55 protein-coding genes and 1 pseudogene (1 of these 56 running past the window's edge) are annotated in these 56,424 nt (G+C 60.8%); 38 read left to right on the top strand and 18 right to left on the bottom strand.

Going from position 1 to position 56,424, the window contains the following annotated elements; genetic code table 11:
- Positions 1-110 precede the first annotated feature (110 nt).
- Together NCR98_RS26860 and NCR98_RS26855 are read right to left on the bottom strand one after the other, a co-directional pair.
- Entirely contained in the window at positions 111-560 is a 450-nt protein-coding gene (locus NCR98_RS26860) for a tautomerase family protein (RefSeq protein WP_250527856.1), read from the bottom strand.
- Between the two features lie 29 nt (positions 561-589).
- Positions 590-1,072 carry a MarR family winged helix-turn-helix transcriptional regulator gene (locus tag NCR98_RS26855; protein WP_250527855.1) on the bottom strand — a complete coding sequence of 161 codons (483 nt, stop codon included), beginning with the start codon at positions 1,070-1,072 and terminating at the stop codon, positions 590-592.
- Positions 1,073-1,198: 126 nt separating this feature from the next.
- On the opposite strand from NCR98_RS26855, the gene NCR98_RS26850 reads away from it, so the two are divergent.
- Positions 1,199-1,579 (top strand): tautomerase family protein, encoded by a 381-nt coding sequence (locus NCR98_RS26850; RefSeq protein ID WP_250527854.1) that lies wholly within the window; start codon positions 1,199-1,201, stop codon positions 1,577-1,579.
- Positions 1,580-1,591: 12 nt separating this feature from the next.
- Complete coding sequence (locus NCR98_RS26845; protein ID WP_250527853.1) at positions 1,592-3,136, top strand: MFS transporter; 1,545 nt, start codon at positions 1,592-1,594, stop codon at positions 3,134-3,136.
- A gap of 1 nt (position 3,137) precedes the next feature.
- Here the strand turns inward: NCR98_RS26845 and NCR98_RS26840 are convergent, their stop codons facing one another.
- Positions 3,138-3,569 carry an NUDIX hydrolase gene (locus tag NCR98_RS26840; protein ID WP_250527852.1) on the bottom strand — a complete coding sequence of 144 codons (432 nt, stop codon included), beginning with the start codon at positions 3,567-3,569 and terminating at the stop codon, positions 3,138-3,140.
- Positions 3,570-4,775: 1,206 nt separating this feature from the next.
- Between NCR98_RS26840 and NCR98_RS26835 the strand changes: the two genes are divergently transcribed.
- The gene (locus NCR98_RS26835; RefSeq protein ID WP_244832454.1) at positions 4,776-5,867 is read left to right on the top strand and encodes a lipopolysaccharide biosynthesis protein; all 1,092 of its coding nucleotides are present in this window, start codon (positions 4,776-4,778) and stop codon (positions 5,865-5,867) included.
- 100 nt (positions 5,868-5,967) lie between these two features.
- Here NCR98_RS26835 and NCR98_RS26830 read toward each other — a convergent pair whose 3' ends face one another.
- Entirely contained in the window at positions 5,968-6,636 is a 669-nt protein-coding gene (locus NCR98_RS26830) for a helix-turn-helix transcriptional regulator (protein WP_250527851.1), read from the bottom strand.
- Between the two features lie 512 nt (positions 6,637-7,148).
- Between NCR98_RS26830 and NCR98_RS26825 the strand changes: the two genes are divergently transcribed.
- The 6 genes from NCR98_RS26825 to csgH all read left to right on the top strand — a co-directional run bounded on the left by NCR98_RS26825 (position 7,149) and on the right by csgH (position 11,900).
- Complete coding sequence (locus NCR98_RS26825; RefSeq protein ID WP_250527850.1) at positions 7,149-7,790, top strand: CsgE family curli-type amyloid fiber assembly protein; 642 nt, start codon at positions 7,149-7,151, stop codon at positions 7,788-7,790.
- A gap of 70 nt (positions 7,791-7,860) precedes the next feature.
- Positions 7,861-8,301, top strand: a complete 441-nt coding sequence (locus NCR98_RS26820; RefSeq protein WP_244832457.1) for a curli assembly protein CsgF — start codon at positions 7,861-7,863, stop codon at positions 8,299-8,301.
- A 90-nt stretch (positions 8,302-8,391) separates the two neighbouring features.
- On the top strand, positions 8,392-9,312 hold the full coding sequence (locus tag NCR98_RS26815) for a CsgG/HfaB family protein (protein WP_244832458.1): 921 nt from the start codon (positions 8,392-8,394) through the stop codon (positions 9,310-9,312).
- A 95-nt stretch (positions 9,313-9,407) separates the two neighbouring features.
- Entirely contained in the window at positions 9,408-9,881 is a 474-nt protein-coding gene (locus NCR98_RS26810; RefSeq protein ID WP_250527849.1) for a hypothetical protein, read from the top strand.
- A gap of 190 nt (positions 9,882-10,071) precedes the next feature.
- Entirely contained in the window at positions 10,072-11,406 is a 1,335-nt protein-coding gene (locus tag NCR98_RS26805; protein ID WP_250527848.1) for a hypothetical protein, read from the top strand.
- 161 nt (positions 11,407-11,567) lie between these two features.
- On the top strand, positions 11,568-11,900 hold the full coding sequence (gene csgH / locus NCR98_RS26800) for a curli-like amyloid fiber formation chaperone CsgH (RefSeq protein ID WP_250527847.1): 333 nt from the start codon (positions 11,568-11,570) through the stop codon (positions 11,898-11,900).
- A gap of 24 nt (positions 11,901-11,924) precedes the next feature.
- Here csgH and NCR98_RS26795 read toward each other — a convergent pair whose 3' ends face one another.
- The gene (locus NCR98_RS26795; RefSeq protein WP_244832466.1) at positions 11,925-12,824 is read right to left on the bottom strand and encodes a LysR family transcriptional regulator; all 900 of its coding nucleotides are present in this window, start codon (positions 12,822-12,824) and stop codon (positions 11,925-11,927) included.
- Between the two features lie 125 nt (positions 12,825-12,949).
- Between NCR98_RS26795 and NCR98_RS26790 the strand changes: the two genes are divergently transcribed.
- Positions 12,950-13,552 (top strand): NADPH-dependent F420 reductase, encoded by a 603-nt coding sequence (locus NCR98_RS26790; RefSeq protein ID WP_250527846.1) that lies wholly within the window; start codon positions 12,950-12,952, stop codon positions 13,550-13,552.
- Positions 13,553-13,701: 149 nt separating this feature from the next.
- Here the strand turns inward: NCR98_RS26790 and NCR98_RS26785 are convergent, their stop codons facing one another.
- Positions 13,702-14,415, bottom strand: a complete 714-nt coding sequence (locus NCR98_RS26785; protein ID WP_250527845.1) for a TetR/AcrR family transcriptional regulator — start codon at positions 14,413-14,415, stop codon at positions 13,702-13,704.
- Positions 14,416-14,533: 118 nt separating this feature from the next.
- On the opposite strand from NCR98_RS26785, the gene NCR98_RS26780 reads away from it, so the two are divergent.
- The 14 genes from NCR98_RS26780 to NCR98_RS26715 all read left to right on the top strand — a co-directional run bounded on the left by NCR98_RS26780 (position 14,534) and on the right by NCR98_RS26715 (position 27,254).
- On the top strand, positions 14,534-15,658 hold the full coding sequence (locus NCR98_RS26780) for an HlyD family secretion protein (protein ID WP_244832463.1): 1,125 nt from the start codon (positions 14,534-14,536) through the stop codon (positions 15,656-15,658).
- Position 15,659: 1 nt separating this feature from the next.
- Positions 15,660-16,235 carry an MFS transporter gene (locus NCR98_RS26775; RefSeq protein WP_250527844.1) on the top strand — a complete coding sequence of 192 codons (576 nt, stop codon included), beginning with the start codon at positions 15,660-15,662 and terminating at the stop codon, positions 16,233-16,235.
- Positions 16,236-17,189, top strand: a complete 954-nt coding sequence (locus tag NCR98_RS26770; protein WP_250527843.1) for an MFS transporter — start codon at positions 16,236-16,238, stop codon at positions 17,187-17,189.
- Positions 17,179-18,717 carry an efflux transporter outer membrane subunit gene (locus NCR98_RS26765; RefSeq protein ID WP_250527842.1) on the top strand — a complete coding sequence of 513 codons (1,539 nt, stop codon included), beginning with the start codon at positions 17,179-17,181 and terminating at the stop codon, positions 18,715-18,717. The genes NCR98_RS26770 and NCR98_RS26765 overlap by 11 nt, the downstream gene beginning before the upstream one ends.
- Positions 18,718-18,804: 87 nt before the next feature.
- Positions 18,805-19,818, top strand: a complete 1,014-nt coding sequence (locus NCR98_RS26760) for a LacI family DNA-binding transcriptional regulator (RefSeq protein WP_250527841.1) — start codon at positions 18,805-18,807, stop codon at positions 19,816-19,818.
- A 188-nt stretch (positions 19,819-20,006) separates the two neighbouring features.
- Positions 20,007-20,960, top strand: coding sequence for a substrate-binding domain-containing protein (locus NCR98_RS26755; RefSeq protein WP_250527840.1), 954 nt, complete (start codon positions 20,007-20,009; stop codon positions 20,958-20,960).
- 25 nt (positions 20,961-20,985) lie between these two features.
- The gene (locus NCR98_RS26750; protein ID WP_250527839.1) at positions 20,986-21,780 is read left to right on the top strand and encodes an ATP-binding cassette domain-containing protein; all 795 of its coding nucleotides are present in this window, start codon (positions 20,986-20,988) and stop codon (positions 21,778-21,780) included.
- 2 nt (positions 21,781-21,782) lie between these two features.
- A complete protein-coding gene (locus NCR98_RS26745) occupies positions 21,783-22,787 on the top strand; it encodes an ABC transporter permease (protein WP_244832415.1) in 1,005 nt (334 codons plus the stop codon).
- Positions 22,788-22,789: 2 nt separating this feature from the next.
- Positions 22,790-23,914 (top strand): phosphotriesterase family protein, encoded by a 1,125-nt coding sequence (locus NCR98_RS26740; RefSeq protein ID WP_250511664.1) that lies wholly within the window; start codon positions 22,790-22,792, stop codon positions 23,912-23,914.
- Positions 23,915-23,916: 2 nt separating this feature from the next.
- Positions 23,917-24,681 carry a glutamine amidotransferase gene (locus tag NCR98_RS26735; RefSeq protein ID WP_250511665.1) on the top strand — a complete coding sequence of 255 codons (765 nt, stop codon included), beginning with the start codon at positions 23,917-23,919 and terminating at the stop codon, positions 24,679-24,681.
- Entirely contained in the window at positions 24,678-24,818 is a 141-nt protein-coding gene (locus tag NCR98_RS26730) for a hypothetical protein (protein ID WP_250468318.1), read from the top strand. Before NCR98_RS26735 ends, NCR98_RS26730 begins: the two co-directional genes overlap by 4 nt.
- Complete coding sequence (locus tag NCR98_RS26725; RefSeq protein ID WP_250527838.1) at positions 24,815-25,720, top strand: ribokinase; 906 nt, start codon at positions 24,815-24,817, stop codon at positions 25,718-25,720. Before NCR98_RS26730 ends, NCR98_RS26725 begins: the two co-directional genes overlap by 4 nt.
- A gap of 22 nt (positions 25,721-25,742) precedes the next feature.
- Positions 25,743-26,588: a BtpA/SgcQ family protein gene (locus NCR98_RS26720; RefSeq protein WP_250468316.1), complete on the top strand. Its 846-nt coding sequence runs from the start codon at positions 25,743-25,745 to the stop codon at positions 26,586-26,588.
- A gap of 51 nt (positions 26,589-26,639) precedes the next feature.
- Positions 26,640-27,254 (top strand): HD domain-containing protein, encoded by a 615-nt coding sequence (locus tag NCR98_RS26715; protein ID WP_284503960.1) that lies wholly within the window; start codon positions 26,640-26,642, stop codon positions 27,252-27,254.
- A gap of 225 nt (positions 27,255-27,479) precedes the next feature.
- On the opposite strand, the gene NCR98_RS26710 is transcribed toward NCR98_RS26715, so the two are convergent.
- From NCR98_RS26710 to NCR98_RS26700, 3 genes are all read right to left on the bottom strand, one after another.
- Positions 27,480-28,826: an MFS transporter gene (locus NCR98_RS26710; protein ID WP_250527837.1), complete on the bottom strand. Its 1,347-nt coding sequence runs from the start codon at positions 28,824-28,826 to the stop codon at positions 27,480-27,482.
- Between the two features lie 166 nt (positions 28,827-28,992).
- Positions 28,993-29,925: a 3,5-dioxohexanoate:acetyl-CoA acetone transferase gene (kce, locus tag NCR98_RS26705; protein WP_244832421.1), complete on the bottom strand. Its 933-nt coding sequence runs from the start codon at positions 29,923-29,925 to the stop codon at positions 28,993-28,995.
- A gap of 38 nt (positions 29,926-29,963) precedes the next feature.
- The gene (locus tag NCR98_RS26700) at positions 29,964-30,764 is read right to left on the bottom strand and encodes an SDR family oxidoreductase (RefSeq protein ID WP_250468314.1); all 801 of its coding nucleotides are present in this window, start codon (positions 30,762-30,764) and stop codon (positions 29,964-29,966) included.
- A 425-nt stretch (positions 30,765-31,189) separates the two neighbouring features.
- On the opposite strand from NCR98_RS26700, the gene NCR98_RS26695 reads away from it, so the two are divergent.
- Positions 31,190-32,761, top strand: coding sequence for a DHA2 family efflux MFS transporter permease subunit (locus NCR98_RS26695; protein ID WP_250468313.1), 1,572 nt, complete (start codon positions 31,190-31,192; stop codon positions 32,759-32,761).
- Between the two features lie 40 nt (positions 32,762-32,801).
- Here the strand turns inward: NCR98_RS26695 and NCR98_RS26690 are convergent, their stop codons facing one another.
- The 3 genes from NCR98_RS26690 to NCR98_RS26680 are packed head-to-tail and all read right to left on the bottom strand — an operon-like array spanning position 32,802 to position 36,221.
- Positions 32,802-33,791 carry an asparaginase gene (locus tag NCR98_RS26690; RefSeq protein ID WP_244832424.1) on the bottom strand — a complete coding sequence of 330 codons (990 nt, stop codon included), beginning with the start codon at positions 33,789-33,791 and terminating at the stop codon, positions 32,802-32,804.
- Positions 33,788-35,044: a D-amino acid dehydrogenase gene (locus NCR98_RS26685; RefSeq protein ID WP_250527836.1), complete on the bottom strand. Its 1,257-nt coding sequence runs from the start codon at positions 35,042-35,044 to the stop codon at positions 33,788-33,790. Before NCR98_RS26685 ends, NCR98_RS26690 begins: the two co-directional genes overlap by 4 nt.
- A 31-nt stretch (positions 35,045-35,075) precedes the next feature.
- Positions 35,076-36,221 carry a branched-chain amino acid ABC transporter substrate-binding protein gene (locus NCR98_RS26680; protein WP_244832426.1) on the bottom strand — a complete coding sequence of 382 codons (1,146 nt, stop codon included), beginning with the start codon at positions 36,219-36,221 and terminating at the stop codon, positions 35,076-35,078.
- A gap of 194 nt (positions 36,222-36,415) precedes the next feature.
- Between NCR98_RS26680 and NCR98_RS26675 the strand changes: the two genes are divergently transcribed.
- Complete coding sequence (locus tag NCR98_RS26675; RefSeq protein WP_250527835.1) at positions 36,416-37,495, top strand: GlxA family transcriptional regulator; 1,080 nt, start codon at positions 36,416-36,418, stop codon at positions 37,493-37,495.
- Between the two features lie 340 nt (positions 37,496-37,835).
- Here the strand turns inward: NCR98_RS26675 and NCR98_RS26670 are convergent, their stop codons facing one another.
- On the bottom strand, positions 37,836-38,633 hold the full coding sequence (locus NCR98_RS26670; protein ID WP_250527834.1) for a PhzF family phenazine biosynthesis protein: 798 nt from the start codon (positions 38,631-38,633) through the stop codon (positions 37,836-37,838).
- 132 nt (positions 38,634-38,765) lie between these two features.
- Between NCR98_RS26670 and NCR98_RS26665 the strand changes: the two genes are divergently transcribed.
- A complete protein-coding gene (locus tag NCR98_RS26665; RefSeq protein WP_250527833.1) occupies positions 38,766-39,191 on the top strand; it encodes a hypothetical protein in 426 nt (141 codons plus the stop codon).
- On the opposite strand, the gene NCR98_RS26660 is transcribed toward NCR98_RS26665, so the two are convergent.
- Positions 39,123-40,031 carry a LysR family transcriptional regulator gene (locus tag NCR98_RS26660; RefSeq protein ID WP_250527832.1) on the bottom strand — a complete coding sequence of 303 codons (909 nt, stop codon included), beginning with the start codon at positions 40,029-40,031 and terminating at the stop codon, positions 39,123-39,125. The genes NCR98_RS26665 and NCR98_RS26660 overlap by 69 nt on opposite strands.
- A 104-nt stretch (positions 40,032-40,135) precedes the next feature.
- Between NCR98_RS26660 and NCR98_RS26655 the strand changes: the two genes are divergently transcribed.
- On the top strand, positions 40,136-40,942 hold the full coding sequence (locus NCR98_RS26655; RefSeq protein WP_250527831.1) for a phytanoyl-CoA dioxygenase family protein: 807 nt from the start codon (positions 40,136-40,138) through the stop codon (positions 40,940-40,942).
- Positions 40,943-41,662: 720 nt separating this feature from the next.
- Positions 41,663-42,457, top strand: a pseudogene (locus tag NCR98_RS26640) (ISNCY family transposase); the annotation flags it as partial.
- A gap of 163 nt (positions 42,458-42,620) precedes the next feature.
- Here NCR98_RS26640 and NCR98_RS26635 read toward each other — a convergent pair.
- The gene (locus NCR98_RS26635; RefSeq protein ID WP_250527830.1) at positions 42,621-43,391 is read right to left on the bottom strand and encodes a pyrroline-5-carboxylate reductase; all 771 of its coding nucleotides are present in this window, start codon (positions 43,389-43,391) and stop codon (positions 42,621-42,623) included.
- Between the two features lie 508 nt (positions 43,392-43,899).
- Between NCR98_RS26635 and NCR98_RS26630 the strand changes: the two genes are divergently transcribed.
- On the top strand, positions 43,900-44,985 hold the full coding sequence (locus NCR98_RS26630; protein WP_250527829.1) for a mandelate racemase/muconate lactonizing enzyme family protein: 1,086 nt from the start codon (positions 43,900-43,902) through the stop codon (positions 44,983-44,985).
- Between the two features lie 186 nt (positions 44,986-45,171).
- On the opposite strand, the gene NCR98_RS26625 is transcribed toward NCR98_RS26630, so the two are convergent.
- The 3 genes from NCR98_RS26625 to NCR98_RS26615 are packed head-to-tail and all read right to left on the bottom strand — an operon-like array spanning position 45,172 to position 49,006.
- Positions 45,172-47,484 (bottom strand): xanthine dehydrogenase family protein molybdopterin-binding subunit, encoded by a 2,313-nt coding sequence (locus tag NCR98_RS26625; protein ID WP_250527828.1) that lies wholly within the window; start codon positions 47,482-47,484, stop codon positions 45,172-45,174.
- The gene (locus NCR98_RS26620) at positions 47,484-48,470 is read right to left on the bottom strand and encodes an FAD binding domain-containing protein (RefSeq protein WP_250527827.1); all 987 of its coding nucleotides are present in this window, start codon (positions 48,468-48,470) and stop codon (positions 47,484-47,486) included. Before NCR98_RS26620 ends, NCR98_RS26625 begins: the two co-directional genes overlap by 1 nt.
- Complete coding sequence (locus tag NCR98_RS26615; RefSeq protein ID WP_250468302.1) at positions 48,467-49,006, bottom strand: 2Fe-2S iron-sulfur cluster-binding protein; 540 nt, start codon at positions 49,004-49,006, stop codon at positions 48,467-48,469. The genes NCR98_RS26620 and NCR98_RS26615 overlap by 4 nt, the downstream gene beginning before the upstream one ends.
- Positions 49,007-49,381: 375 nt before the next feature.
- Between NCR98_RS26615 and NCR98_RS26610 the strand changes: the two genes are divergently transcribed.
- From NCR98_RS26610 to NCR98_RS26575, 8 genes are all read left to right on the top strand, one after another.
- Positions 49,382-49,957, top strand: a complete 576-nt coding sequence (locus tag NCR98_RS26610; protein WP_250527826.1) for an isochorismatase family protein — start codon at positions 49,382-49,384, stop codon at positions 49,955-49,957.
- Positions 49,954-50,916 (top strand): GlxA family transcriptional regulator, encoded by a 963-nt coding sequence (locus NCR98_RS26605; protein ID WP_250527825.1) that lies wholly within the window; start codon positions 49,954-49,956, stop codon positions 50,914-50,916. The genes NCR98_RS26610 and NCR98_RS26605 overlap by 4 nt, the downstream gene beginning before the upstream one ends.
- A 138-nt stretch (positions 50,917-51,054) precedes the next feature.
- Positions 51,055-52,221, top strand: a complete 1,167-nt coding sequence (locus tag NCR98_RS26600; RefSeq protein ID WP_250527824.1) for a glycosyltransferase family 9 protein — start codon at positions 51,055-51,057, stop codon at positions 52,219-52,221.
- 173 nt (positions 52,222-52,394) lie between these two features.
- Positions 52,395-53,129 (top strand): IclR family transcriptional regulator, encoded by a 735-nt coding sequence (locus tag NCR98_RS26595; protein ID WP_284503959.1) that lies wholly within the window; start codon positions 52,395-52,397, stop codon positions 53,127-53,129.
- 38 nt (positions 53,130-53,167) lie between these two features.
- The gene (gene dctP, locus NCR98_RS26590; protein WP_244830389.1) at positions 53,168-54,181 is read left to right on the top strand and encodes a TRAP transporter substrate-binding protein DctP; all 1,014 of its coding nucleotides are present in this window, start codon (positions 53,168-53,170) and stop codon (positions 54,179-54,181) included.
- A gap of 9 nt (positions 54,182-54,190) precedes the next feature.
- Positions 54,191-54,739, top strand: a complete 549-nt coding sequence (locus NCR98_RS26585) for a TRAP transporter small permease (RefSeq protein ID WP_244830391.1) — start codon at positions 54,191-54,193, stop codon at positions 54,737-54,739.
- Positions 54,736-56,052: a TRAP transporter large permease gene (locus NCR98_RS26580; protein WP_250527822.1), complete on the top strand. Its 1,317-nt coding sequence runs from the start codon at positions 54,736-54,738 to the stop codon at positions 56,050-56,052. Before NCR98_RS26585 ends, NCR98_RS26580 begins: the two co-directional genes overlap by 4 nt.
- 26 nt (positions 56,053-56,078) lie before the next feature.
- On the top strand, positions 56,079-56,424 hold the 5' portion of the coding sequence (locus NCR98_RS26575; RefSeq protein WP_250527821.1) for a TauD/TfdA dioxygenase family protein. 479 nt of this gene lie beyond the right edge of the window; only the first 346 of its 825 coding nucleotides appear in the window; it begins with the start codon at positions 56,079-56,081; the stop codon falls past the right edge of the window.

The raw sequence follows: 56,424 nt of genomic DNA, 5'->3' as shown, positions 1-56,424 counted from the left end.
GTTAGATAGAATCCCCGTCCGTATCGACGAGCGTAAGTGATTCTTGAGGCAAGTCGTAGACAATAATTTCGTATGACCCGCCAACATAATCGAAGGGCGTGAGTCGACGATCAGTCCTGTGTGCCCGCAAGCCCTAGCAAATAGGCGCGATCTGCCTCAGGTAGCCCGTCAAGCCACTGTTGTTCAGTTCCAGGCTGAGGCAAGACTTGTCCATATTCGATCATGTTCGCAGGCGGCAACTCGGAGAGATAAATCCATAAAAAACGCTTTTCCAACTTCGAGATTCGATGAAGGGATTCCACGATATCGGCAAGCAACCTGGCCTTTTGCTCAGGCGTTCTTCCTGCGCGAATGTGTCCATGCACGAAGATCTGATTCGTATCGATCCGCTTACCGCCCATGAAATGAGCCCCTCGTGGAATCGCGCTGAACATGACCTGCGCGAAGAAAGTTTGCGCACCCGTGGCTTGACTATGCGCTCGGGTGATTTCGCGCGCAATGTTTGCTTTCGCGTCATCGGAAAGCAGCCCGTCCGTGACAGATACGAGGTAAGTCGGCATATGGCGTCTCCCTAATTAGCGTTTATCCGCTAGCGTTGCATGTTCTTTTCGAAGCGCTCCGCAAATTCATCCGATAAGAGCTTGTCCAGCACGCCGCGCAATACTTCGGCTTCGGCGCGGCCCAATGATGAATCGAAGATAGCTTGCGCCTTGCGCCACAGAACGTCGGATTCAGCGAGCTTCTCGCGTCCTTCGGGCGTGAGACCAATCGATTTATGCCGCCTGTCGTCAGGGTTCACCTCGAGTGAGATGAAGCCGTCACGCTCAAGCGGCTTGAGCGTATGCGCGAGCGCGCCCGAATCCATTACCAGCGCTGCAGCGAGCTTGCCTACGTTGGTCGGCTCCGATCGCCCGATCTGAGCGAGCACCGCGCGCTGCGTGATTTTCAGGCCGCTTGGCGATATTGCCGCGTCATAGAGTTGTGAAATACGTCGCGTGGCCTTGCGCAGTGCGGTGCAACTGCAACCGGGTCGCCCGCGATTCACATTCTTTGCCGCCATTTTCGTTGCCATCACTCATTCCTCTGCGAAGTTTCCTGCAGAGTCATTATTCCATTATCAGCATATGCAGGCAATTGACAGATTGCAAGCATATGCTGATAATTTGCCGCACCGGTCCTCATCAAATGGAGCTCCATCATGCCGTTTGTTCGTATCGACTTGAAGAAGGGAAAGGATGCCGACTATCGCCAGAAGATCGGCCTCGTCGTTTATGAAGCGATGCTCAGTGTCGGTGTGCCACAGAACGACCGCTTCCAGGTCATCAACGAGCATGAAGACGCCAACTTCATGTTCGATCCGACGTATCTTGGCATTGCGCGCGACGACGACCTTGTCATCATCCAGATCACGTGGAACGAAGGACGTAGCACCGATCAAAAGAAAGCGCTATACCGCGCAATTGCCGAGGGACTCTCGACATCGCCGGGCATACGGCCTGAGAACGTCTTCATCAATCTGGTCGAAGTGAAGAAAGAGAACTGGTCGTTCGGCAACGGTTTAGCGCAATACGCGGTTTGAGGAGCGCGCCGCATGGATCGTTCACTCGCAAGCAGACCGGACGCCGCGACGAAGCGGCATGAGTGGCTCGTGCTCATCTGCACCTCGGCGCCGTCCTTCATGCTGCAACTCGATGCGAACATCGTGTCGGTGTCGCTGCCCTCCATTGCGCGCTCGCTGCATGCGGATTTCGCGGGCATCGAGTGGGTGATCACGGCGTACATGTTGAGCTTCGCGTCGCTGTTGATGCCAGCAGGCGCGCTCGCCGACCGCTTCGGACGCAAGCGCTTGCTCGTTACAGGGCTGATGTTGTTCACCTTCGCATCGCTTTTATGCGGGTCCGCGTGGAACTTGCCGATGTTGATCGCCGCGCGCGCGTTGCAAGGCGCCGGTGCGGCCATGCAATTGAGCGCCGCACTCGCCACCTTGTCGCACGCATTCCACGGCGAAGCACGGGCGCGAGCGTTTGCGTTTTGGGGCACCGTAGTGGGCATCGGAATCGCGAGCGGTCCGGTGGTCGGTGGACTGATCACGCAGGCGCTCGGCTGGCAATGGGCGTTCTATGTCAACGTGCCGATAGGCGTCGTATTGCTTGCGTTGATCTTGCGCGTGATCGAATCGTCGCGCGATCCGCACTCGATGCGACTCGACCTGCCAGGCGTCGCATGCTTCGGAACGGCGCTCTTTCTAACGACGCTTGCGCTTATCGAAGGCAATCGGCGCGGCTGGAATGATCGCTGGATCATCGCTGAATTCGTAGGCGCTGGCGTGCTGTTCGTGTTGTTCGTCATTGTCGAGCGACGTCAGACGCGGCCGATGCTCGACCTAACGTACTTCCGCAATCGGACGTTTCTCGGTGCGACGCTCGCGCAGTTTGCGTTTTCCATCGGCATGCTCACGATGCTGACGTTCGTGCCGATCTTTCTTCAAAGCGGTCTCGGCGCGACATCGGCGAGCGCGGGTCTCATGATGCTGCCGATGGTCGGGCCACTCTTTATCGTGCCGCGTCTCGTGTCGCGTCATCTCGCGCATCGCCTGACAGGGCGCGCGTTGCTTACGCTCGGGTTGCTTACGGTGTGCATCGGGCTCGTCTGTTTCGCGGCGGTCGTGACCATGCTTGCTTATGCGCCTCTCATCGTAGGCATGGTCGTGACGGGCATCGGCGCGGGCATGCTCAACGGCGAGACGACCAAGGTTTCGATGACCGTGATCCCAAAGGAGCGATCCGGCATGGCGTCGGGTGTGTCGGGCACGACCCGTTTTACCGGACTCGTCATCGGAATCGCGATGCTCGGCGCGGTGATGTTTGCGCGTGTCCAAAATGTCATTACGAATTCGATGCCTTCCGTCGATTCGCAGCAGCGCCTTCATCTCGTAGTGGATATCACTGCAGGGCATCTTCAGAGCGCAACCTTGCCAGGCTGGAGCGATGCCGCGTTGCATGCACTCGGTGCGATTAGCTTCGCCAAAGGGTATCAAGCGCTGTTCGTCGTGGCTGCATTGTTCATGTTGTTGTCGGCAGCGTTGACTTGGCGCCTCGTGAATCCGGCTGAGACACCGCCGACTTTAGCACGCTGAATCAAGGCTTGAAATCAGCCAGTATCACGCCGTTGCGAATATTTTCAAGCGCATGGGCTATGTAGTCGACGGTCGGCTCAGGCGGATGGTCCAGCGGCGCCCAAACAAACGCAGAACACTTGTGCGGCTCCATGTTCGCAAGGACGCCTTCCCAAGAACGACATGTCAGAAAGAAGCTTATTCGGTTCTGTTCCGAATCGCGTCGCATAACCAAGTTGAAGTCGAGAGAACCTGGCGCGATGCTCACGCCGGCTTCTTCCTTCGACTCGCGGATCGCGCATTCCTCGATGGATTCCCCAGGTTCGAGATGACCGGCGACCAGCGAATACTGACCGTCTCTATGGCCGGTATTTGCGCGCTGGATGAAGAGATATTCGTTATTGTCGTTCTTGAACAGGACATGTACGTCGACAACGCTTTGCATTCGGCTCATCTTTGTGCACCGTGGAAGAAGCTGATGTTCGGTTCGAGATCCTATGTCGCGAAGCGGCGAGCGCAAGTTTAAACCGCGAGGCGGCTTATTGGATATTGGCGGCGATGAATCAGGGTGATTGCGTCGAGCCTCGACGGCGACTTCGGTTGAAACCTGATCCGGCGTGCACTATGTTGGAACTCATCCTCTCAGTATTTCCCGAAGCGAGCGCACAAAGCAGCCCTGCCAATGAAGCGCAAATTAGATAGTTTGGAGTCCTCGAACGGCCCTTTAATGCGGATCATCCATTCAGCATGCATAGCGCATGCGATTCCACTTTGCCGTTTGCCATCACGACGCTTCGCGATGGTATCGAGAGGCCGCTAAGAAGTATCGCTTAGTCAACTTTGTTACCCAGCTTTCGAGCATCGGGATGACAGGGGACATTGCGCTTTGCTTCTAGAGTAACGCTCTAGCCGTTGCGGACGGTTGAGAGCCTGAGATTACCGGCTTTCGCAAATGGCCCGGCCGAATTTCTTCCCCTAAGAAGTGCGATAGGGGTCGCTGTCTTTAGCGATCCTCTAAGCAGCTTGCGCTAGCAAAACTCGTCGGCCTGTCGCGTCGATTCCATCACACATGGCAACGTCTCGCGACTCGACGCTAGCGCCTACGCCCTGTGCGCTCTCTACAGTTCTAACGGGCTACGCGTCGATCCAACGATTGCGCAATGTCGGACAACGCCTTTAAGACCAACTGCGTCCACCTTTTGCACCCCTGAAACCGCCGCCATCCTTTCGAAGTGGAAACTTCATATCAATCGGTATTTGTTTCACTCTCAGTAAAACGCAACGCATTTTTTTCTTAATTTCACATTTACAGTCATCTCATAAGACGATAACCTTGCTTCCGTTCTCACCGATTCGGCACATCTTGCTCTAAACAGAAACTCGTACAGCCGAATGAGGTAATAGTTGCTACATCTCACGCGGTTTCTTTTGTCTTACGTTCGGTAGCTTCGATCGGCAGTTCCTGCAGTATCGAAAGCAATCGTTTGCTTACGTGCTGAGTACAAAGCAAGCCGCGGAAAGCCGTGACTCGTCGCGAAGTCGACGTGGTGCTACGGCGAACCTCGCAACTAGCGAACTGTGTGCTAGCTGTCGGCGGAAGTGCCGGCAACCTTTTAAACATGTGCGGGCGCTAGCCCGGCAATTAGTTATGCAAACTAATATGAATGAAAATCAGTCTTCCCATTTCCTGAAAGTTCTGTCGAAAACTAAAGCCGCAGCGCTTGCCACTGCTCTGGTCGCTTCCACGTTGCTCGCAGCTTGCGGTGGCGGCGGCGAAAGCGCAGTCGATGCCGCAGTCGACAAGTCCGCCGCCACGCCGCAATCGACCGAAAAGGCCGCAACCACCAGTTCCATCTTCTACGGCGCAAACGGCCACATCACGAACGGCGGCGCGTATGACACCACGTCGTACGCAACGCAGCTTTCGCAACTCCAAAATCTCGGCGTGAAGATTTACCGTAACGACGTGTACAGCCAGGCATCGGCGAAGGTTCTCGCCACGGTCGCAAAGCAGTTTGCGGCAGGCGGCGTACAGGTTTATCCGGTGATGCTGCTGGGCCTGAACTACAACAGCGAGCAGGCCGCCTATAACGCGGGCTACACGATGGGCCAGCAGACGGCGCAGACGTACAACTACACGTACTACGAAGTCGGCAATGAGCTCGAAGCAAACACGCTCTCTGGCAACTACGACGGCAACGTCTGGAACCATTACAGCAATCAGCCGTTCACAGTCGCGCGCGGGTTGATTCGCGGCATGATCGCGGGCGTGAAGTCGGTCAATAGCTCGGCGAAGATCATCGTCGACGGCACGTGGAAGCACACCGCGTTCTTTCAGATGCTTGCGGACGGCTCGCAGCCGGACGGCACGCATGGTCACCCGACTGTCAGCTGGGACATCACGGCATGGCACTGGTACTCGGACCAGGGCGACATGACCCACGCTTGCGGCAACACAGGTTGCCATGACATCCTCGGCGTGCTGAACTCGTTCGGCAAACCGGTCTGGATCAACGAGTACGGTGTGCGTCCGACCTACGGTACGTATTCGGCAATCGCGTCGTACTTCACCGGCAGCTTGATGATGCAGCAGTTTTACAACAACGCGGCCAAGTACAACATTCAGTCGATTCAGGCTTTCGAAATGTACGACGACAGCGAAGGCGCATACGGTCTCATGACGAGCGATGGCAAGACGCAAAAGCCTGCCTTCACCGCAGTCAAGAGTTTCATTGCAAGTCACCCGAAGTAAAGCGAGTCAGAAAGGGCCTTCGGGCTCTTTCTTTTCTTGTTCGGTACGCGTTGAGGCCCGTTCCCATTCAACCGATGGTCAACGTTCACCAGGTCGCACGTTACGTCACGATGCTCGCTAGCCGCATCAATTCCGACTGACGCGAGCAGGACGTTTTCTTGAGCGTTGCGGCAAGGTGTTTACGTACGGTCGCAATCGACACGTCGAGAATCGCTGCGCATTCATTGACGCTGTGACCGCAGATCAACTCGCACAGCATCCGCGCTTCAGCCTGCGATAAGCCCAACACACTTTGTAGTGTCGCTACCTCCGGCCGGCGAAAAATATGACGGCGCTCAATGCGCAATACCGCTCGCGGCCGTGAGGAAAGCACAAGATCGTCCGCGCGCGTGATCACGATATGCCACGCATGTCCCCAAGCTCCAGTCACGACGATCGTGCTGCACTGACCGCAAGCCAGCGTCTTCGCCACGCTCGACTTGAGTCCTTCGTAGGCCTTCGGGTTCAGATGCATGAGCTGTCCATCGCGGATAGCAAGACCACCCTGGTCGCCAAGTAGGGCCAACGCGTTCGACATCTTGCACATGACGTTCAGATCGGCATCGACGGCGACGACCGTGGTCTCTTCGTTGAACAGATAATCGACCAGCGCTGCGGCATCGCTGCTTTCGAGCGCGACGGCCTTGACCGTCCGAGCGTCCGACATCGCTTCCTGCGCGTTGATCGAAACCGCGACGTTCATCTCCGATGCCACGATACATTCCAGCATTTCATCCCCTTCGGTGTTTTTTTAGGCCGGCTTCGGAGCCATCACGTTGGCACTTTTGCATCGAGCAGGCAGAGGCAATTTGTATGCCAAATCCTGCGAAGCCTTGTTGGACAAGAGGTCTCCAAAAGCCGCTCACTGCTAGTTGAAATCCGCACGAATTTGAACCAGGCGGACCAAAACTGTTTCAGTCACGAACGTCCCGCTTTCGGTCGCTAACGTTTGCGCAGCGGCTTTTAAGGGCGATCGACTCAACCGAACGAGCGTCTCAAACGCCCGCCGCACGTGCGTTCTCGTAACACCGTAACGTGTTCCCCGCGACACGAGTCGCGGAAGTTTCATGGCAGCGAGAGGTGTTCATTTGACCCATCGACATCCGCCATCGCCATCCGCCAGAATGCGTTCCATACCACTGCATCGCTTCGGCCAAACGAAGTCTGCAGGAATGACGACGAGAGGCTTGTATGCGACATGATGGCGATGCAAACAGGATCTCGACGAAGGGCGCGTGGCGCATGCCGCAGTTTTGGGTCGCGTCGATGACGTTCGTGACCACGGCCGCGCTACTCGGCAACATGGTCGATAACGCGGCATATGCTCAAGGCGCGCAGGACGCCGATTCGCCGTCGAGCGCTCATGGCTCCGCTTCGGGTAATGAAGCACGTGCGCTCGTCACGCTGCCGAACCCGCCGACGCCGAGTCCGCTTAAGAGGGTCCGGCCGCAAGCGGCGTCGCCTGCACTCACCGACAGTGCGACGGTCAGCCGCCAGTCGACGATCACGGGCAGCAACACATTGCCCGCCAAGCCGGATGCCAGATCTCCACTCGTGGATACGCTTGGCGGGATCGTTACCAACGACGCGGTGACGCTGGTAGGCGAAGACTTCTATAACTTTTTTGCTCAGGCATGGACGCAGATGCCGATGAGCGAACGCTATAACGTGTCGGTCCATGAGCGTCCCTCTGCAAGATACGGCAGTCTGATCTGGGTCGAATACGATCAGCGTCGCGTGTTTCAGGCGTTCTTGCCTATTGCCCGGGCGAACGTGCGGCCTATTGCCGAAAGCGCGGCGGCGAGCGCGTTGCAGACAGTGCTGCAGGCGGATATATCGCGCCTGCTGTTTCATGAAGCCGATCTCGCATCGGATGAAATGTAAGTCGCGGCATACGGTAGCAGAAAGACAAAGACAGCATTCAAACGATAAAAGAGAGTTCGAGGAAATCGGGATGACTAACCAAAAGACCTTCACGCGGATATTGCTTACCGCCATTGCCAACGCGGGACTGATCGGCGGAGCGTATGCCTCGCCGCTGGTGTACGAGCCCATCAATCCGACCTTCGGCGGGAATCCCGCGAACGGTCCTGTTCTCATGGATCAGGCGACCGCACAGAACAAGCATCAGGACCCGAGTCTGGCAAGCCTGACCAGTTCGCAGTCCACGCTCGATCAATTCAACAGTCAGTTGCAGCAGGCCATTCTGTCACGCGTGGCGAGTTCGGTGACGAGTTCGATCGTGGGCACGGATGGATCGCTCAAGCCAGGCACCATCAACACGGGCAACTTCTCCATCAACATCGCGCAGATAGCGAACGGCAATCTGCAAGTGACGACGACCGACAAGACCTCGGGTGCTTCAACGACTTTCGTGGTGAGCGGCGGCCAGTAACGCAGCCTACGCCAAATGCTGGAGCGAGGGCTGCGACCAGCCGTCATCCAGATCGATACCAACAAGAATCAGCAAGACACGGGGAATATCATGAACCGATTCGCACTCCGGGCAACGCTCGCGCTCGTCAGCGCCGCCGTGCTCACGCTCTCAGGCTGCGCGGTATCGCCGCAGAATGTGGCGGGCAACGCGACGCTCACGCCGCCCACGCGCGTGACCCGCGACCTCGTGCATCTGCCGCCGCCCAAGGGCCGCGTGCTCGCTGCCGTCTATGGCTTTCGTGATCTGACCGGTCAGTACAAGCCGTCGCCCGACAGTTCGTTTTCATCGCAGGTTACGCAAGGTGGAGCGTCGTTCCTCGTTGCCGCCATGCGCGATTCCGGCTGGTTCACGCCGGTCGAGCGCGAGAATCTTCAGGACCTGCTGACCGAACGCAAGATCATGCGCGCGCTCGAAACACCGGACGACAAGAACCGCGTCATTCCGCAGATCGGCGCGTTGGCGCCGGCCAGCATCATCCTCGAAGGCGGGATCGTGGCGTACGACTCGAATGTGAAGACCGGCGGCGCGGGCGTGGCGTATCTCGGGATCAGCGGCTCGCAGCAATACCGCGTGGATCAGGTGACCGTGAATTTACGCACCGTCGATATACGCAACGGGCAAATTTTGAATAGCGTCTCGACGACCAAAACCATCTACTCGTATCAAGTGGATGTCGGCGTCTACAAGTTCGTTGGCTTCAAGGATCTGCTCCAGGCTGAAGCAGGCTTGACGCGCAATGAGCCGGCGCAGTTATGCGTCAAGGAAGCGATCGAATCCGCAGTGGTTCATCTGATCGTGCAGGGACTGAAGAACCAGACTTGGGCGCTCAAGGACGACAAGGACTGGTACGACCAGACAGTTCAGCGTTATCTGCAGGAAAACCAGAACTACGTCGCGGATATGGACAAGGTCAACACCTCGTATGACCCGACGAAGGTCGAACCGGAAAAGGCATCGTCGGGCGGTTGATTCCGGCGCACGCGATTATTACCTCGCATCAGGAGCCGTAAATGAAGAACCGAATAATCAAGAAGTCGTTCGCTCATAAAATATACGGAATGCTTATGGTTGGTGCGTCGACCGCGAGTGCCGCTGACCTGTCCTTCATCTCGGACTTCGGTGCAGGGGAGCCGGCTTTCACGGTGAGCCGCCAAAGCGCGACGGTGAATCAGACGGGTTCAGCGAACATGGTGCAGGCCCGGCAAACCGGCGTCAACGCGATCACCATCAATCAGATTGGCGTGGCGAACGTGGCGGCGTCGCAGCAAACCGGGACGCAGAACTGGCAGTCGCTGGTGCAGTCAGGTAACGGCAATCAGTATGTCGGCGTGCAATCGGGGTCATACAACACGGCCAGCGTGACGCAACGGGGCAATGGCGACTACGCGTCGGTTACGCAATACGGGTCTCGCAACGACGCATCGGTGGCGCAACGCGGCAACGGTAATCAGGCAACCATCATTCAAGGAGGCGCCGGCAGCGGCATTCAGGTCCAGCAAACGGGTAACGGAGCGAAAGCACTGGTGATCGCACGATAAGCACACGATAACGGGCAACGAATCAAGGAGCAGCCATTCGATGAAACGACGAGTGAAGTAGCGGCAGCAGCAGGGGAAAGGCGGCAAGTGCACACCATGAAAATGCCAAGCAGGCCGGACCACTGAAAAGAAAGCAAAAGCACAAGCACGAAACCATCGTTCACTGGTTCATATAAGGGGTTGACCAATCATGAAGATCAAAGCATCCGTCGTTGCAATGGGGTTTCTGGCACTGGCCTCGTCGAGCGTGTTCGCCGAAGCCATCAACAACACCGTCACCGTGACCACGACCGGTACATACAACAATGCATTGGTTGACCAGAAGGACACGAACGGCGATAACGTCGCAATATCGCAGCAGGGCGGCCTTATCGCGGCCGGCAACCGCGCGAGTGTCACCGAATCGAGCTCACGCGACAACAAAGTCGTAATCAACCAGTCGAGTGTGCTGAACAACGCATCGGTCAATACGAGCGGCGGTGCGGGCAATGCGACGAACATCGATCAGAGCGGTGTGCTGACCGCGGCCAAGGCGTCGGTTGTGCAGACGAGCGAAGTGCAGAACAAGGTCAACATCACGCAGACCGGCTTCGTGAGTGGTTCGACCGCCAACGTGAACTCGAACAATGGCACCGGCAACACGACTTCGATCTATCAGACCGGCGTGAATTCGGCGAGCGTTGCGCAGAATGTCGGTTCGGATAACACGACAATCATCAGCCAGACCGGCGCGCTCGGCGTGGCATCGGTGGGCCAGGCCTCGTCGTCGGGTAACAACACGAATGTTCAGCAAGATGGCGCCAGCGGCAACGCGACGGTCTCTCAGACGCTCGGCTACGACAACACCACGAACATCGCGCAGCATGGCTCGCTGGAGACGGCAACGGTCTCGCAACTCGGCGCGCTCGGCAACACGACGCAGATTCTGCAAACCGGTCCGAGCAACACGGCAAACGTCGGACCGACTTTGTCGGCGGCCAACCTGACTTCCATCTTGCAGACCGGCTCGAATAACAACGCGGCCGTCTCGTCGATGCTTGCGCTAGGCGGCAACGTCACGGTGTCGCAGATGGGCTCGAAGAGTCACGCCTCGGTTTCGCAGGTGAGCGAAGCAGGTTCGAGCGCGACCGTGTCGCAAAGTGGCTCTGGCGTGAACAATGTCAGTACGTTGCAGCAAAACGGCAGCGGCAACGAGATCACGTCGACCCAGGTTTCGACTGGCACGGCCGTCAACACGGCGGGCCTTTCGCAAGTCGGCGCATTCGGCTCGAAGCTCGATCTGCTCCAGCATGGCAGCGGCAACAATGCGGTGGCGTATCAGGCCGGGATGGAAGAAACGCTGCTGGCATCGCAAGATGGCGTGAGCAACGAGTTGTACTCGTCGCAATCGGGCAGCGGCAACCGCATTGCATCGACGCAAGTTGGCGGAAGCAATTACGCATCGGTCACGCAAGCCGGTTCAGGCAACATCGCCACCGTGACGCAAACAGGCATCCACAACTCGACGACGATCGCTCAGCACTAAGGGGCGTAGTTAAGATCGTTGTATTTGTTCGACTCGAACAGCCGAGCCCCCGGCCGTTTGATCGATGCTTTCCTTCACCCCGCGTGGTGCCGGTCGATATTCACAGCCACCACGCCGGGTGCTTTTCCATTCAGACGCGCTTTGCCTTGAAGGAGCCGATCATGATCGCGTTCTCCGATGTCGCCGTGTCCTTCGATGTCACTTCCGCCAACGGTTCGATCCGCGTCGTTCCGTACGTCGTCAGCGTGTACGACACCGGCCTCGACTACGACTTGCACGTGCTCAAGTCGGGCGCGTCGGGCACGTCGAACGTGTCGCAGTCGGGCAGTTTGCACTTGCGCGGTGGCGAGAGCCGAGCGGTCTCGACGCTTGCCGTGTCATCGGCGAAAGGGGAGGCTTGCAAGGTCAGCATCACGTTGATGCAGGCCGGGCGTGTGATCCGTACGGTCAGCACGGATTGCGGAACTGGCAGCGCTTACCAGGCGACTCGTTGACAGCCCGAGCGGCCGTTTGAACCATCAACTTTGCCACTGAGTCTTCAATCGTTCGATGAACCATTTGCCTGCCGGTCCAGGCGGCTGCGAAGGCTGCTGAAAAATGGACATCGTCAAAAGCCAGCCGCTGGGCGGCATCTCGTCCGTATCGAGAACAACCAGCGTCCCTGCGGCGATGTCTTTTTCGACCATATGCAAAGGCATGCCTCCCCAGCCGACGCAGTCCTTTAAAAACGCATATTTGGTGGACAAGTCCGCCAAGCGCCAGGTCGAAGCGGAGGCCACGCCGAAGTCGCGACCTGCCGTGAGATCGGATCTGTCGGTCAGCACCAGTTGAACGTGGCGGCCAAGCTCACGCCGTGTTATTCGGCGACCGATGGCTGCAAGCGGATGCTGCGCCGAAGCCACCGCGACCACGGGCACGTCGCCGAGCCGCTCGCTCGTCAGCGATGAAAATGCCTGCGGCAGCGGCGGTAGTATGCCGAGACTGCATCGGCCGTCGAGAACGGGTAGATAAGCCGCTCCCAGTCCTTCGACGAAGAGACGTAGCGGCGTCAGTGGAAACTGCTCGGCGAAGGCCTTTGCGACTGCACTGATCACGTCAGTCGGGAAGAAAACGTCGACCACTACCGAGAGTTCGGCTTCCACGCCCGATGTCATGAGCCTCGCACGCGCCTTCAACGCATCCACCCCGGCGACGATATTGCGAGCGTCCGCGAGCAACAGCGCGCCCTCCGGCGTGAGCTTCGGGAATCGTCCAGAGCGCTCGAAAAGAATGACGCCCGTTTGATCTTCCAATCCTCCGACCCAGCCACTTACCGCCGACTGAACGCGATTGAGTTTTCGCGCTGCCGCCGAGAAACTGCCCTCATCCACGGCGGCGATAAAGGTTCTGAGTTGATCCAGCGATATTCCATCGAGCATGGCGGCTATCCATCTCCGAGCGTGATGGATTGTATCTCGATATGCCGTCTTCCCAGATCGTTCACGCACTGCCACGATCTACTCAAGCAACGGCGTACTCGTGACCAACCAAAAAAGGAATTCTCATGACTTATTCGATCATCGGGAGCGGCAGCGTAGGCGCCGCGATTGCCCGTCAATTCGCTCGCAGCGGCATCACGGCCGGCATCGCGAACACGCGCGGGCCGGAATCCATCGCACCTATCGCGCAAGAGCTCGGCGACAAGATCGTACCTATGACGTTGCAGGATGCGCTCAAGGCCGACGTGATCATTCTCGCGGTTCCGTTCTGGGCGCACCGCGATGTCGCCAAGGCTATGGCTAGCTGGCAAGGCAAAGTCGTCATCGACGCCACCAATGCCTATGGCGTGCCGCTAAACGAACTGGACGATCTGCCTTCCTCGGCGATCGTGGCAAAGGCGCTGCCAGGCGCGCATTTGGTCAAGGCGTTCAACCATCTGCCCGCGCGCGTGCTCGCACAGGAACCCGCGACTTCAGCGGGACGCCGAGTGCTCTTTTTATCGAGCGATGATGAGGGCGCCAACGCAACCGTCGCGGCGCTCGTCGAACGGCTCGGTTATGCGCCGGTCAGTCTCGGCAAGCTCGCCGAAGGCGGACAACTCGTGCAGGCCCGTGACAAGCATTGGGCGGCGTTGATCTTTCAGGACCTGTTCAAGAAGGAGCAATGAGCCCTGTACGATCATGTCATCGGACCCAAGCCGTATGACCGGGGAAGGTCGGCTATCCGTGCGCTCGATGACATATAAAGGCGCCGCTTGAAGTCGTGTGGAAGTTGCTCGTCGATGCAAAGCAGGGGTCGAGCGACTACTGCGTGCCTCTATAAGAACGTATTCAGCGCACCCGCCGCGACGAATACAGCGATAGTCCGCTTAACATGCGAGCGGATCTCGTTGCGAAGATCATCGAGGTTTTCATCCATCAATGCTCTCATGAGCATGGGCGGAACGATTGCATCGAGCATCTGAGTGGCGATGATCAACGCATTGCGCTTGATGGCAGCGCGCGTACTGGCGTCGCGCGCAATTTGCGAATGTTCCGCCATCAAGCTCGCGACCGCATCGATGCCGCGCAGGCGCCCCGCCTCGCGTGTCATTTTCGCCAGCGACGGAAATCGCGGCGCGTCCGCGACCACCACTCTGATCAACCCGATCACCTCGTCGTCGAGCAAGCGTGTGACGAGCGCGCGCGTCACCCCTTCGAGTTGCTCGACGAGAGCAGAGGATTGCGGCGCCTCGAACACGGGACGCAAGCACCGCTCGCAATTTCGTTTGACCACTTCGGCGAAGAGCGCTTCCTTGCTCGGATACCGACTGTACAACGTTGCCTTGCCTGCGCCCGCCGCCTCGGCGATGCGCTCCAGCGACGCTCCAGCGAAACCCTGCTGCAGAAAGACGGTACTCGCCGCGTCCAGAATGCGCTCTTCCACATCGCCTGCCATCGCGTTGGACGGACGGCCTTTCTTGCGCGAGAACATGGCTCCTATGGGGCATAGGGAAACATGTCCGTTGCCATCTTTCATCGTGCGTTTCACGGCTGATCCTTGCATAAATCTCCAGCGCAAGATTAACACAGACGCCGCTTCTTAAAAAAAGAACGATACCGTTCCGTTCTATTGTAGAATGCATCTCAATATTGGTTGGGAGAGTGCAATGGCCGGAAGTGAAAGCGAAGATAGCAAGCCCTCCGGCGATGCCGGAGAAGGCGACCGCGAGCAAGCCGACAAGAAGCCGGGCGAGGAAACGTCCAAGCCGATGAGCCCGAAGCGCAAGCGCATGAATGCCATCATCGGCGGAACGGTATTACTGATTTGTGTGGCTGGAGGCGTTGCGTACTGGCTCCATAGCCGGCACTACGAGAGTACCGACGACGCGTTCATCGACAGCAACCAAAGCCAGATTGCATCGCAGGTGAACGGTCGCGTGATCGAATTGCTGGTGGCGGACAACCAGCACGTCGAAAAGAATCAGCCGCTCTTGCGCATCGATCCACGCGACTTCGAAGTGAAGCTCGAACAAGCCGAGGCACAGGAAGCCAATGCCGTTGCGCAAGTTGCGCAGGCGCATGCCGACCTGCTGTATCAGCAGGCCAATCTCGCGCAGCAGACCGCGCAGGTGCGCGTCGCGCAGGCCGATCTACTGCAGGCGCAGCAGGATCTCGCGCGCTATACGGGCACGGACCCGGCCGCCATCACGCGTCAGCAACTCGAACAAAGTCAGGCGACCACCAAGAGCGCGCTCGCGAGGCTCGATAGCGCGAAGCAGGCCGTTCAGGCGGGCGAAGCGCAGGTCGCGTCGCAACGTACCAAGATCGACGCCGCTCAGGCATCGGTGCGTCAGACGCATGCGGATGTCGATAACGCGAAGCTGCAATTGAGCTACACGGAAGTCGTCGCACCGCAGGCGGGGAAGGTGACGCGCCGCACCGTGAACCTTGGCAACTACGTGACGCCCGGACAGGCGCTCGTTGCAGTGGTGCCCGACGAGATGTGGGTCACCGCGAACTTCAAGGAAACGCAGCTCGTTCACATGAACGTGGGACAACCCGTGGATGTCACCGTGGATGCTTATCCGGACAAGGTTCTCCACGCGCATGTCGAGAGCCTGCAACGCGGTACGGGCTCGGTGTTTAGCAGCCTGCCTGCGGAAAACGCCACGGGCAATTACGTGAAAGTGGTGCAGCGTCTGCCCGTGAAGATCGTCTTCGATGGCGACGACTGGCGCAACATGCCGCTCGCGCCGGGTCTCTCCGTCAGTCCGCGCGTGACGGTACGTTGACATGGCCGCTACGCACGCAGCATTGCCGAGGTCGGCGGCGGGGCCCTTCAATCCGTGGCTCATCGCGGTCATCGTGTCGATTGCCACCTTCATGGAAGTGCTCGACACGACCATCGCGAACGTGGCGCTCAGGCATATCGCCGGCGGACTCGGTGCGAGCCTCGACCAGAGCACGTACATCACGACGAGCTACCTGGTGAGCAACGCAATCGTCTTGCCTATCAGCGGATGGCTTGCGAACGTGATCGGGCGCAAGCGCTTCTACATGATCTGCGTGTTCCTGTTCACGGTCAGTTCGGTGGCGTGCGGCTTCGCCACCTCGCTGCCGATGATGATCGTCTTTCGCGTGCTGCAAGGACTGGGCGGCGGCGGTCTCGCGCCGGTCGAGCAGAGCATTTTCGCGGACACGTTCACACCGGACAAGCGCGCGATGGCGTTTGCGCTGTATGGCTTTACGGTCGTCACGGCGCCCGCCATCGGACCGATGCTTGGCGGCTGGATCACCGAGAACTATTCGTGGCACTGGGTGTTCCTCATCAACCTGCCGGTGGGGATGGTTTCGCTCGTCCTGACGTGAATGTTCGTAAGCGACAGCAAGCTCGTTCAGCAAGAGCGTCGCGCGCTGCTCGACCGAGGCTTGCGCATCGACTATCTCGGCTTCTTTCTGGTGGCGGTCGGCTTCGGCTGCCTGCAGATCGTGCTGGATAAATTCGAGCGCGAGGACGGGTTCTCGTCGAACTTCATCTGCTCGTTCGCGGCGGTTGCATGCGTCGCATTGGTGGCGCTGGTCTTTCGTGAACTGACGACCGCGCAACCAATCGTGAACTTGCGGCTTTTCAAGTCGCGCGCATTCGCCATCAGTTGCGGCGTCATGTTCGCGTTCGGGTTCATCATCAACAGCACGACGCAGATTCTGCCGCAATTCACGCAGGAACTACTTGGCTACGATGCCACCAACGCCGGCCTCACACTTGGCTTGGGTGGTCTCGTCACGTTGTTCTTCATGCCCGTGGCGGGCATCGTGACCGGGCGCGTGTTCCAGCCCAAATGGCTCGTGATGATGTCGCTTGCGGGCACGGGCGTCGCGTTACTGCATTCGGCGGGTCTCGATCTGAACATCGGCTTCTGGGATGTCTCGTTGTCGCGGCTTTATCAGGTCATCTGGCTGCCGTTCCTCTTCATTCCGCTGTCGACCGTGCAGTTCATCGGCATTCCGCCGGAAGAGAACAACAACGCATCCGCGCTCATTAACATGATGCGCAATCTCGGCGGCAGCTTCGGCGTGTCGCTCGTGACGACGCAACTGGCGTGGCGCGATCAGTTTCATCATGCACGGCTCGCCGAGCACATCACGCCGTATAACGGCTTCGTGAATGCGCTCGGCTCCATCGCCGGACGGGTCGAGCAACAGGCGTCCGTCATGAGTTATCTCGACGTGTTCATCATGCTCGGCGTCATATCCCTCGTGCTGTGTCCCGTCTGTATCTTGTTGCCGAAGCTGCCGAAGGGGGCACAAGTCAATGCGCATTGATTATCGATGGATTCCGTTTGTCGCTTTCCTGTCGGCCTGCACGGTCGGCCCGAATTTTCAGCGTCCTGCATTGCAGACACCGGCGCCGTGGCCCGAAACGCAGTCCACGAGCGAGGCTAACCGGTCGGTCGCGGTGCCCGAACCTGTCGATCCGCAATGGTGGAACAGCTTCGGCGATCCCGTACTGACCGAGCTCGTCACGCGCGCGATGGACAGCAATCTCGACATCAAGGTCGCGGCGGCGCGGCTCCTGGAGTCGCGTGCGCAGCTTGGCCAGACGAAGGCCGACGAGCTTCCGACGCTGAACGGCAACGCTTCCTACACGCGCGAGCTGCAGAGCGCCGATGGCGTCATCGGCTTGCTGGGCGGCGGCGGGTCATCGGCCACGGATACGAACGGGCTCGGCGGACGGCAAGGCGGTGTTCCGACGTCGAGCGCGGCGCAAAACGCACTGCCGCCGTTCAATTTGTATCAGTATGGTTTCGATGCATCGTGGGAACTCGACCTCTGGGGCCGCGTGCGACGCACGACGGAAAGCGCGAGCGCCACGGTCGAAGCGCAGAACGAGGCGCGGCACGATGCGATCGTCTCGACCGCCGCCGAAGTCGCGCGCGATTATCTGAATCTGCGTGGGACGCAGGAAAAGCTGCGTATTACGCGAGAGAATCTGGCGTTTGCAGAGCGTACCGTGCAACTCACGGAGGAGCGCGCGAAGCATGGACTCGCTACCGATCTCGATGTCGCCAATGCGCAGAGCCAGGCCGAATCGAATGCCGCGGATATTCCGCAGGAAGAGCAGCAGGAAGCGAAGCTGATCAATGCCATCGGCGTGCTGCTTGGCGAGTATCCGCAAGCGCTTGCGGCGAAGCTGTCGCCGCCATCCGCCGTGCCGATGGCGCCGCCGCGCGTGCCGGTCGGGCTTTCATCGGAACTGGCGCATCGGCGGCCGGATATCCGCGAGGCGGAGGCGCAGCTTCATGCGGCAACGGCGAGCATCGGCGCGGCGAAGGCGGACTTCTTCCCCAAGATCACGCTGTCGGGAAGCGTCGCCATTCAGGCCACGCAATTCACGAATCTCGGTAGTTGGGGCGCGCGCAGCTACAGTGCGGGGCCGAGTCTTTCGCTTCCCATCTTCGAGGGTGGCCGCTTGCGTGCGACGCTCGCGTTGCGGGAAGCCCAGCAACAGGAAGCGGCGATCACGTACCGCAAGACCGTGCTGTCGGCATTCCAGGAAGTGGATGACGCGCTGACGGGATTCGCCGCCGAACAGCGCCGCCGCGATCGCCTGGAGGCAAGCGTGCAAGCGTCCAAACGCGCGCTCGACATTGCAAACAAGCGCTACATTCGTGGCCTGTCGAACTACCTCGACGTGTTGACGGCACAAAAGGCGTTGCTCACCGCCGAGCAGCAATGGGTCGACAGCACCGCGACGGTATCGACGAATCTCGTCGCGTTGTACAAGGCGCTCGGCGGCGGCTGGGATACGCAAGACGGCGCGTATGCGGCGCTTCCCGCCAAGCAGAAATAAGGCGCACAAGCGCGCGTTCGCGATGCCTCGATGACGGCTTGCGCGAGAACGAGGCTACACTCAGGCTTTTCCAAGCCGGAACGCGCTGTGCCCAAAGTGTCCACGATTCGCGAAGTGGCGGAACATGCCAAGGTCTCGAAGGCGACCGTATCGCGCTACCTGAACGGCAGCCTCGCGTTGCCGCCGGACACAGCCGAACGCATCGACGCCGCCATCGCGGCGTTGAAGTACCGGCAAAACAGCCTTGCTCGGCGCCTGAGCCTCGGCAGCAGCGAGACTATCGGCTTGGCCATGCCGGACGTGGCGAATCCTTTCTTCGCGGAGATCGCCGACGAAGTCGAGCTGGCCGCTTCCGAGCATGGCTACGGTCTGTCCTTGTGCATCACGCGCAACCAGTTCGCTCGCGAATCGCTGTATGTCGGCTGGCTCGACATTCAGCATCTCGATGGCCTGATCCTCGTCTCCAACCGTCCCGACGACGGCACGCTGCGCACGCTCATCGGCACGCGCGGCAATATCGTCGTGATCGATGAAGACGTGCCGGGCGCGGACGTGCCCAAAGTGCTCGTCGATAACGTGCAGGGCGGCTATCTCGCCACGCAGCATCTGATCGAGGCGGGGCATCGGCGCATTGCTCATATCAGCGGCCCGCTCGGTCTTTTTACCGTGCAGGAGCGTTGCGAAGGGTATCGACGGGCGTTGGCGCAGGCGAATATCGAATTCGATGAAACGCTCGTTTGTTTCGGCTCGTACGAGCGCGAGTTCGGCGCGACGGCGCTCGGCCGTCTGCTTGCGCTGCCGTCGCCGCCCACGGCGATTTTCGCGGCGAGCGATTACCTCGCGGTCGGCCTGCTCGAAGCGCTGCGCGATCGACGCATCGACGTGCCGCGCGATATGTCGATCGTCGGCTTTGACGACATGGAGTTTGCGAGCCTGCTGATGCCGCCCATCACGACGCTTCGGCAGTCCGCGCGCGATCTCGGCCGCACGGGCGTCGAGTTGCTGCTTGCGCGTCTCTCGGGCGGCGGACCGTCCACCGTGCGGCGGCTGCCCGTGAGTCTGATCGAACGCGCGTCCGTCGCGCCGCCACGTTCGCGCTGAACTCGGCGTCAACGCCCCTCCACGCAAATTCTAATTTTGACCGGTTGACACGAAAGGGGCGTCGGCCGTAGCCTAAGTAAACCGGTTTACAAAGCGGCGCGTTTTCATCCGCGCCCTCTGAAGTTTCAACCATGCCAGGACCAGCCGACGAGTCGCTCGTTCTGCGCCTTTGCGATGGAGGAGCTGTGATGAACGCCATGCTGTCACGCCGGATCATGTCCGCGGTCGCCGTGATGTCCGCCGGATCGCTGATTGCACTATCGGGCGGCGCGCACGCCGCCGACAAGAAGAAAATCGCGCTGGTCCAGATCAATCAGGAAGCGCTCTTCTTCACCCAGATGGATGACGGCGCGCAAAAGGCCGCGAAGGCCGCGGGTGCGGACCTCGCCATCTTCAATTCGAACAATGACCCGAACGCGCAGAACAACGCCATCGAGACATACATCCAGCAGAAGGTGGATGCGCTTCTCGTGGTCGCCATCGACGTAAATGGGATCAAGCCGGCGATTGCCGAAGCAAAGAAGGCCGGCATTCCGGTCGTCACCATCGACGCTATCGTGAACGGCGATAACGACGTGCAAGTCGGTGTCGACAATCTCAAGGTCGGCAAGGACATCGGCACCTACACGGCCGATTACGTCAAGAAGTCGCTTGGCGGCAAGGCAAGCGTGGGCGTGGTCGGCGCGCTGAATTCGTACATTCAGAACGTGCGTCTGGACGGCTTCAAGGCCGGTCTCGCGGGCGCGCCCAATGCGAAGATCGTGTCCACGGTCGATGGCCAGAACGTGCAGGATCAGGCGCAGACGGCCGCCGAAAATCTCATCTCCGGCAACCCGAACATGCAGGTCGTTTATGCAACCGGCGAACCGGCCTTGATCGGTCTCGTGGCCGCCGTGTCGGCGCAAAGCGCGACGGATCGCGTCAAGATTTTCGGCTGGGACTTGAGCGCGCAGGCCATCAAGGGCATCGATCAGGGCTTTGTCGTGGCCGTGGTGCAGCAGGACCCGGAAGGCGAAGGCAAGGCGGCCGTCAACGCCGCGCTCAAGCTGATCGCGAAGCAACCGGTCGAGAAGAACATCTCCGTTCCGGTGACCATCGTCACCAAGGCGAACGTGGCGAAGTATCGCAGCGTGTTCAAGTAGGCCGCGTCCAAACCGGGAGAGCCTCATGTCGAGTGTGGACACAGGCGCGCCGCTGCGTGTGCGGATGCGCGGCATCACCAAGCAATACGGCGCGATACAGTCGCTGCGCGGCGTAAATCTCGATGTCGCGCCGGGCGAAGTGCTGGGCCTCGTCGGTGACAACGGCGCGGGTAAATCGACGCTGTCGAAAGTGCTGTCGGGTGCGGTCGTGCCCGACAGCGGATCGATCGAGATCGACGGCAAGACGGTCCATTTCGACAATCCGGGCGATGCCCGCACGCATCGCATCGAGATGGTCTACCAGGACCTGTCCTTGTGCGATACGGTCGATGTCGCGGGCAATCTGTTTCTCGGCCGCGAGCCCATGCGCCGCGTGCTCGGCATGCCGATTCTCGATCACGCGAAGATGCATCGCGATGCACGTTCCATGCTGGACGGGCTCGGCATCCGCATTCCGGACACGAAACTCGACGTGGAAAATCTGTCGGGCGGACAGCGTCAAGCCATCGCCATTTCGCGCGCGGTTTCGTTCGATCCGAAAGTGCTCATCATGGACGAGCCGACTGCCGCGCTCGCCGTCGCGGAGGTCGAAGCGGTGCTCGATGTCGTGCGAACCGTAAGCGCGCGCGGCGTCAGCGTGATTCTCATCAGTCATCGGCTACAGGACCTGTTTCTGGTCTGCGACCGCATCACGGTGATGTACGAAGGCACCGCCATCGCGGACCGGCCTATCGGCGAGACGAATCTGCAGGAGATCGTCGATCTGATCGTCGGGCACAAATTCAACGCGCGCTCCGCGCGTCCACACGCCGAACATTGATCATGGGTACCACCGTGTCCTCCGAATCTTCCGCACGGCGCGCGCTTTCGCTGTCGCACCGGCTGGGCCATCGTGCAGGCGTCGCGAGCATCGCGGCCTTCTTCGCGATCTGCGTCGTGGCGTTCAGCATCGCCACCGACACTTTTCTCACCACCGGCAATCTCCTGAACGTGCTGCGTCAGAGTGCGCCGTTGCTGATCGTCGCCACGACGATGACGCTTGTCATCACCACCGCGGGCATCGACCTTTCGGTGGGCTCGACGCTCGCGTTCGTCGGCGCGCTCGCGGCCATCGCGTTGCACGCGGGCATGCCGGATACGCTCGTTCTGATCGGCGGCCTCGTGCTCGGCGGGGTCATCGGGCTCGCGAACGGCTACTTCATCGCGATCGCGGGCATGCCCGCGTTCATCGTCACGCTTGGCACGTTGTCGATCGTGCGCGGTGCGGCGCTTCTCATCACGCAAGGCTATTCCGTGCCCGTGGATGGCAACGGCTGGTTCGTCGCGCTCGGCCGCGAGTGGTTCCTGGGACTTCCGCTGCCCGCCGTGATCGCGGTGGCCGTGATGCTCGCCGGATGGGTCGTGCTGCGTCATACGCGCTTCGGGCGCTACATCATCGGGATCGGCACGAACGCGGAAGGCGTGCGGCGCGCGGGCGTCGATACACGCGGCGTCATCATCAAGGTGTATGTGCTGAGCGGCATCGCGGCGGGGCTCGCCGGGCTCATTACGACCGCGCGGCTCGGGAGCGGTTCGTCGAATCAGGGCGTCGGCTTCGAGCTCGCGGTGATCGCGGCGGTCGTGCTCGGCAGCACCAATCTGTTCGGCGGCCGCGGCACCATTCTGGGCACGCTCCTCGGCGCGCTGACCATTGCCGTGCTCGGCAACGGGCTGATTCTGGTTCACGTGTCGCCGTTCTATACGCAGATCATCCAGGGGGCCATCATGCTGTTCGCGATCTGGCTGAACACGCGCATCTTTTCCGCCCGGCGTGGAAAGAAGGGCTGAACATGATGTCGACGAAACCCGTATTCGGTCATCCGGCGACGCTGCCCATAGGTGTCGGCAGCGGCCACGTGATGACGGTGCTCGGTCCGCTACCGGTCGAGCAAATGGGCATCACGCTGATGCACGAGCATATTCTCGTCGATGCCTCCGGCAAATGGGTCGCGCCCGCCTGTTGCGGCGAGCGGCATATCGGCGAGCAGAAGGTGCATGTCGGCATTTTGGGCGCGCTGCGCATGAATCCGCTCATGAACCGCGACAACTGCCAGCTATTCGATGTCGATGCCGCCACCGAGGAACTGATGAAGTTCCGCGAATTGGGTGGCCAGACGGTGGTCGATCCGACCAACCTCGGCATTGGCCGCGATCCGCTCGCGCTGCAGCGCATTTCGCGGCGCACGGGGCTCAACATCGTCATGTCGACGGGCTTTTATCTGGAGCCTTCGCATCCGGCGTACGTGCGCGAGCGTTCCATCGACGAACTCGCCGCGCAGATGATCTTCGACGTGGGCGGCGCCGAGCGCAAGCCAGATGTGATCGCGGGGCTCATCGGCGAAATCGGCGTGTCGGCGGCGTTCACGGCGGAAGAAGAGAAGTCGCTGCGCGCGGCGGCTCGCGCGAGCGCCGCCACGCGCGTGCCGCTTTCGGTGCATCTGCCGGGATGGGTGCGGCATGGACATCGCGTGCTCGATATCGTCGAGCGCGAGGGCGCCGATCTCGCGCATACGGTGCTTTGTCACATGAACCCGAGCCACGCGGATATCGAGTATCAGCATTCCATCGCGCGGCGCGGTGCGTGGCTCGAATACGACATGATCGGCATGGACTACTACTACGCCGACGAAGACGCGCAATCGCCGTCCGATGAAGAGAACGCGCGCGCTATCCGCGCGCTCATCGATGCGGGGTTCATCGGCAATCTGCTGCTCTCGCAGGACGTGTTCCTCAAGATGATGCTCACGCGTTACGGCGGCTTCGGCTACGGCTATATCCTCGAACACTTCGTGCCGAGACTCAGACGCCACGGCGTGAGCGACGCGCAGATCGAAACCATGCTCGTGACCAATCCCGCTCGCGTGTTCTCGGCGGCGGCATCTGGCGTGACGAGCCGTCGCGTTCAAGGAGATTGAGAATGACGAAGAAAGTCCTGCTCGCCGGAGAGTCGTGGACCAGCACGGCAACCCATGTGAAGGGTTTCGATCTGTTCGCGTCGGTGACGTATCACACCGGCTCCGAGCAGTTTCTCGCGCTCTTCAAGGACAGCGCCGGGTACGCGGTCACGCACATGCCGAGTCACGACGCGCAGACGCGATTTCCCACGACGCTCGAAGGGCTCGAGGAGTATGACGCGATCATTCTTTCCGACATCGGCGCGAATACGCTCTTGCTGCATCCGGATACGTGGGTGCATAGCAAGCGCACGCCGAACCGCCTGAAGTTGTTGCGCGAGTATGTGGAGGCAGGCGGCGGTCTCATGATGATCGGTGGCTATCTGAGCTTTCAGGGCATCAACGGCAGTGCGCGCTTTCGCAATACGCCCGTCGAGGACGTGCTGCCCGTGAAGTGCCTCGCGTGGGATGACCGCGTTGAAGTGCCCGAGGGGTTCACGCCGAGTATCGTCGCGCGGCATCCGGTGATAGAGGGCCTCGGCATGCAATGGCCGCATCTGCTCGGCTACAACGAAGTCGAGTTGAAGCCAGGTGCGACGCTCATCGCAACCGTGCCGGACACGGGCCATCCGTTGCTCGTGGCGGGGCAGTATGGCGAGGGCCGCACGCTTGCTTGGACAAGCGACATGTCCGTGCACTGGCTGCCGCCCGAGTTCTCCGCGTGGGACGGTTATGGACGGCTTTGGCGGCAGTGTCTCGACTGGCTGACCGAGGCGCGCGCGGCATGATGTATTTCGGTATCGCCGACCTCGATCTCGATCTCGACCTCGCGCGCGCGGCATGCGCGGCTTGCCGCGATGCTTGCCCGCGTGAGGCGCTCGGCTCGTATCTAGCAATGTTCGGCTACCGGATGGCACCATCATGAGCAGCGCGCGCGTCTGCGTGATCGGCAACGCGGCGATGGACATGACGCTCCGCGTGGCTTCGTTGCCGAAGCCCGGCGAGACGTCGATTGCGCTTGGCAGCACGCTGGACTTCGGCGGCAAGGGCGCGAATCAGGCGGTGATCGCTGCACGCGCGGGCGCGCAGGTGACGTTGCTTGCGGCTGTCGGACGCGACGCCGACGGCGCGCGCATCGTCGCCATGCTCGGTGAGGAAGGCATCGATACGCGGCACGTTGACCATCTCGATTGCACGACGGACCTTTCCATTGTCACCGTCGATGCTGCCGGTGAAAACACCATCGTCACGCGCAACGAAGCCGCCAGCGGCTACGCACCGGATGCCGCGTTGCTGGACGCCGTGAGCGCGCCGGGCGACTGGATCGTGCTGCAAGGCAATCTGGCGCGCACGGTGACGGCGACGTGGTTGCGCGCGGCGCGTCGCGGCGGGCGGCATACGCTTCTGAATCCGGGACCGGTGCAATTCGAGGTCAACGCGCTGCTGCCCGATGTCGATGTGCTCGTCGTCAACAGCGTCGAGGCCGAAATGCTGTCGGGCGACGCCGATGCACGCCGCGCGGCGCTCGCACTGCACGCGGCAGGCGCGACCGACGTGCTGGTCACGCTCGGCGCGGGCGGCGTCGTCTGGTGCGGCGCGCACGGCGGCATCGAGCAGATGCCCGCATCTGAAGTCATTGCCGTGGACACGGTCGGCGCAGGCGATGCACTCTGCGGCATGCTCGCGGCTGGGCTCGCGCACGGCCATCGTCTGCGCAACATCCTGCCTCGCGCAATGGCCGTTGCCGCCTATGTGGTCGGCCGGCACGGCACGCAGGCGAGTTTTCCGGATCGTGCGCGCATGCTCGAACTCGCGCGCTTCATCTGACCGATACTTCGACAGGATTCTCATGGACACCGGACACGAGGTTGGACGCGGACGCACCGACAGCATCGCGCATATTTTCGGCCGCCCGCGCGGCGTGGTCATAGGCGTGATTCACTGCCCGGCGTTTCCCGGCGCGCCGCGCTACGACGGAGGCACGAGCGAGGCGCTATACGAAACCGCTCTTGCCGATGCCCGCGCGTATGCAGCAGGCGGCGTCGATGGTCTCATCGTCGAAAATCATGGCGACGTGCCGTTCGCAAAACCGGATGACATCGGACCGGAAACATCGGCGTTCATGGCCGTGAGCGCGGACCGGATTGCGCGCGAGACGGGCCTGCCTATCGGCATCAACGTGCTTGCCAACGCTTCGGTGCCGGCGCTTGCCATCGCGGCCGCGAGCAATGCCGCGTTCGTGCGCGTCAATCAGTGGGCGAATGCTTATGTGGCCAACGAAGGCATCATCGAAGGCGAGGCGGCGCGGGCCTTGCGATATCGTGCGCGGTTGCGCGCGGAAGGCATCCGCGTGTTTGCGGACGCGCACGTGAAGCACGGCGCGCATGCAATCGTCGCGGATCGTGCGCTCGAGGAACTCGTGCGCGATGTCGAATTCTTCGATGCCGATGCGATCATCGCCACCGGCCAGCGCACGGGCGATGTCGCGAGCCTTGATTATCTTCGGCAGATTCGCGCCGCGACCAGGCTTCCGCTTTTGGTGGGCAGCGGCTGCACGGAAACCAACGTCGCGGAGATTTTGTCGGTCGTGGATGCGGTGATCGTCGCGAGTTCGCTGAAGGTGGGCGGCGTGTGGTGGAATCCCGTCGATGAAGACAAGGTGCGGCGGTTCGTGCACGCGGCGCGAGGAGGTTAGGACGAGCGGTAGACTTCTCCTCGTGTGCAACCGTCTTCCGGGAGAGTGAATTTGAACCAAGACAAAGAGGTCGAGCCGCTCTCGAGGCGCTTCGGGTTTCTCATCGAACTGGACAAGCTGAAATCGGTTATGCGGCAGTCGCCGCTCATCGACCGCAGCCGCAGGGAGAATTCGGCGGAGCACTCGTGGCATCTGGCCATGTTCGCGCTGGTGCTTTCGGATTGCGCGAAGGAGGTCGACAGTTTTCATGTCATCAAACTGCTGCTCGTGCATGACATCGTCGAGATCGATGCTGGCGATCATCCGCTGCACGCGCCAGGCGCGGATTCCGCGTCGATCGAGCAATCGGAGCAACGGGCCGCGGAGCGAATCTTCGGGTTATTGCCCGACGATCAAGGGCGCGAACTGCGCAAACTATGGATGGAATTCGAGGCGGCTGAGACACCGGAGGCGATCTTCGCCAAATCGCTCGATCGGCTGCAGCCGTTGCTGATCAATACCTTGACTGGCGGAGGCACGTGGACGGAGAACGGCGTGAACGAGCAACAGGTCGTGGAGCGGTACGGGCCTGTGATTGCACGCGGATCGCCGCAGTTGTGGGAAGCGGCGCGTGAGCTTGTCGGCGCGCACTTTTCCGGTGATGTCGCTCGCGGGAGAGACGACTGATGCCGTGGCGAATGGCGTTGAATGACGGCGAGATGCATCCGCAGTGTCGTAGTTGACGATGATCGCCACCTTGGTTGAGGCGACCCGTTTTGCTAGGGTCGCTCACCGCCATGTTCAACGCGTGCCCGATGCATGTCCCTGACGAGCCGAAGCTAACCGTGCCATCGGCGAGCGGATTTGACAAGCCCGCTCGCCGATTCCGCATCCAGGAAAACCATCAATCGTTCAAGCCGCGTTCGTCGCCCGTCGATCCGCATCGCTCGTCTTGCGTGTTTCATGGCCGTGCCGCAACCGCACACTGCACATTGCCGCGACAATCAGCGCGACAGCAAGACACACCAGCCCGTTCATCGCCTTGCCGGTCGATTGCTCGATGATCCCCATGACCGTGGGCCCGACGAAGCCGCCGAGCAACCCGCACGTGTTGACGAGCCCGAGTCCGCCCGCAAGCGCGCTGCCTGAAAGCCGCGAAGACGGGAACGTGAAGATGATCGACTGAACCACGAAGAACATCGAAGCGGACACGCACACGCCGAGAAAGCCGATGACGGGCGTCGAATAGGCGGCGACCAGCATGCCCGCGGCCATGATCAGCAGGCCGCCCACGAGCATGCGGCGGCTGCGCGATGAATTGCTCGCGAAGCGCGGCAAAAGGGCGGCGCCGAGTGCGGCGGCGACCCACGGGGTGGACGTCAGCACGCCGACGACGAATGGCGAGAAGTGCCCCGAAGATCCGATAATGCCCGGCAAAAAGAAGATGACCGTATAGATGGTCAACTGATGGCAAAAGTAGACGAAGATCGAGAGCCAAATCTGTCTGTTCGCCAGCGCCGCGCGAAACGTATGACCGCCGTGACCCGTACCGATGGCTTCCTGTTCGGCGGCAAGACGTCGCTCCAGCGCCAGCGCTTCATCGCGCGGTAACCACGAAGCGCGCGTCGGCCGGTCGGGCAACATCTTCCACACGACGATCGCGAGCAGCACGGCAGGCGCGCCTTCGACCATGAACAGCCATTGCCAGCCGTGAAAACCGAGCACGCCATCCATTTCCAGCAGCGCACCCCCAAGCGGGCCGCCGACGATGTTGGCCACGCACACGCCGAGCAGGAAGTAGCCGGTGGCGCGCGCGCGATCCTCGCGTCCGAACCAGTAAGTCAGATACAGCATCACGCCGGGAAAGAGTCCCGCTTCGGCCACGCCGAGCAGAAGACGCATCACATAGAACGAGGTCTCGCCGCGCACGAAGGCCATCGCCACCGAGAGCACGCCCCATGTCACCATGATGCGCGTGATCCAGAAGCGCGCGCCGACACGATGCATCACGAGATTGCTCGGAATCTCGAAAGCGGCATACGTCAGAAAGAACAGCCCCGCGCCTAGCCCATAGGCGGCGGATGACAGGCCAAGATCGATGCTCATCGTATGCTTGGCAAGCGCGATGTTGGTGCGATCCAGAAAGCTGATCACATACGAGATCACGAGCAGCGGCATGAGCTTGCGAAACAGCAGCGCGTTCAGCGACGCATGGGGTGACGCATGTGTTGAGTTACGCGAAGAACTGGGCGTGGACATGATGACTCCCGGCGTCAGGACGGATTGGAAGAGCAGGGCGCGCATGGACGGCGAGGTGAAGCGTCGCGGCGAGATAGACAGGCTTTCATGACTTGTCTCCGTGTATCTTTTCGTTGTCATGGCGCGGACGTCGCTTGGCGCGCGTCCGCTTGCTTCGGTGCGGTCTTCAGAAGTTCACGTTGTCGTGGCCCTTGAGCGCGAGCATCTGACGCGCTTCGGCGGGCGTCGCGATGTCGAGCGACAAGCCTTCGATCACCTGGCGAATCTGGCGCACTTGCTGCGCGCTCGATTCGGCAAGCTGGCCAGGACCGATCCACAGCGAATCCTCAAGGCCAACGCGCACGTTCGCTCCTTGCGCCGCGCCGATGGACGCGAGCGGAATCTGATTGCGCCCCGCGCCGAGAATGGACCACACATAATCCGAACCGAAAAGGCGATCGGCGGTTCGCTTCATATGCGCCAGATCTTCCGGGTGCGCGCCTATGCCGCCCAGCAGTCCGAACACGGTCTGCACGAAGAACGGCCCTTTCACTAGCCCGCGATCGACGAAATGCGCGAGGTTGTAGAGATGCGAGGTGTCATAGCACTCGAACTCGAAGCGCGTGCCGTTCGCCGTGCACGAACTCAGGATGTACTCGATATCCGCGAAGGTGTTCTTGAACACGAGATCGCGACTCTTCTCCAGATGCTGACGTTCCCAGTCGTGCTTCAGGTCCTTGAAACGGTCGAGCATCGGATACAGCCCGAAGTTCATCGATCCCATGTTGAGCGATGCCACTTCCGGCTGAAAATGATGCGCGGGCTTGAGGCGCTCGGCGACCGTCATATGCGGACTGCCGCCCGTCGTGAGATTGATGACCGCGTTCGTTTCCGCCTTGATGCGCGGTAAAAAGCGTTCGAAAACCGCAGGGTCTTGCGTCGGCCGCCCGTCTTCGGGATCGCGCGCGTGCAAATGAAGAATCGATGCGCCTTCGCGTGCGGCGGCGAGTGCGGCATCGGCGATCTGATCCGGCGTGACCGGCAGATACGGCGACATGGAAGGCGTGTGGATGGCGCCCGTCGGCGCACAGGTGATGATGACTTTGCGTTTGCTTGCCATGGTGTTCGATCTCCTCTCGTACTTGTTTGAAGCGATATTCAGAGCGTTTCGACGTTGCCGCAGACGGACAGCGCCTGACCGGAAATCGCGCTGCCAGCTGGCGAGCTCAAGAACAGCACGCTGGCGGCGATCTCCTCTTGCGTCACCATGCGGCGCAGCGAAATTTTCTCCAGATAACGCGCTTCCATTTCCTGATAGCTGATGTTCAGTTGCTTCGCGCGCGCGGCGATCACGCCTTCCATGCGCGGCCCCTTGACGATGCCCGGCTGCACCGCATTCACGCGAATGTTGTCCGCGCCGAGTTCAATGGCGAGACTCTTCGCGAGGCCCACGATCGCCCATTTGGTCGCGGAATAGGGCGTGCGGAATCCATAGCCGAGACGTCCTGCGACCGACGACATGAAAACGATCACGCCGCCGCCATTTGCTTCGCGCAGCATCGGCACGGCCTGGCTCGAAAAGTAGTAATGGCTATTCAGATTGATGTCGATGGTGCGTTCCCAGTCGTCCGACTCGATCTCGTCGATGCCGCCCGTCGGTCCCGCGATGCCCGCGTTGTTGATCAACACATCGAGGCCGCCGAGTTCGCGCTTCACGTCGTCGAACACGCGCGCGACGTCGGCTTTATTCGATACGTCGGCGCGAGTACCGGTGATCGACGGCGATTCGGTCGCATGAGTCGATAGGGCATCGATGGCTTTGGCGTCGACATCGCATACATGCACGCGCGCGCCCGTGGACACGAACGCCTGCGCGATCGTCAAACCGATGCCCGACGCGCCGCCAGTAATCAGCACGCGCAATCCGGCGGGCGGGGCGAGCAGTTTGAGGTAATCCATGTGGTTGACTCCTGTAGGACGGTTGTTATTTGGTCAGCTTTTCGAAGCGTGGGCGATGGTGATAGGCGTGTGCTGTTCTTGCTCGCATGGCCCATTTCGCGCTTTTGCATCTCGCGCATGTTGATACGTCGGTCCGCGCCACGGGCATCGGCAAGAGAGTCGAAGTTATTCCGTGATCTGTGATCACAGTGTGTGTTCGTTGCTGATTTGTGTCAATCCGGTTTGCCTAGGGGATAACCCTTCTGCAAAGTAATCGCCTAGGCGGATTTATGAAATAGGCGTTTAATAAAGCAGCGAGCTCCGCTATTCTCACGTCATCGACAGTTGCGGCGCGCGCGAGACGAGCGGGTTGAATCGCTCGTTTCGAGGACGTGCCCTGCTGAAGAACCGCTTCTGCTTACAACAATCAACCCCGAACCGCAGTCATGACGCAGGGATCGCCGTCTCCCGCAGCACCCGTCCCGCATCCGCCGTTGCAGGGCGGCCAGCTCGTGATTGCCACCATCGTGGTGGCGCTTGCGACCTTCATGACCGTTCTCGATACGTCGATTGCGAACGTCGCCGTGCCGAATCTCTCGGGAAACCTCGGCGTATCGGTCGACGAGGGAACGTGGGTCATCACGATCTTCGCGGCCGCGAATGCCGTATCCATTCCATTGACGGGCTGGCTTACGCAGCAGATCGGCCAGATCCGCCTGTTCGTCGGCGCGATTCTGATGTTCGTGTTCGCTTCGTGGCTTTGCGGCATCGCGCCTGACCTGCCTTTCCTGCTGGGCGCGCGGATCTTGCAAGGCCTCGTGGCCGGGCCGCTCATTCCCTTGTCCCAGGCCGTGCTGCTGAGTTCTTATCCGAAGGCGCGCGCCAACATGGCGCTGGCGCTTTGGGCGATGACCGCCACGGTCGGTCCGATCGCAGGACCGGTGCTAGGCGGCTGGATCACCGACAACTACAGCTGGTCGTGGATCTTCTACGTGAACATTCCGGTCGGCTTCATTGCGGCGGGCGCCACGTGGATCATCTATCGCAAGCGCGAGACGCCGACGAAGAAACTGCCCATCGATACGGTCGGCCTTGCGTTGCTCGTGGTGTGGGTGGGCTCGCTTCAGGTGATGCTCGACAAGGGCAGGGACCTCGACTGGTTCGCATCGCCCTTCATCGTTGCGCTGGGGCTCATCGCCCTCGTCAGCTTCGCGTTCTTTCTCGTGTGGGAGTTGACGGAGGCGCATCCGGTCGTCGACCTGAGGCTCTTCGCATTGCGCAATTTCAGCAGCGGCACCATAGCCATTTCCGTTTCCTACGCGCTCTACTTCGGCAACCTCGTTCTGCTGCCGCAATGGATGCAGGAGTATCTCGGCTATCGCGCTTATGACGCCGGCCTCGTCACCGCGCCGGTGGGCATTTTCACGGTATTGCTTTCGCCTTTTATCGGGCGACTTTTACAGTTATTCGATGCCCGCGTTCTCGTGACGGTCGCGTTCATGGGACTGTCCGGTGTGTTCTTCATGCGCACGCAGTATCTGAGTACGGTCGATGCTTGGCATCTCGTCATACCGACCTTGCTGCAAGGTATTCCGACCGTGCTCTGGTTCGTGCCCCTCGTGTCGATCATTCTTTCCGGCTTGCCGCCCGAACGGATTCCCGCAGCGGCGGGGTTGTCGAATTTCGCGCGCATTTTCTGCGGAGCGGTGGGCACGTCGATCGCGGGCACCGTATGGAATCATCGGACGGTCGTACATCACGTGCGGCTGACCGAACAGGCGAGCGTCGACAATCCGATTTTCAATCAGACCATCGCGGCATTGCAGTCGCAGCTTCATATCGATGTGGGTGCGGCTTACGCATCGTTCGAGTTGATGGTGGCGAATCAGGCTGCCGTCATGGGGCTCGACGATTTCTTCTATGCGTCCACGTTCATTTTCATTTTGATCATTCCGCTTATCTGGATTACGCGGCCGGTGAAGGGTGGGGATTCGGCGGAGGCGGCTGGGGCGCATTGAGGCCAGGGAACAGGCATGCCTGCGGCGCGCGGTCGGGGTTCTAGTACGTCACGAACGCTTCCTGCAACGCGTGCGTGGTTCTCGTTCCCGTGAGCGCCACCATCATCAGGATTCGCGCCTTATGCGGGACCTGATCGTCCGCCGCGATCCATCCATAGCGATCGTCCGGCTGTGCGGCATTGCGGATGACGATGCCGCTGCCCGTGCGCGACGCACGCACGATATGAATGTGTCTCGCGCGCGCTTTCACGAGCGAATCGATCAACTCGTGCGCCACGTTGCCGTTGCCCGTCCCGGCGTACACGATCGCATCCACGTCGGAGCACGCCATGTGTTCGACCACCGTTCGGTTGATGCCGCCATGCGCGTAGACGATAGCGACCTCGGGCAAGGTTTGGATGGTGTCGATGCTCCATTCGCTTTCCACCGTATGCCGCCGCGCCACCAGCCGATAAAAACGCGCGCGTCCCTCGACCACGTAGCCTAGCGGACCGAAGGTCGAACGAAACGCTTCCTGCTTGAAAGTGCTGGTCTTCACGACGTCGCGCGCCGAGTGAATCTCGTCGTTCGAAACGACGAGCGTACCCTTGCCGCGCGATGCCGCGCTCGATGCCACCACGATCGCGTTGTACAGGTTGAGCGGTCCGTCGGCACTGAGCGCAGACGCCGGGCGCATTGCGCCGACCACGACGACGGGCTTCGCACTCGGCACCACCAGGTGCAGAAAGTATGCCGTCTCGTCGATGGTATCGGTGCCGTGCGTCACCACGACGCCGTCGATGTCGTCCCGCTTGAGAAGCGCGCGAACATGCCGCGCGAGCCCGAGCAGCTCCTCATTGCCAAAGTTTTCAGAGCCGGTCTGGAAGAGCTGGGCCGTTTGGATATCGGCGAGATCGCGCGCGCCGGGCAACGCGTCGAGCAAATCATCCACCGTTTCGACAGAGCAGTCGTAGGTCGCGGTATGCGCGGCCGACGCACCGCGTCCCGCGATGGTGCCGCCCGTGCCGACAATGACGACGCGCGCATTCATGATGCAGCACGCGGCGAGAAGGGGGTGTCGTCGAGCGAAGGTTCGCGCCCGGCCATCCGTTGCGCGAGCACGTGCGCCGAGCCCATGGCGAGCGTGAAGCCAAGCGCGCCATGACCGACGTTGAGCCAGAGATTCCGGTATTTGGACTCTCCGATGATCGGCGTCCCGCGCGGGGTGGCCGGCCGCAAGCCCGCCCACGCGGCTGCCGCGTCATAATCGCCCGCGTGCGGAAAGACGGCCTGCGCTTCGCGCCGCAGCGTCGCGAGCCGGGTCACATCGATCGCACTCGAATGCCCCACGATGTCCGCCATGCCCGCCACGCGCAGACGGTCGCCCAATCGGGCGTACACCACCTTGCGGTCGAAGTCCGTCACGCTCGTCGCGGGCGCAGCCTTTCCCGCGACTGCATCGAGCGTCAGGCTGTAACCCTTGAGCGGATAGACTGGCACTCGCACGCCAATCGTGCGCAGTAAGGCCGCGCTGTCGCAACCCGACGCCACGACGACATGTTCCGCGTCCAACCTGCGGCTTCCGGCAATTGCCCGGACCTCGCCTTTGTTCGACACGGACAGCGAACGCACGGCCGTACCCAGCTCGAACGCCACGCCTCGTTCGCGCAACAAGCTTTCGAGTCCCACGCAGAAGCGGTGACAGTCGCCTGCCTCTTCGCCCGGCGTATGGATGCCGCCGACGAATCGATCTGCCACCTGGGCCAGCGCCGGTTCGAGCGCGACGCAATCGCTCACGCCGAGCGCTTGCTGCTCGCTACCGAGCGTACGCTGGTAGGACAGCAAGGACGCGGCCCGCGACATCGCCATTGCGCTTCGATGCATGACGAGTTTGCCAGCGCGGACGTAGTCGAAGGCAAGCATGGGATGGGCGGCGGTAAATTCGTGCATCAGCGAGCGGCTCAGAAAGGACAGCGCAAGGAGTTGCGCCGTGGTCGGTTCGCTCATCGCCTGAGTACAGGCCCGTGCGAATTGCCAGCACCAGCGCCACTGATTCATGTCGATGGCGGGCGAGACGCGCACCGGGGCGTCGCGACGCATGAGCCAGCCGGGAAGCTTCGCAAGCACGCCAGGACCGGCGAGCGGCGCCACGTAGCTGTAAGAAAGCTGCGCGCCGTTGGCGCGGCTCGCTTCCGCCGCCACCTCCGTGCGCCGGTCGATCACGCTCACTTCGTGGCCGTCCTCGCGCAAGCGGTATGCGGTCGTGAGACCGATCACGCCCGCACCGATCACCAGAATGTTCATGGCTTGCGTCGTCCTTGTGAATGTGCGGCCATTACATCTTGACGACGTCGAGCAACGTTTGATTTCCGCCCACGTAGTGATAGAGCGAGATCATTCCCTGCCTGAGGTCGCCGTGCGCGTCGAATTGCGTCTCGCCGAGTACGCCCTTGAAGTCGGTGTTGGGCATCGCCGCGAGAATCTTGTCCGGCGAGGTGGAATTCGCGCGTTTCATCGCGTCGACGATGATGTACACCGCGTCATACGCGAACGGGGCGTTGAGCTGCACCTTCTGCCCGAAGCGCGCTTCGTAGCGTTGCTCGAACGCGGGGCCATCGGGCATTTTAGCGAGCGGCATGCCGGCGATGGAACACACGACGTTGTCCGCCGCCTCGCCCGCCAGTTGCGACAGCGACGCTGCGCACAGGCCGTCGCCGGCCAGTACCTTCGAGGAGATTGCGAGCTGGCGGGCCTGCTTGGCGAACGGGCCACCTGTCGCATCCATGCCGCCGTACATGATCACGTCGGGATGCTCGCTCTTCACCTTGGTCAGGATCGCGCGGAAGTCCACGGCCTTGTCGGTGGTTGCGTCGTGCGACAGGACGTTCATCCCGTTCGCCTTGGCGCGCTTTTCGAATTCGTTCGCGAGACCCTGACCGTAAGCGGTGGCGTCGTCGACGATGGCGACCGACTTCGCCTTCAGCACTCGGGCTGCATAGTCGGCAAGCGCCGGACCCTGCTGCGCGTCGGTGGCGACCACGCGATACGTCGTGCGAAACCCCTGCTGCGTATAGACCGGATTGGTGGCCGAGGGCGAAATCTGCAGCACGTTGGCATCGCTATAAATTTTCGAGGCCGGAATGGAGGTGCCGGAATTCATGTGCCCGACCACGGCCGCCACCTTGTCGTCCACGAGCTTTTGCGCGACCTGTGTGCCTTGGCGCGGATCGGAGGCGTCGTCCTGCGCATCCAGCGCAAGCGTGATCTTCTGTCCGCCGATCACGAGGCCCTTCTTGTTGATCTCCTCGACGGCAAGCCGTGCGCCGTTCTCGGTGTCCTTGCCGAGGTGCGCATTGGCCCCCGTCAGAGGCGCGACGTGGCCGATCTTCACTACTTCATCGGCGCACGCCTCGACCGGATGCAGGACGACGAACGCACTCCCAAATGCGGCGCAAACCGCCAGATGCAACGCTGCTGACATGACGCACTCCCTGTTTTGAATCGGTTCTTTCCGGCCGTCTTCACCCCGGAACTGACTTCAATGTAACGGCGACGAAATAGGCGACATTGCACGCGCTCGCGGAAAAATAGAACGAATGCGACAAGTCGCACCGATCGCTTTTCGGCGCTCCTATACTGGCGCCGACGACCTCACGGCATTCAAGGAGTGCATGGATGGGAATGGTGAACGCGAAAAAGTCCGATACCGCGGCGCTCGGGCGCGGACTTGTCGAGCGGCTCGATCGCATGGACGGCGTGGATCGCAAGGTATCTGCGCGACGCGCGGGCGCCGAGCTCAGCGTCGGCCTTCTACTTTGGCCGAGCTTTCCGCTGCTTTCGCTCGCCAGTTTTTGCGACTGTCTGCGGCACGCCGCCGATCTCGGCGACCAGAGCCGCCAGTTACGGTGTACGTGGACCTTGCTCGGGCCGACGGACGACACCGTGGAAGCGAGTTGCGGCGTGAGCGTGCCAGTTCGGGCGTATTCCGGGAAGGCGTCGCGATTCGACTACTTCGTGGTGATCGGCGGCTTGCTGCCCAGGCTCGAACATGTCGACGAGCGCTACTGGGACGCGCTGCGCGACGCCGACGCAGCCGGCGTGCCGCTCATCGGCCTGTGCACCGGCAGCTTCGTGCTGGCGAAAGCGGGCTACATGCACGACCGCGTCGCGTGCGTGCACTCCTTTCACTACGACGATTATCAGTCCATGTTTCCTGGCCTGCGCGTGGTCACGAACGCCGACTACGTGATCGACGGCAACCGCATTACGTGCGCGGGCGGCGTGTCGGCCATCGAACTCGCCACGCGGTTGATTTCCGTGCATTGCGGCGCCGACCGCGCGTCGAAGGTCATTCACCAGATGACGGTGAGTCGCAAGAGCGGCACGTCCTTCGTCGAACGCCGCCGTGCGCTCGGCTACCTTGCCGTCGATAGTCTCTTGCTGCGTCACGCGATCGTGCTGATGGAGGAGAATCTCGAAGCCCCGCTGACGATCGCCGCGATTGCCAGGATGACCGGTTCAAACGCGCGGCAACTGGAGCGCGTGTTCATGTCTGAGATGGGCGTGACGCCAAAGGAGTTCTACCGGACGATGCGCTTGCGATACGCCCGCTGGCTACTCTTGAACTCGGCGAAGCGCGTCACCGCGATCGCCTACGAATGTGGCTTCGCGGATTCGGCGCACTTCATTCGCGGCTTTCGCGAAGCGTACGGTGTGACGCCGGGTAAGCTGCGCGCGTCGCTTAGCCGGACGTGAAGTGCGGAGGTCTTTGGGCTTCGCTTACTCTGGCGTGCGCATAGTTGCTGGCTGTGTCTGCTATGAATCGCGCAAAGTTCGGTGTGAGTTATCGCGCGAGATGAACATTTCGATCCAGCCGCCCGTCAGCGTTGCCCGGCCGACGTGCGTGACTTCTAATCGACGACGCAGCCTTGGGAAACGATGAGCCCGGACTTCGTGCAGATGAATGATTCCGGTTGAGGTAGCGAAGTAAGTGCTTGAGTCGAGTCTCTGGAACGCGCCTCGATTCTAAAGGGTATTGAGCTGCGGCAGCGCTGCCGTTTCCGCACAGTCGAGCCGCAGCATTGTAAAGCGCGCGCTAGTCGGGCAGTTCGATGGTTCCTTCCATATATTGAACCGCGTGACCGGATATCAAAACACGCTCCGGTTCGATCTCGCAATGTAGAACGCCGCTTCGTTGGGAAGCCTGTAACGCGACGAGCTTCGGCTTGCCAAGAATGTCGGACCAGAGCGGAGCAAGCGCCGCGTGAATGGACCCCGTCACCGGGTCTTCGGCGCCGCCGTTCGCTGGCCAAAAGTAACGGGAGACGAAGTCGTATTGGTTGCCACGAGCGGTGACCGCGACATCCAGTGGTCCAAGTTGCGCGAGCAGGTCCAGATTTGGCACGACGGCGCGTACCTCGGCTTCGGTGTCGTAGAGGGCGATGTATGACTGCTGGTTTATGAAGACTGCCGTTGGCTTGATCGACAAACCATACGCGAGCTGGTCCGGAACATCTTTAATCCGTTCACTTTGTCGTCGAGGAAAGTTCATTTCGATCAGCCCCCGCTCGCGCCGATGAACAGAGAACGCGCCCGTTGCTTCTGCATGGAAGACGAGGTGATCGTCTTGAGGGAGATGTTTGAACAGAACGAAAGCGCTCGCCAGCGTCGCGTGTCCGCAAAAGGCGATTTCCTTGATCGGTGAGAACCACCGGATGTCGAAAACGCCATCGTCTCGACGCACGATGAACGCTGTTTCCGACAGGTTGTTTTCGCTGGCGATGGCTTGCATTAGCGTAGCGGGAAGCCACGCGTCGAGCGGAATGACCGCCGCATAGTTTCCCTTGAATACTTCGCTGGTGAAAGCGTCTATCTGATAAAGCTTCAGTTGCATGGGCGGTAGAGTCGAAGAGATGAGCTAGTTCGTTCCTATCCTATCGGCTTGAATGATTCGCGAACATGCACAGTTTCCATCCGACACGCTGAAAAGTGACAGCCTCGAAGCCATCGCGTAGCCGCGCCCGACTTGCCGAAACCCGTGCCCTGGATAGTTGTTCCGTCCACGGAAAATCTTCTCTTTTTTCTGCTCAGTGCAGAGGGCGCATGTTTGCGATCACCGCATCAGCGGACGCCATTGAGCATGGGTGAGGGTGCTGCCACTTACGATCGGATGGCTTTCACCGATAGCCATGCAAATGTGGTGCTCCACGTAATGGCCGCCGATGCACTTACTGTGAATTACGCGAGAAGCTCGATGTCGACCGCCAACGGTGACGACCGTCTTGCTGGCGCGGAGTTTTCCGAAAAGGTCGCATTCGGGTTTGCTGACGGTTTCGCCTTGCAAACGAAGCTTTGGATCGCAATTGAAGCGGTACCGCTGCACTTACTCGACCTTCGCTTTTCGCGGCGGATGCGCGGCTATCTTGCACGCGAGTTCGACAAAAGCGCCTAGCGCAGCAGACGAATTAGGCTCCTTCCACGCAAGGTAGAGTTCGCTCTTTGTGTGCTCTTCGCGCAGAGGACGAAAGACGACGTTTTCCATGTGCGTTCGTTGAACCGACGCCGGTACGAGCGTCACACCAAAGCCGGCGCTTACAAGGCCAAGGGAAGCGTAGATCTGGCCCATTTCAAAGCTCGTGGAGGGAGAAAATCCGGCAAGCGCGCACAACTGGTTGATGGCGGCATGATAATCCGGCGCGACATCCTTCCGATAATTAATGACGCGCAACTGCTTACAGTCCTTGATGGAAATGCGTCGTTTGGCTGCTAGAGGATTGTCTTTAGCGATCGCAACGTAAAACGGCTCCTGGAGCAACAAGACGCTGTTCAGTTGAGTATTTGGCGGCAACGAACGGACGAATGCCAGATCGACGTCTCCTCGGTTCAAGGCATTGATCTGTTCCGCAGAGGAAAACCATTGAAGCTCGACGGTCACCGCAGGGTAGCGCTGTTGAAAATCGCGCAAGAGCGGTGGCAGCAGTGTGTACGCAATGTGTTCGAAGAACCCGACCGCCACCCGGCCGGTTTCGCCTCTTGCCGCACGTTGCGAATCCACGATTGCGGAGTTCGTGTCCTTAAGAATCTGCTGGGCCCGTTCCTCGAAGACCTGGCCCGCCGATGAGAGAAACACGCGTTTGCCTCGGCGCTCGAAAAGCGCCACACCGATTTCTTCTTCCAGTTCCCGTATCTGCCGGCTCAACGGCGGCTGCGCCATGTGCAGTTCGTCCGCCGCCTTCGTGAAGTTGAGTGTGCGTGCCACCGTCAGAAAATAGCGGAGATGACGCAGTTCCATTTGGAACCTTTTGAGTATCGATACGCAACCTATTATATCTTTTACATCGGATGCGAACGCTTTTAGGATCATGAGACCACACCAACAAGTCAGGAGATCCCCTCATGAAACTTACGACGTCGCAGTTGGAAGCGTACGAGCGCGATGGCTTCTTGGTTCTGCCAGAGCTTTTCTCGAAAGAAGAAGTCGAGCATATGAAGAGCGAGTTGCGCCGAATCCAAAAAATCGACACCGACCATCTCGTTCGTGAAAAAACGGGCGGCATTGCAAAAACGATTTATAAAGTTCACGAGACCGCCAGTCCAACGGCATCGCCGATTTTTCACTCCGCAGTGCGCTCGCCCAAATTGCTCGAACCTGCACAACAACTGATCAACGATCCCCAACTTTACGTCTATCACACAAAGTGCAATTTGAAGACGGCAATCGACGGTTCGGTCTGGCAGTGGCACCAGGATTTCGGCACCTGGCATATGGACGGCGTGAAAGAACCGCATATGACAACCGCGTTGGTCATGCTCGATGAGCCGACCGAAATGGGCGGATGTCTCTACTTTATTCCGGGAAGCCACAAACTAGGCTCACTCGATCCAACGTTCGATGAGACGACCGGTTATCGCTTTTACGTGGTACCCAAGCCGACCATGCTCGATATCTTGTCCAGCCATCCCAAGGCCGTGCCTATCATCGGCCGACCGGGAACAGTGGTGTTCTTCGACGCAAACATCGTGCATTCATCGGGTCACAACCTTTCAGGTGACGATCGATGGCAAGCCTATGTTGTCTACAACCAGGTGGAGAACAAGCCAGAACAGGTGAAGCAGCCGCGACCGGATTATGTGCGCTCGACCAATTTCGCTCCTCTCGAGGTAGGTTCGGACGAGATTCTCGACAGAGTTCAGATCGACTGAAATCTATCAATTTACTTTAGCGAGTCGGCTGCAGGCGGCAGCGTGTCTATCGACGCGCCAGCGTGCTCGCATGGTCCATCGTTGGATCGCATCAATTGGACTGGACGCCGCCGCGTGCGGCACGTGCACAACGCTTCGCATGAAGGCATAGTTGATCCATCAACGCATAGGGAATGTGCGCCCGGTCCAATTACTTTTGACTCATACGCAGACGTTGCGTGGGCTGCTTCGGGCTTCCAGAATTTCATACGTGATGGAAGCCAAGAGTGAGAGTGAACATATCCTTCGCGACATCGCTCAGTCCTGAAAGTGTGAGCGCGGCCTCAAGCGCTTGCCGCGAATACGCTCATTCGTTGAAGAATCCGACTCAGCAGTTGTTCCGCGGCGCCGGAAAGCGGCCGTCGCGCCTTCACGAGAATGCGTGCCTTCGCCGCCTCGAATAGCGGGCGCTGTGTGTGTGCGGGTGGGAAGCCGTTTGAGGGCCGAGGGGAAGGTATGCGATCGACAGGAAGCGCGGCTTGCCACCGTTTAGTGGCTTGGATTAACCGAGAGTCCGTCGGGCTGTGTTCAACGAACGTTGGTCATTTGGCAATTTACATAATCTTAATTATCGATTATCTGACTGTAGGTCCCAAGTTCAAATGTCGTGTTTCTGCCAAGTAGAGATGTCGCCTTTTGACGTAGCTTCGTTGCCAGACAAGCGTTTGAGGAGCGCTGGCGATGAACACGACCGGGACCCTCACAATGTCAATGCACGAAGTGGATCGCCTCAGGGTCATTCAGGCTGTCGTCGAGCGGCAGCTCAAGCCGGGCCGGGCCGTTGAGCGGCTGGAATTGAGCGTGCGACAGGTCGAGCGGCGAATGCTGCGTTATCGAGCGACCGGTGCGCTCGGTCTGGTCTCGCTTAAGCGCGCACGCGCGAGCAATCATCGACTACCTGAGGGCGTGGCGCAGCGCGCGCTTGGGTTGATCCGCGAGCGCTACGCCGACTTCGGATCTACCTTGGCATGCGAGAAGTTACGGGAGTGCCACGGCATCAGACTGGCTGTCAAGACAGTGCGAACGTTGATGACGGCCGCAGGACTCTGGGTTCCCCGCAAGCAGCGCCCGCCCAGCATTCACCAGCCGCGTAATCGGCGTGCGTGCCTGGGTGAGCTGATTCAGATCGACGGCAGTGAACATCGCTGGTTTGAAGAGCAAGCGCCGCAATGCACGCTGCTTGTGTTTATCGATGACACCACCGGACGGCTGATGACGCTGCACTTCACCGCGACCGAGTCGACCTTCAGCTATTTCGAGGCGCTGTCAAAGTACTTGCGCGCACACGGCAAACCGATGGCGTTCCGTAGCGACAAGGCCAGTGTGTTCAATGTCAAGAACCGTTCGAGCACGGCGGGCAAAGGCGTGACGCAATTCGGGCGAGCCTTGTACGAGCTCAACATCGACGCATTTTGCGCAAACACGAGTCAGGCCAAGGGCCGCGTGAAGCGTGCCAAATTGACTTTGCAGGATCGGCAACGTGTGGACATCCTTCAGAAAAGAAGCGAATGAAACTAAATACGGGTCAAGATAATCAACGTAATACGCAAAAAATAAAATTAACCGAGACTCCAAGTTAGACATTAATATCATAATGTCGATTAAGTTCGTATGCGTCCCAGAACAACCCAAGCAAGCCTCACCCCCTCCCCTGAACCCGTCGCATGATCCGATCAAGCGCCTCCGAATAACTCGCGAAAGTCCCCTTCTGCTGCAACTCCGCGTGAAGCTGCTCGTTGATGCCGCCGGGCGTGCTCGACTCCTTGATCATCTTCGAGAACGGTTGATCGCCTCGCGTCGTAGCGTGTGCCAAGCCGACGTGATAGCCCGACAAAAACGATCGGGCCGCCTCATACGGCAGCCCTTGGCGAACGAGCCACGCAGCCTGCTCTTCCAGTAGCGCGTAGGAACTGGCCATGGTTGCCGTGACTGCCGACAGCGCATCGAACTGATGTTCGCTGTTTACTTCGACCGCCTTACCCAACGGTCCAAAGAGCGCTCGCGCGAGTTCGCTCGGCGGACAGATGGCCGTGCTGCCCTTGCCTTCCGCGACGGCCGGCAAAGGAACCGCGCGCGCGATACTCGCGGCCGTGCGCACCATGCCGAACACTCGCTCGATCGACAAGCCCGCCATGAAGCTGATGACCTGATGCCGTGCATCGAACTCGAGTTCGCCAAGCACCGTCGACGCAATTTGCGGCACGACCGCGAGACACACGACGTCGCTGGTGTCGAGCACCTCCTGATTGCTGCTGCACACCGCGACGCGCGCGTCGAGACTCGCAAGTTTCGCGGCGATTTCGGCATTGCGCGGCGAAAGCGCAATGTGTTCAAAGGGAACGTCGAACCGAATCATTCCGGTCACGACGGCCCGCGTGATCGTGCCGGTGCCAATGAATCCAATGCGCATAGTGCCTCGTATGGTCTGAGATGAACGGTTCAATCGAGCCCGAGCCACGTGGCCTTGGGCTACATATACCGTATCGTGCCGCAAACTGCGTTGTCATGCCGCGAGCGAAAATAGCAGCCAAGCGCAGTGGCCAATGCCGCAACAACGAGCCGTCGCGACATTGAGTCGGTCATCTATCGATGCGCCTGACGAACGTGCGATGCTCATCGTGCAAGCGCGCGATCGCCCGCCGAACCAGGGTCCGTGGCGCGAATGGCTTCGCTTCATTTGACCAACTCGACGCCCGACGAAAACTCACGCGATCTCGCTGACGTTGCACAAGGCGGTGCTCGATGCCATTATCGGCGGCGACGGCCCGCGCGCGAGCGCCGCCATGCTGGAACATCTCGTCGATACGGAAGCGCGCCGTCGACGTTCCGCACGGCTGCAAGGAGACAGCGGCTCAGAGGCGTAAGCACGCAGTGGTGCCGCGCAGCATCTTTCGTTTGATCAATCGTGAGGACGTGTCATGGCGATCGTCAGTGATGTCAGTAGCGACTATTTCCGCGTTCCCCTGCCCGTGCCGCTGTCCGACAGCACGCACGGCCTCATTCCCAATTTCGAGCTGGTCACGGTAACCGTTCGCGATGCCGATGGCGCCCAAGGTGTCGGCTACACCTACACCGTCGGGCGCAACGGCCGTTCGGTTCAGGCGGCGGCAAACGAGATCGCCGAACTGGCCCGGCATCAGGATGCGGACCTGGCCGAAGCGCTCTGGAAATCGATCTGGTGGGCCATGCATTACGGTGGGCGCGGCGGCCCGACTGTCCTCGCGTTATCCGCTTTCGACATGGCGATCTGGGACCTGAAGTCGAAGCGCGCGAACCTGCCGCTCTGGCGCATGCTCGGCGGCTACGATCCCAAGGTGCCGGTCTATGCGGGTGGTGTCGATCTGGACTTTCCACTCGATCAGTTGTTGCGCCAGGCGGAAGGTTTCATCGACCAAGGCTTTCGCGCCATCAAGATGAAAGTGGGACGCAAGAATCTGGCGGAGGACGTGGCACGCGTCGCGGCCATGCGCGAGATGCTCGGCGACAGCTTCCCGCTGATGGTCGACGCCAACATGAAATGGTCCGTCGATGAAGCCATCCGCGCCGCGCGCGCACTTGCACCGTTCAACCCCGGCTGGCTCGAAGAGCCGACCATTCCCGACGATATCGCGGGTCACGCGAGGATCGTCAGCGAAGGCGGCTTGCCGGTCGCCACAGGGGAAAACATGCGCACGATCTGGGAGTTCCAGCAGATGATCACCATCGGTCGTGTGACGTACCCGGAGCCCGATGTCACGAATTGCGGGGGCATCACACCGTTCATGAAGATCGCCCATCTCGCGGAAGCGCACAACCTTCCCGTCACCAGCCACGGCGCCCATGACGTGACCGTGCATTTGCTCGCGGCGGTTCCGAATCGCTCTTATCTCGAAGCGCACGGTTTCGGGCTGGAGAAGTATCTGGCCGAACCGCTTCGTATCGAGGACGGTTTTGCTATCGCTCCGGAAGGGCCGGGGCATGGAATAGAGTTCGACTGGAACAAGCTGAAGGCGCTGAAGGCTTGAGCTGGCTATCGCCGGCTCAAGCGAGCGTCGCGCATGTCTTCGCCAAACGATCAAGCATCCCGCGATGCCCCGGCAAGCGATGCGCGCGCGACGTTCACTTCTTTTTCGGCAACCGGCCACGTCTTTCGAAGCTGATTACCTGAAGGTCACCGGAACACGTACACAGTCCGCGCCCGCGCCGAAACCTCACATCACCTTATCCAACGTGATCGGCAGATCCCGAACCCGCTTGCCCGTGGCATTGAAAACCGCATTCGCCACGGCCGCACCCACGCCCGTGATACCGATCTCGCCGACGCCACGCGCGCCCATCGGCGTGTGCGGATCGGCTTCATCGTTCCAGATGACATCGATTCTCGGGACATCGAGATGAACTGGGACATGATAATCGGCAAGCGATGGATTGATCACGCGGCCGCTTCTCTCGTCGAATTGAGTCTCTTCCATGAGCGCAAGGCCGAGTCCCATGATGATGCCGCCGCGAAACTGGCTCGCAGCCGTCTTGGCATTGATGATGCGGCCGCAGTCGAACGAACCGAGAAAACGGCTTACGCGAATCTCACCTGTGACGACGTTCACACGCACTTCGCAGAAGAGCGCGCTATGGCTGTGCATCGACCAGTGCTGCAATTCGAAAGGCATCGGGGCTTCGGCCTCCACGGTCACTTCATCGCGCTGACCGCGAGCGAGTATGGCGCCGTAGCGTTCGTGCCGGGTTTCGTCGTCGAGCGCGCAAAGGCCGCCGTCGTGGCCGCCAACGTCGTCGGGCAAAAGACCGGATAGCGGCGAACTGTTGCCCGCAAGACGGAGCAGTTCCTTCACGAGCTTGTGATGCGCCGCGATCACCGCAGCGCCAATGGCCGCCGTCTGCTGCGAACCGCCCGCGAGCACCGCGCCGGGCAAGTGTGAATCGGCGTACTTGAACTCGATGTCCTCCATGGCGAGCCCAAGGCGTTCGGCCACGATTTGCGTCTGCGCGGTCGACGTTCCCATGCCCATTTCGTGCGCGGCGATGCTGACGGTCGCACGCCCCGCGCTATTGAGCGTGATGCGCGCCGCACCGCCGGGCATCCGATAGTACGGATACGTTCCCGTTGCGCAGCCCACGCCAACGAGCCAGTCGCCGTCGCGGCGTGCGCCCGGCTCGCCGCGCTCGGCCCAACCAAATCGTTCACGGCCGGTCTTCCATGCCTCGACGATTCCGCGCTGGGAAAATGGCAGTCCCGTCGTCGGATCTTTCTCCGGCTCGTTCTTGAGTCGCAACTCGATAGGGTCCATGCCCATGGCGTGCGCGAGTTCGTCGATGCCGCATTCGAGCCCGAAGGTGCCGACCGCCTCGCCGGGCGCGCGCATGAACGTATTGGCCGTCATGTTCATCTTGACGGTCTCGACATCGAGCAGAAAACTGCGCGACGCATATGCGCTCTTTGCCGGCAAGATGAACGGCTCGGGCATGTTGTTATGCGGCGTCATGGCGACCGTGCCGGTATGAATCAACGCGTCCAGGGTTCCATCAGCCTGGGCACCGAGCGCCACGCGTTGCTCGGTGAGCGTGCGTCCACCGACGATGCGATATACGCCCTCGCGCGTCAACATGATCCGCACCGGACGTTTCACGAGTTTCGATGCAGCCGCGGCCAGAACCTGGTGTTGCCAGATGGTTTTGGAACCGAATCCGCCGCCGACATACGGTGACGTGACATGCACGTCCTTCTCGTCGATGCCGAACACCTGCGCAATGGTCCACGCTTCGTGCGCGACCGCCTGCACGGTATCGTGGATACGCAGCGTCTCGTCCTTCCAAAAGAGCGTCGCCGCATGCAGTTCGATTGGATTGTGATTGTGACGCGGCGTCGTGTAGCGCACGTCGATCTTGTGCGGCGCGGCGGCGAGCATTGCCTCGGCATCCTTGATCTCGAGCTTGAGCGGCTCGCCCTGAAACACGCCCGGCTCCGAGCCGTGCGCCTTCGCTGCCGCCAAGGACGTCACCGCATCGCCTGAGGTCTCGTACGTCACCTGTATCAGCGACTGCGCGTGGTCCGCCTGCTCTTGCGTTTCGGCCAGCACGAGCGCAACCGGTTGACCGTTCCAGTGAACCTGATCGTCCTGCATGATCGGCACATCGTCGCCACCCGCGGCCTTGGGCTTCGTCATGAACGCGGGCATCGGCTTCAGACGCGGCGCGTTCTTGTATGTCATCACGAGCACGACGCCCGGCGCGGCGTCCGCCGCCGACGTATCGATCTGCACGATGCGGCCGCGCGCTATCGATGCGTACTCGAGTGCCGCGTACGTCATGCCATCGACTGGAAACTCGGCCGAGAAAGTCGCCTGACCGGACACCTTCAACGGTCCGTCGATACGGCTAACCGGTGCGCCGATCAGCCCGTGCTTGTGAAGGATCAAAGGGTCCGGCTTGCCGCCGGGAATGAAGCTATCGGGTGCGAGGGCGATGGCTTTTTTCATGACCGCCTGCACGGCGTCCTTGAGGATAGGCATTAGCGGATCTCCTTGCGAGCGGTCAGTTTGACCAGTGTGTCGGCGATCACGCGCTGACCCAGTTCGATCTTGAAGGCGTTGTCGCGAAGACCTCGAGCGGACGCGAATTCCGCCGCTGCGGCAGCGCGAAACGCGGCTTCGGTCGCGGGTTCATCCTTGAGCGCCGCTTCGAGCGCGAAGGCGCGCCACGGCTTGTGCGCGACACCGCCCAGGGCGACTTTCACCTCCTTGACCATGCCGCCCTGCACGTCGAGAACCGCCGCCACGGAAACGAGCGCGAAGGCATAGGAAAATCGATCACGGACTTTGCGATAGGCGGATCGGCCCGCCGATTCAGGCGGCAACGTAACAGCCGTAATCAGTTCGCCTGCTTCGAGCACCGTTTCGATGTTCGGTGTGTCGCCGGGCAGGACGTGAAGATCGATCAGGGGAATACGACGCGCGCCATTGAGGCCTTCGACTTCCACGTTCGCGCCGAGTGCGGCGAGCGCTACCGCCATGTCCGAGGGATGCGTGGCCACGCACGCGGAGGACGCGCCGAAGATGGCGTGCATGCGGTTGAATCCGTCCATTGCATCGCAGCCCGAACCCGGCTCGCGCTTGTTGCAGCGGGCGGCATCATCGTAAAAGTAGCCGCAGCGGGTGCGTTGCAGGAGATTGCCGCCGACCGTTGCCATGTTGCGAATCTGCGCGGAAGCGCCTGCAAGGATGGCCTCGGACAATAGCGGGTAGCGTTCGCGCACGCGCCGGTCAGCGGCCACGGCGGTGTTCTTTACGCCGGCGCCGATTCTCAGGCCGCCGTCATCCGTGTCGTCGATGGCGCATGAGAGGCCCGTGATATCGATCAGCATCGTCGGATGCTCGATCGTCTCTCGCATCAGATCGACGAGATTGGTGCCGCCGCCTAGGTACTTTGCATCCGAACGGGCGCCGGACGTCAGCGCCGCCTGCTGATCCAGGGCGCGTTCATAGGTGAAGGGATTCATTGTTCGACCCCTTGCTCGACGGACTCTTTCTGCGTCTGAACCTTTCCGAACGTGATCTGAATGGCGTCGACGATACCGTTATACGCACCGCAGCGGCACAGGTTTCCGCTCATCCGTTCGCGCAGTTCCGCATCGGTCAGTGAGAAGCCTTCCGCACTCACGTCCTCGCTGACATAGCTCGGCACGCCGCCTCTCAACTCCTTTTCCATTCCGATAGCCGAACAGATTTGACCGGGCGTACAGTAGCCGCACTGAAAACCGTCATGCTCGACGAAGGCTTCCTGAAGTGGATGAAGCGCCCCCGGTGCGCCGAGTCCCTCGACGCTGGTGATCTCGCGGTCCTGATATTGAACGGCCAACGCGAGGCAACTGTTGATGCGCGTGCCATCGACCAGCACCGTGCAAGCGCCACATGCACCTTGATTACAGCCTTTCTTAGCGCCGAAAAGATGGAGATGTTCACGCAGCAGATCGAGCAGCGACGTTCTTGGATCGAAGTCCAGGTCGACTGCCTTGCCGTTGATAACGAAATGCATGATTGCTCCTGTTGAATTAGAGCTCGCGCCAAGAGGCGGTGTAGTGGCTGTTGAAGCGAAATGAGGTGCGCCCGGCGACCCCTCGTCGAGCTTGCCCGGACCATTAGGCAAGCGCTGGTTTTTCGTCGATCGGAACTGTTTGATCAGACGCGTCCTTCAGCAAGACCTCGGCTGTTGAAAATCCGAATGACGCTTGAGACGCCTTATAGCAATTCATGGACCTCATTTGTCGCAGCGGTGCTTAGGCCCTAGGAAACAACCAGTCGCCTTCGCCAGACGCTTGGCGGATTTTGTCCTCATCCTGACCGCAAGCATTCTCGATTCCCGCAAAAAGCCCGCTTATGATGGGACTTTCCCAATCAAGGAGCGTCAAAAATGTCCGCCACCCTCCCCCGCTCGGCGCTGATCATCATCGACGTACAGGAATCGTTTCGTCAGACCGCCGACTGGTCGGATGCCGATCTGCCTGCTTTCAAAAGCGCCATCCTCCGCTTGGACCGTGGCGCGCGCGAAGCCGGCATTCCGGTCGTCCACATCTTTCACATCGGCAAGGCTGGTCCGTTCACCAAGGAATCCGGCTTTGTCGTGCCGCAGGATTGGTTGCCGGGCGCGCCCTCCGTGGTCTTCGAAAAACACACGCACAACGCGTTCACCGATACCGGCCTCGATCTCTGGTTGCGTCGCCGGCAGATCGATCATCTCGTCATCACCGGCATCCGCACCGAGCAATGCTGCGAGACCACGACGCGCGTAGCCTCCGACATCGGCTATACGGTCGACTATGTGACCGACGCCACGCTCACCTTCCCGATGACTCACGCGACGAGCGGACGCGTCTATTCGCCGGCGGAAATCAAGGCGCACACGGAACTGGTCTTGCAGAATCGTTTTGCACGCATCGCCAGCGTCGACGATGCGCTCGCCAATTGGCAAACGCCACGCGCGGCATGATGCCCGCGACATCCGTATGGTTCGTGCTGACGCCCTCCGTGCTGATGCTCGATTATGCGGGCCCCGCCGAGGCTTTTCGCATGGCGGCTGAATCCGGCGCTTCGTTCGACTTGCATCACTGCGGCCCGCTGCCTCGCGTCGCGACCTCCATCGGCACGTTTGTCGACGGCCTCGAACCGCTGCCCGACAAGCTGCCGCCGAATAGCCTCGTCATGGTCGTCGGCACCACGGAATCGCCCGAGCCCGGCACGAGCGCGCCCTTCGATGCGGTCACGCATTGGCTGCGAACCGCGCCGCGCGACGACACGCGCATCGCCAGCATTTGTTCCGGCGCCGTGCTGCTCGCGCGCGCGGGCTTGCTCGCCGGGCGCCGCTGCACCACGCACTTTGCGTTAATCGATCTGCTCAAGCGCGAGGAACCCACGGCGCGCGTGCAGGACGACTGCCTGTTCGTCGATGACACCGACGTGCTGACGAGCGCCGGCATCACGGCGGGCATCGACCTGGCGCTTCATGTGATCGAGCAGACCGAGGGGGCGGAACTGGCTGCGTCAGTGGCGCGACGTCAGGTGATGTACCAGCGCCGCGCGGGAGACGAATCGCAGCTGTCGCCGTGGCTTGCGCATCGCAATCACATGCATCCGGCGGTGCACCGGGCGCAGGACGTCATTGCGCGGGACCCCGCGCGCGCCTGGAGCGTGGCCGAGCTTGCGCAGGCCGCGCATGTCAGCCCGCGGCATTTGAGCCGGTTGTTCGCGGAGCATGCGGGCGTCACCGTGCTGGCGTATCAGCAAAGTCTTCGCGTGGCTCGCGCGCAAAGATTGCTGACGAGCCCGGAGCTGTCGATAGAACGCGTGGCCGAGCAATCGGGGTTCGCGTCGGTACGCGACTTTCGCCGTGTCTGGAGGCGATATCACGATACGGCACCGCGCGAGTATCGGAGTGCAAGCGCCGTCTGAGCGGCGCGTCGAACTACCGCTCGCTGCGCGACGGACCGCTTTCTGTAATCACGCCCACAGATCGCAACGGCTCCCCGATGCACAATCGATCCGGAAAACGCGACGCCATTCGGCGCCCACCGCGTGCACGGAGGAGCAATGGGTTGGAAGAGTCTGCTGACGGAATTGCCGGTCTGGACGATTGGACGCTTGAACCCGGCACGGCATGATCCGCATCGCGACGTGCCGCGCGAAATCCTCGTGCTGCGCCCGAACGATTTCGGTGAATTGCTGACCACCACGCCGATCTTCGAGGCGCTCAAGAAGCGTTTTCCGACGACGCGCCTTGTCGCGGGCATCGGCGGTTGGGGGCGGCCGATTCTGGAAAACAATCCGTTCATCGACGAGATCGTCGAGATCGATGCGCCTTGGAACAACAAGCTCGTCCAGGACCGTTCACCGCGTAACGTTCTGCGCTTTCTACTGTCGTCGCCGCAAGTCGCCGCGCTGCGCAGGCGTGGCGGCTTCGATGTCGGCATCGACGTGCTCGGCAGCTACATGGGCGCGCTTTTGATGATGCGCTTAGGCGTGCGCTACCGCATAGGCGTGCGCGGCTATCGCGGCGGTCACAGCGGATGCCAGGGATTTATCGACTTCGCGCGTCGCCAAAGTGGACGCGCCGCGCTTGCGCAGGCCGAACTGCTGGGCGCGACCGATCTGCCCGAAGCGCGGCCGCAACTCTTTCTTACCGCGGATGAGCGCGCGCAGGCCGCGAACGTCTGGCACGCCGCCGAGTCTGGCAATCGCCCGGTGCGCGTGCTGGTCGGCATCGGGGCAGGCGTGCCGACCAAGGTCTGGGACCCAAAACAGGTCGGCCCCGCGCTCGCGCGGGTTGCGTCGGCGCTCAACCGAACCGACGACGCCTGCGACATCCTGATCGTGGGCAGCGCCGCCGACAAGGCGCGCGCCGCCGAAGCGATCGCCGCCGCCGGTCCGGGCGTGCCGGTTCGTTCGGTGGCGGGAACGTTGTCGATGCGAACGGTTTTCGCGCTTGCCGAATCGGCGGATGTCGTGCTGACGAACTCTTCCATGCTCATGCACGTGGCGGCCGCGTTTCGTCGGCCGACGGTCGCGGTGATCGGCGGCAGCATCACGAGGCCGAACGTTCACGACGCGATCTGGGGCTATCCGGAGCAGTATCGGAGTGTCTCGCCGGATAGCTATGTCGAACATGCACCGGATAAAAACTGGCCTTCTGTCGACCGGGTCGTCGAGGCAGTACTGGACTCCGTGCGCGAGCGGCGCCCTGCTGCAACGCAGAGCTGAACTTCGCCAGCGATAACGCCGCGCCGCCTACGGACGGCGGCGCGTGAGATTCTCGGCTTCGCCTCGGCACCTCATTTCAAAGGGTAAATCCCGATCCAATCAGCGACCGGAAGGACGCTCGCATCTTTTATACTCGGTTTCGATTTGGCGAAACTCTTTTCGAACATACGAAATTGAAGCCGACTGACCGTGCTCTAAGCATCTTCGAGGCATTCGAAGCCGCATGCCGCCCGATGACGCTGTCGGAACTCGCATCCGCGTCGGGCATGCCGGTCAGCACCAGTCACGGCATCGTGAAAGTGCTGACCGAGCGCGGCTATCTCTACGTCACCGGGCGTCGCAAAGACTTGTTTCCAACGCGGCGGCTGCTCGACATGGCGCTCGAGATCGCCTCGCACGACCCGTTTCTCGAACGCATCGAGCCGTCGTTGCTGGCGTTGCGCGAGGCCACGCAAGAGACCGTGATCATTGGCAAACGTCAGGGCGATCACATCGTCTATCTCGCCGTGTACGAAGGTCCGCAGACCATTCGATACAGCGCGCCGGCCGGTGCGCTCAAACCGCTCTACTCGACGTCGATCGGCAAGGCGATGCTCGGTCAACTCGACGATGCAACGCTTTCCGAGTGGCTCGCGCACACGACGCTCGCGCCGGTCACCGCGCACACTTTGACCGCTGCAAACGCGTTGATGGCCGACCTCGTGGAATCGAAGCAACGCGGCTTTTTTCTCACGCGCGGCGAAAGCGTGAGCGATGTCTTTGCACTTGCCATGCCCGTGCATGTGAACCGGGAAGTGTTCGGCATTGCGGTCGCGGGGCCACGGTATCGGATGGAAGGCGCGCTCGACGGCATCGCGGCGCGCATACGCGCGGCTATCGTCGAGATTCAGGAAGAACAGACGCGCTGAAACGAAGGTTCGATAAATAGAAAATCAGGAGACGGAAGATGCAGGCAAAGCGCTGGACCCGCATGTTCACCGCCATGTTCGCGCTCGCCGCGATATCGACAGCGGCACACGCCGACGACGTCGTGACGCTCAAGATGGCGCATCAATGGCCCGACGACCCGAACGATTATGTGGTGCAGACCGGCAAGAAGTTCGCGCAGCAGGTCGAGCAGAAGTCGGGCGGCAAGATACACATCAACATCTTTCCGGCCGAGTCGCTCGTCAAATCGCTGAACACCCACACGGCCTTGAAGAACGGCAGCGCCGATCTCGCAATCTATCCGTACATCTATTCGGCGGGCGCGATCCCGCAGATGAACCTCATCCTCCTGCCGGGCCTCTGGAAAACGCCCGAGGACGTCTTCAAATTCCGCACCTCCGCGCCCTGGAAAGAACTCGAAGCGAAGATAGAAGCATATGGCTTCAAGACGCTCTGCTGGATTCAAATCTCGGGCGGCATGGCATCCAAGTCCAAGCCCATCAACGTGCCTGCGGATCTGCCGCAGCAGAAGGTGCGCGGCGCCGGAAAGATGATGGAGGCGGCCTTGCAGAGCGCCGGCGCGAGTACCGTGTCAATGGCGTCGTCGGAAACCTATAGCGCGATGCAACTCGGCTTGCTCGATGGCTTGTGGACGTCGTCCGGCACCTTCGGTTCGTATCGGCTCTACGAAGTGGCGAAGTACTACAACTCGCCCGAGGACTACAGCATCTACTACACGATCGAGCCGATCGCGATCAGCATGAAGACGTGGAACAAGCTCACGCCCGAGCAGCAAAAGATCATGACGGACGTGGGTCGAAGCCTCGAGCAGAGCGCGTTCGAAGGGGCGAAAGCGGACGATCGCCGCGTCGCGCAACTTTTTGCGAGCCATAACGCGAAGATCCACAAGATGACGCTCGATGAGTGGAACCAGTGGCAGACCTTGTTCCAGAAAGTCAGCTTCGCTAAGTTCCGCGCCGAAGTGCCCGACGGCGGACGTCTGCTCGATCAGAGCACGGCGTTCTACAAATAAGAGGCCGCGATGCGCCACGCATTGGACCGCTTCTCGCGCGGGCTCGACGCCTTTTGCCGGGGCGTCGCGTTGTCCGTCGGCGCGGCGGTCATCGCGACCGTGCTCGTCATTTCGTATGGCGTGCTCGCGCGCGAAGCGCTGCATCTTTCCGATGTCTGGGTGACGGAAGTCACGACTTACCTCATGGCCTACATGACCTTCGTGGGCACCGCGGCGCTGGCGTGGCAAGGCCGGCATCTCAAGGTCGACGTTCTCAGCGCACATCTCGGCGAACGTGGCAAGCGCGCGCTCGCGTTCATATCGACGGCCATCGTCACGGCGGTCGCGTTCGCGCTCGCATGCCTCGCATTCGACTTCTGGTGGGAGGCGTACACGAGCGGTGAACGTTCGTGGGGCATGTTCTCGCTCTCGCTGTGGATTCCTTATTCGGGCTTCTTCGCGGGCATGCTGCTTTTGTGCATCGCGCAGATCGTACGCTTGCTGACCATCGTATTCGCACGCGAACCGGCAGGCCGTGAAGTCGCCATCGACGACATGCTGCTCGGGAGAGAAGAATGAATCAGCTCGTCATCGGTGCGGGGATGTTCGGCGGCTTGCTCGCGGTGTTGTCGATGGGCGTGCCCATTGCGTTCGCGTTGCTGTTCGTCGCCCTCGCCTCGCTGTTCGTCACGGGCGGCGGATGGGATGCACTGAGTCTCGTACCGAGTACGTACTGGGGATCGGTTGCCACCTTCACGCTGACTTCCGTGCCGATGTTCATGTTCATGGGCGCGATCGTCTCCGCGTCGGGCATGGGCGCGCGTCTTTATGCGGCGCTGGCGACGATCCTCGACGGCGTGCCCGGCGGCCTCGCCGTCGCGACGACGCTTGCATGCGGCGTGATGGCGGCCGTATCCGGTTCGAGCGTGGCGACGGCGGCGGCCATCGGCGGCTTCGCTGTGTCGGAGATGCGCCGGCACCGCGTTCCCGAAGCGCGTGCATGCGGCGCGGTCGCGGCCGGCGGCACGCTCGGCATTCTGTTACCGCCGAGCATACCGTTGATCGTGTATAGCGTGATCGCGGAGCAAAGTATCGGCAAACTGTTCGTCGCGACACTCATCCCCGGCGCGATCATGGCTTCTGCTTTCGGCATCTATCAAATACTGCTCGCCATGCGCGATCGTGCGCGCGGCAGCGAGAGCGAAAGGCGCACGCGGCCGCTCGCGAGCATGCGCGAACGTTTCGTCGCATTGAAAGACGTCGGCCCGTTCGCTCTGTTGATTCTCATCATTCTCGGCTCGCTGTATCGCGGGCTTGCAACGCCTCAGGAAGCGGCGTCGCTCGGTATCGTCGCAAGTCTGGTGCTTGCGGGCGTCGTGTACCGGGAGCTTTCGTGGAGCAAGTTTCGGCAGATCCTGATCAGCGCGGCCCAAAGCAGCGTGATGATCCTCGCGGTGATTTCATCGGCCATCGTGTTCGGTTATGTGATGACGACGAGCCAGGTTGCGGCGTCGCTCACGCAAACCGTCGCGGGCGCGCACGTCGAACCGTGGGTGCTGTTCGTGAGCATCAACGTGTTGCTGATCTTTCTCGGCTGCTTCATGGAGACGATCGCGATCATCGTCGTGACCATGCCCGTGCTCGTGCCGGTCGTGGAGGCGTATCACTGGAATCTGATCTGGTTCGGCGTGGTCGTCGTCATCAACATGGAGATGGCGCTCATCCATCCGCCGGTGGGACTCAACCTCTTTGTCGTGCAGAGCGTCGCGCCCGATGTCCCGTTGCGACGGATCGTGCTCGGCACGTTGCCTTATGTGTTCATCATGATGGGCGTTCTTGCGCTCATCGGTATTTTTCCTTCGCTTTCGACAATGCTGCTCGGCGCGAACTGACACACGCCCGGCTACGAGGAGTTCGCATGGACATTCGCAAAGTGGCGGGCGCGCTGGGCGCCGAAATCGCCGGCATCGATCTGTCGCGGGGCGTGACGCGCGAACAAGCGAGCGTTTTGCGCGCGGCGCTCAACGAGCATCTCGTCATCTTTCTGCGTGACCAGAACCTCGCTCCCCGGCAGTTCCTGGATTTTGCGGAGGCGATGGGCGAGCCTATCGAATATCCCTTTGTGAAGAGCCTCGAAGGTTTTCCGACCATCATCGAAGTCAAGAAACTGGAAACGGAGCGCGTGAATTTCGGCGGCATCTGGCATTCGGACACGACCTATCTCGACGTGCCGCCCATGGGCTCGATGCTGCTCTCGCGCGAGA

The organism is Caballeronia sp. GAWG2-1 (genome assembly GCF_023631405.1).
In the GTDB taxonomy this organism is placed as follows: domain Bacteria; phylum Pseudomonadota; class Gammaproteobacteria; order Burkholderiales; family Burkholderiaceae; genus Caballeronia.
This window is presented reverse-complemented; position numbering and strand designations above follow the sequence as displayed.

Excerpts from the sequence above, each read along its gene's own strand:
- NCR98_RS26860 (WP_250527856.1), bottom strand. The coding sequence starts at position 560 with ATGCCGACTTACCTCGTATCTGTCACGGACGGGCTGCTTTCCGATGAC.
- NCR98_RS26855 (WP_250527855.1), bottom strand. The coding sequence starts at position 1,072 with ATGGCAACGAAAATGGCGGCAAAGAATGTGAATCGCGGGCGACCCGGT.
- NCR98_RS26850 (WP_250527854.1), top strand. The coding sequence starts at position 1,199 with ATGCCGTTTGTTCGTATCGACTTGAAGAAGGGAAAGGATGCCGACTAT.
- NCR98_RS26845 (WP_250527853.1), top strand. The coding sequence starts at position 1,592 with ATGGATCGTTCACTCGCAAGCAGACCGGACGCCGCGACGAAGCGGCAT.
- NCR98_RS26840 (WP_250527852.1), bottom strand. The coding sequence starts at position 3,569 with ATGAGCCGAATGCAAAGCGTTGTCGACGTACATGTCCTGTTCAAGAAC.
- NCR98_RS26835 (WP_244832454.1), top strand. The coding sequence starts at position 4,776 with ATGAATGAAAATCAGTCTTCCCATTTCCTGAAAGTTCTGTCGAAAACT.
- NCR98_RS26830 (WP_250527851.1), bottom strand. The coding sequence starts at position 6,636 with ATGCTGGAATGTATCGTGGCATCGGAGATGAACGTCGCGGTTTCGATC.
- NCR98_RS26825 (WP_250527850.1), top strand. The coding sequence starts at position 7,149 with ATGCCGCAGTTTTGGGTCGCGTCGATGACGTTCGTGACCACGGCCGCG.
- NCR98_RS26820 (WP_244832457.1), top strand. The coding sequence starts at position 7,861 with ATGACTAACCAAAAGACCTTCACGCGGATATTGCTTACCGCCATTGCC.
- NCR98_RS26815 (WP_244832458.1), top strand. The coding sequence starts at position 8,392 with ATGAACCGATTCGCACTCCGGGCAACGCTCGCGCTCGTCAGCGCCGCC.
- NCR98_RS26810 (WP_250527849.1), top strand. The coding sequence starts at position 9,408 with ATGGTTGGTGCGTCGACCGCGAGTGCCGCTGACCTGTCCTTCATCTCG.
- NCR98_RS26805 (WP_250527848.1), top strand. The coding sequence starts at position 10,072 with ATGAAGATCAAAGCATCCGTCGTTGCAATGGGGTTTCTGGCACTGGCC.
- csgH (WP_250527847.1), top strand. The coding sequence starts at position 11,568 with ATGATCGCGTTCTCCGATGTCGCCGTGTCCTTCGATGTCACTTCCGCC.
- NCR98_RS26795 (WP_244832466.1), bottom strand. The coding sequence starts at position 12,824 with ATGCTCGATGGAATATCGCTGGATCAACTCAGAACCTTTATCGCCGCC.
- NCR98_RS26790 (WP_250527846.1), top strand. The coding sequence starts at position 12,950 with ATGACTTATTCGATCATCGGGAGCGGCAGCGTAGGCGCCGCGATTGCC.
- NCR98_RS26780 (WP_244832463.1), top strand. The coding sequence starts at position 14,534 with ATGGCCGGAAGTGAAAGCGAAGATAGCAAGCCCTCCGGCGATGCCGGA.
- NCR98_RS26775 (WP_250527844.1), top strand. The coding sequence starts at position 15,660 with ATGGCCGCTACGCACGCAGCATTGCCGAGGTCGGCGGCGGGGCCCTTC.
- NCR98_RS26770 (WP_250527843.1), top strand. The coding sequence starts at position 16,236 with ATGTTCGTAAGCGACAGCAAGCTCGTTCAGCAAGAGCGTCGCGCGCTG.
- NCR98_RS26765 (WP_250527842.1), top strand. The coding sequence starts at position 17,179 with ATGCGCATTGATTATCGATGGATTCCGTTTGTCGCTTTCCTGTCGGCC.
- NCR98_RS26755 (WP_250527840.1), top strand. The coding sequence starts at position 20,007 with ATGAACGCCATGCTGTCACGCCGGATCATGTCCGCGGTCGCCGTGATG.
- NCR98_RS26750 (WP_250527839.1), top strand. The coding sequence starts at position 20,986 with ATGTCGAGTGTGGACACAGGCGCGCCGCTGCGTGTGCGGATGCGCGGC.
- NCR98_RS26745 (WP_244832415.1), top strand. The coding sequence starts at position 21,783 with ATGGGTACCACCGTGTCCTCCGAATCTTCCGCACGGCGCGCGCTTTCG.
- NCR98_RS26740 (WP_250511664.1), top strand. The coding sequence starts at position 22,790 with ATGATGTCGACGAAACCCGTATTCGGTCATCCGGCGACGCTGCCCATA.
- NCR98_RS26735 (WP_250511665.1), top strand. The coding sequence starts at position 23,917 with ATGACGAAGAAAGTCCTGCTCGCCGGAGAGTCGTGGACCAGCACGGCA.
- NCR98_RS26730 (WP_250468318.1), top strand. The coding sequence starts at position 24,678 with ATGATGTATTTCGGTATCGCCGACCTCGATCTCGATCTCGACCTCGCG.
- NCR98_RS26725 (WP_250527838.1), top strand. The coding sequence starts at position 24,815 with ATGAGCAGCGCGCGCGTCTGCGTGATCGGCAACGCGGCGATGGACATG.
- NCR98_RS26720 (WP_250468316.1), top strand. The coding sequence starts at position 25,743 with ATGGACACCGGACACGAGGTTGGACGCGGACGCACCGACAGCATCGCG.
- NCR98_RS26710 (WP_250527837.1), bottom strand. The coding sequence starts at position 28,826 with ATGTCCACGCCCAGTTCTTCGCGTAACTCAACACATGCGTCACCCCAT.
- kce (WP_244832421.1), bottom strand. The coding sequence starts at position 29,925 with ATGGCAAGCAAACGCAAAGTCATCATCACCTGTGCGCCGACGGGCGCC.
- NCR98_RS26700 (WP_250468314.1), bottom strand. The coding sequence starts at position 30,764 with ATGGATTACCTCAAACTGCTCGCCCCGCCCGCCGGATTGCGCGTGCTG.
- NCR98_RS26695 (WP_250468313.1), top strand. The coding sequence starts at position 31,190 with ATGACGCAGGGATCGCCGTCTCCCGCAGCACCCGTCCCGCATCCGCCG.
- NCR98_RS26690 (WP_244832424.1), bottom strand. The coding sequence starts at position 33,791 with ATGAATGCGCGCGTCGTCATTGTCGGCACGGGCGGCACCATCGCGGGA.
- NCR98_RS26685 (WP_250527836.1), bottom strand. The coding sequence starts at position 35,044 with ATGAACATTCTGGTGATCGGTGCGGGCGTGATCGGTCTCACGACCGCA.
- NCR98_RS26680 (WP_244832426.1), bottom strand. The coding sequence starts at position 36,221 with ATGTCAGCAGCGTTGCATCTGGCGGTTTGCGCCGCATTTGGGAGTGCG.
- NCR98_RS26675 (WP_250527835.1), top strand. The coding sequence starts at position 36,416 with ATGGGAATGGTGAACGCGAAAAAGTCCGATACCGCGGCGCTCGGGCGC.
- NCR98_RS26670 (WP_250527834.1), bottom strand. The coding sequence starts at position 38,633 with ATGCAACTGAAGCTTTATCAGATAGACGCTTTCACCAGCGAAGTATTC.
- NCR98_RS26660 (WP_250527832.1), bottom strand. The coding sequence starts at position 40,031 with ATGGAACTGCGTCATCTCCGCTATTTTCTGACGGTGGCACGCACACTC.
- NCR98_RS26655 (WP_250527831.1), top strand. The coding sequence starts at position 40,136 with ATGAAACTTACGACGTCGCAGTTGGAAGCGTACGAGCGCGATGGCTTC.
- NCR98_RS26635 (WP_250527830.1), bottom strand. The coding sequence starts at position 43,391 with ATGCGCATTGGATTCATTGGCACCGGCACGATCACGCGGGCCGTCGTG.
- NCR98_RS26630 (WP_250527829.1), top strand. The coding sequence starts at position 43,900 with ATGGCGATCGTCAGTGATGTCAGTAGCGACTATTTCCGCGTTCCCCTG.
- NCR98_RS26625 (WP_250527828.1), bottom strand. The coding sequence starts at position 47,484 with ATGCCTATCCTCAAGGACGCCGTGCAGGCGGTCATGAAAAAAGCCATC.
- NCR98_RS26620 (WP_250527827.1), bottom strand. The coding sequence starts at position 48,470 with ATGAATCCCTTCACCTATGAACGCGCCCTGGATCAGCAGGCGGCGCTG.
- NCR98_RS26615 (WP_250468302.1), bottom strand. The coding sequence starts at position 49,006 with ATGCATTTCGTTATCAACGGCAAGGCAGTCGACCTGGACTTCGATCCA.
- NCR98_RS26610 (WP_250527826.1), top strand. The coding sequence starts at position 49,382 with ATGTCCGCCACCCTCCCCCGCTCGGCGCTGATCATCATCGACGTACAG.
- NCR98_RS26605 (WP_250527825.1), top strand. The coding sequence starts at position 49,954 with ATGATGCCCGCGACATCCGTATGGTTCGTGCTGACGCCCTCCGTGCTG.
- NCR98_RS26600 (WP_250527824.1), top strand. The coding sequence starts at position 51,055 with ATGGGTTGGAAGAGTCTGCTGACGGAATTGCCGGTCTGGACGATTGGA.
- dctP (WP_244830389.1), top strand. The coding sequence starts at position 53,168 with ATGCAGGCAAAGCGCTGGACCCGCATGTTCACCGCCATGTTCGCGCTC.
- NCR98_RS26585 (WP_244830391.1), top strand. The coding sequence starts at position 54,191 with ATGCGCCACGCATTGGACCGCTTCTCGCGCGGGCTCGACGCCTTTTGC.
- NCR98_RS26580 (WP_250527822.1), top strand. The coding sequence starts at position 54,736 with ATGAATCAGCTCGTCATCGGTGCGGGGATGTTCGGCGGCTTGCTCGCG.